Genomic DNA, 55,631 nt, shown 5'->3' on the forward strand with positions numbered 1-55,631 from the left:
ACGCCCGGTCAGCGGTTTCCGCGGGGGGGGGGGGGGGGGGGGGGGGGGCGCGGCGGGGGGGGGGGGGGGGGGGGGGGGGGGGGGGGGGGGGGGGGGGGCGGGCGGGGGCGGCGGGGGGGGGCGGGGGCGGGCGCCCCCCCCCCCCCCCCCCCGCCGTCGGCGGGTGCGCGGGTGTCCGGTCAGACGGTGCGGGCCAGGTCGGCCGCACCGGCGATGCCGGCGGCCGAGCCCATCGAGGCGAGCACCACCTCGGCGCGCGGGCGGTGCACCCCACCGGTCAGGTAGTGCTCGAAAGCCTTGGTGACCGGGTCGAGCAGCAGCCGGCCGGAGTCGGAGACACCGCCGCCCAGCACGAAGACGGCCGGGTCGAAGAGCGCGGCGAGGTCGGCCATGCCGCGGCCCAGCCAGTCGGCCAGCTCCGCGTAGCATTCCAGGGCGAGCGGGTCGCCCGCCTCGGCGGCCTCGGTGATGTGGATGCCGCGGATGGTCTCGGCGACGCCGTCGTTGAGCTCCAGCATCCGCCGGCCGCGCACCGGGTCGGCGGCGGCCATCTCCCGGCCGTAGCGGCGCAGCGCCCGGCCCGAGCCGTACTGCTCCCAGCAGCCCTTGCCACCGCAGCCGCAGGGCAGGCCGTCGGGGACCATGTTGAGGTGGCCGATCTCGCCGGCCACACCGAACCGGCCGCGGTGCAGCCGGCCGTCCAGGACGATCCCGCCGCCGATGCCGGTGCCGACGGTGATCAGCACCATGTCCGAGTGCTCGGCGGCGGCGCCGAAGCGGAACTCGGCCCAGGCGGCGCAGTTGGCGTCGTTCTCGACCACGGTGTCCAGGCCGGCGAGCTCCTCGATCCGGCCGCGCAGCGGCTCGTCCTCCCAGTCGATGTTGGGGGCGAAGATCACCGTGGAGCGGTCGCGGTCGACGAAGCCGGGGGCGCCGACGCCGGCCGCCACCACGTCGGGGTACTGCTCCTTGAGCTCGCGCACGGCCTGCGCGATGGCGTCGACCGCCCACTGCGGGTCGGCCGGGGTGGGCACCCTGGTCCGGGCCAGGATCTCGCCCGCCTCGTTGACCACGCCTGCCGCGATCTTGGTCCCGCCGACGTCGACGCCGATGGTCAGAGCCATGTGTCCCTCAGCTATTCACTCGTTCCCGCTGGACGGAACGGTACCGCCCAACCCTGCCCCCGTACACACCGTCGCCTACATTAACCGAAGACAATTCGCGCCCAAGCTCGCCGAGCAGCTTCAAAAGTCGTACATTCCGCCCCGCTCCGTCACAGCGGAGGTCCGCACGGTCACCACGCGGAGGTCAGGGCTTCACTGCTTGTCGGACGGCCCGTCAGGCGTGTCGAGGTCGATCCGCTCGCTGCGGGCGCCGTCACCGGCCGTCCAGCGGTACTCGTGGCCGGCCACGGCGGCCCGGTAGGCGGCCACCAGCTCGCCACCGGCGGCGGCCAGGCCGCTACCCGCGGCCGACAGGTGCTCGTACACCTCCGGCTGCTTCTCACGCAGGCGGTCGGCGAAGCCGGCCAGCGAGATCAGGGTCTCGGCGCTCGCCTCCTGCGCCTTCTGGCCGACGACGGAGGCGAACCGGCGCACCTCGTCCACCAGCGGGCCCAGCTCCGGGCCGAACGGGTGCTCGGCGGGCTGCTCGGCGGACTGCTCGGTGCGGTCGTCGGCAGTGGTCATCGCGGGCGTCTCCTCAGCTCCGGCCGCGCCTGCGGCCCCTGGCCCCGACGCTACCGGACCGGCCCCGCCGCCCCGACGGGCTCTGCTGCCGGGCCGCGGCGGCGGGCTCGGGCCGGCCGTCGACCGGCGGGCCGGCCACCGGCGCCGACGGGAAGCCCGGTCACGGGCGCCGCAAGGGGCTCAGCCGCGCGGCCAGAGCGCCGGATCCGGCGCGAAGCGGACGGCGAGCGCCCCGTCGTGCAGGCCCGCGCCCGCGACGGTGCAGCGGCGCAGCGCCGAGGGCAGCGCGAGCACCCGGCGATGGGCACCGAGGCCGACCACGAGTTCGTCGCCGCGCCGCACCAGGTCCAGGTCGGCCCGCTCCGCGCCGGGCAGCGGGAGGTGCCAGACCAGCAGCCCGTCCTCGGCCAGCCGGTCCTCGACGGTCCACGGCTCGGGGTCGAGCGGGGCCGGGCCGGGACCGGTGCCGTACAGGCGGTCGGCGACGGCCTCCAGGGTGACCTCGGCGAATCCGGTGACCAGCACCGGGACGTCGCTCGCGGCGGTCAGCCCGGCGAGCTCCTCCCGCCGGCGGCGGGCCAGCCCGGCCAGCCAGGGGTCGGCCGAGTCGGCGGCGGCGTCCGGCAGCACGCCGTGCACCACCACGGCGTCCGGCCGGTGGCCGTGCAGGGCCAGCCCGGCCCGGATCCGGCGGAGCTCCTCGTACGGGTGGGCGTCGGCGGCGGTGACCAGACGGACGCTGGTACCGGGCGCGGCGATCGCCGCCCGGGCCTCGGCGAGCGCGGCGGCGGCCTTGCTCCGGCCCTCGTAGAGCCAGTCGGCGGGCATCGGCACCCCGGCCAGACCGGCCAGCAGCGGGCGCAGCGCGCGGGCGGCCTGGCGCTGCTCGGGCACCAGCCGGGCCAGGTAGCGCTCCAGCTGTTCGGGCAGGGCGAGCGCGGCGATCAGCTCGGCGGGCGGCGGGCCCAGCACCACCAGGACGTCGGCCTCGACGGCGGACAGGGCGCGGAGCAGGGCGAGCCGGGCGGTACCGGGGAGCGCGGTGAGCTCCTCGGGGTCGAGCGGGTCCGCGCCGAGCAGGTCGAGGGCGGGCTTGATCCGGCCGCCGATCTCGCCGAGGGCGTGCCGGAACGCGGCCTGCTCGTCGATCCGGGCCACGGTCAGGCCGGGCGCGTACCCGGCCGGTTCGGGCTCCAGCCGTGTACCGAGGACGGTGTCCAGGGTGCGGTGCGGGTCGTCGGCGGCCAGCAGCAGGGTCCGCCGGCCCTGCCGGGCGGCGTGCAGGGCGGTGGCGGCCGCCACCGTGGGTGCCGCCGTGTCACCGCTGACCAGGATGGTGCGTGTCGCCGTCATGCCGTGCGGCCCCGTCTTCCCGGCGTCAGCCCTCGACGCGCTTCTTCAGCCCGGCCAGGGCCCGGTCGATGATGACCTTCTCGGCCTTGCGCTTGATCATCCCGAGCATCGGGATCTTGACGTCGACCGCCAGCTGGTAGGTGACCTCGGTCCGGCCGCCGTCGAGCGGGGCGAGCGAGTAGGAGCCGTCCAGCGAGCGGAGCATCTGGCTGCGCACCAGCGTCCAGCCGACCTCACGGTCCCCGTCCCAGGTGTAGGCGAGCACGTGCTCGTCCCGGATGGCGCCGGCGTCGAGCAGCAGGCGCACCTGGGCGGCACGGCCGTTCTCGGCGGTCTCCAGCACCTCGATCTCCTTCACCTCGCCGGTCCAGGCCGGGTAGGCGGCGAAGTCGGCGATCACGGCCATGACCTTCGCCGGGGTCGCCTCGATGGTGATGCTCGACCTGGTGTGCTCCGCCATGGAATGGCCCTCCGCGTCGTCCCTGCTGCCGGCCCGGCCGAGCCTGCTCGGTCGGGTGCGCCCGGAGCAGGCTATCGCGACCGGCGATCCCTCAGGTCCAGGGCTCGGAGGCGCGGAAGTCGCGGGCTCGGGGCGCTCGCAGGCTACCGGCCGGTCACCCCCGGGCTGTCGTAGGGTGCCATTCGAACGACCCGGTCACGGCCTGGTCGGACCGGGTAAAGGTGTGACACTTCGAACACCGGAGCCGACCCCCCTGGTCGAAGCTGCCTACCGGGCAGTAACGTCCTGCCGTCCCGCAGCGTCGCGAACGAGGAGCAGTCTTGCTCGACTTCAGCCTTCCGGCCCTCTACCAGGTACCGAGCGGCGGTAACCTCTCCGACCTCGTGCACCAGAACGCCGAGCGGCACCCGGACGTCGTGGTGCTCAGCCGCAAGGTGGACGGCCGGTGGCAGGAGTTGACCGCCGCCCAGTTCCTGGTCGAGGTGCACGCCGCCGCCAAGGGCCTGATCGCCGCCGGCATCGAGCCCGGCGACCGGGTGGGCATCATGTCCCGCACCCGCTACGAGTGGACGCTGCTGGACTTCGCGATCTGGACGGCCGGCGCGATCACCGTGCCGGTGTACGAGACCTCCTCCGCCGAGCAGGTGGAGTGGATCCTCGGCGACTCGGGGGCGGTGGCCGTCCTCACCGAGACGGCCCAGCACGCGGCGGTGGTCGAGGGGGTCCGGGAGCGCCTGCCGCTGCTGCGGCAGACCTGGCAGATCGAGGCCGGCGCGCTGGCGGCACTGGCCGAGGCGGGGCAGCACGTCGCCGACACCACCGTCACCGAGCGCCGGTCGCTGGCGACGGCCGACTCGATCGCCACCATCGTCTACACCTCGGGCACCACCGGCCGCCCCAAGGGCTGTCAGCTGACGCACGCCAACTTCATGGCCGAGTGCGGCAACATCGTGGAGCGGCTGGCCCCGCTGTTCCGCACCGGTGAGAGTTCGGTCCTGCTCTTCCTGCCGCTGGCCCACGTGCTCGGCCGGATCGCGGAGATCGCGCCCGCGATGGCCCCGATCAAGCTCGGCCACGTGTCGGACATCAAGGACGTCACCGCCGAGCTGGCGGCGTTCCGGCCCACCCTGATCCTGGGTGTGCCGAGAGTCTTCGAGAAGGTCTACAACACCGCCCGCGCGAAGGCCCAGGCCGACGGCAAGGGCAAGATCTTCGACAAGGCCGCCGACACCGCGATCGCCTACAGCCGGGCGCTGGACGCCGGCCGCGCGGGCCTGGGCCTGCGGATCAAGCACAAGGTCTTCGACAAGCTGGTCTACAGCAAGCTGCGCGCCGCGCTCGGCGGCCGGGCGACCCACGCGATCTCCGGCGGCGCCCCGCTCGGCGAACGCCTCGGGCACTTCTACCGGGGCATCGGCTTCACCGTGCTGGAGGGCTACGGCCTGACCGAGACCTGCGCGGCCACCGCCTTCAACCCGTGGGACAAGCCGAAGATCGGCACGGTCGGCCAGCCGCTGCCCGGCGCCGCCGTGCGGATCGCCGAGGACGGCGAGGTCCTGTTCAAGGGCCCCCAGGTGTTCACCGGTTACTGGAACAACCCGCGGGCCACCGCCGACGCGCTGAAGGACGGCTGGATCTCCACCGGCGACATCGGCTCGCTGGACTCCGAGGGCTACCTCACCATCACCGGCCGCAAGAAGGAGATCATCGTCACCGCGGGCGGCAAGAACGTCGCCCCGGCGGTGATCGAGGACCGGATCCGGGCGCACGCCCTGGTCGGCGAGGTGATGGTGGTCGGCGACCGCAAGCCGTTCATCGGCTGCCTGGTCACCGTGGACGAGGACTTCTTCCCCAAGTGGAAGGAGCTGAACGGCAAGCCGGCCACCGCCACGGTGTCCGAGCTGATGGAGGACCCGGACCTGCTCGCCGCCCTCCAGTCCGCCGTGGACGACGGCAACGCCGCCGTCTCGCACGCCGAGGCGGTCAAGAAGTTCCGCCTGCTGGACACCGTCCTGTCCGAGGAGAGCGGCCACCTCACGCCGTCGCTCAAGCTCAAGCGCAACCTCGTGCTGAAGGACTTCGCGGCCGATGTCGAGGCGATCTACCGGCGGTGACCGTACGACGGGGGCCTGCCACCGGGCCGGGCCCCCGTCGCGCCGTCAACCCGCCAGCAGCGAGGTGAGCCGCCCGGCCAGCAGGTCCCACCGCCAGGAGCGGTCCACCCAGCGCCGCCCGGCCTCGCCCATCCGCCGGCGCAGCTCCTCGTCGTTCAGCAGCCGGACGATCCGCTCGGCCGCGGCGGCCGGCGAGCCGCCCGGCACCACGTAGCCGGTCTCGCCCTCCAGTACCGCGTCCGGCGCGCCGCCGGAGTCCCCGGCCACCACCGGCAGGCCGGTCGCCGAGGCCTCCAGGTAGACGATCCCCAGGCCCTCGACGTCCAGCCCGCCCCGCCGGGTGCGGCAGGGCATCGCGAAGACGTCTCCGGCGCCGTAGTGCGCGGGCAGCTCCGACCACGGCACCGCCCCGGTGAACCGCACCGCGTGACGGACGCCCCGGGCGTCGGCGAGCTTCTCCAGGTCCGCCCGGTAGGGGCCGTCGCCGACGATCAGCAACACGGTGTCCGGCACCTCGGCGAGGATCTGCGGCAGCGCCTCGATCAGGGTGTCCTGGCCCTTGCGCGGCACCAGCCGGGAGACGCAGACCACCACCGGCCGGTCGGCGAGCCCGAGCCGGCGGCGCAGCTCGGCACCGCCCGAGTCGGGGTGGAAGGTCCGCTCGTCGACCCCCGGCGGCAGCTGCGCCATCCGGGCGGCCGCCTCCGGGCCGACCGCGCCGGCGATCCGGGAGCGGGTGTACTCGCCGAGGTAGGTGAGGGTGTCGGTGCCGGCGCCGATCCGGCGCAGCAGCTGCCGGGCCACCGGGAGCTGGGCCCAGGCGGCCTCGTGCCCGTGCGTCATGCCGAGCAGCCGCCCGGCCCCGGCACGGCGCAGCGCGGGCGCCATCAGCCCGAGCGGGGCGGCCGCGCCGAACCAGACCGCGTCGCAGTTCTCGGCCCGGAGGATCTCCGCGGCCCGCCGGGTGACCCGCGGTGTGGGAACCATCACCTTCGTCCGGTCCCGGATCACCGGGAACGGCTGTTCGGCGTCGAAGCGGGCGACCTCACCGCCGTCACGCCAGGTCGACGCGTAGACCACGATGCTCCCGGCGGGCTGACGGACAGCCATGTTGTGGACGAAGGCCTGGATGCCGCCGGGTCGCGGCGGGAAGTCGTTGGTGACGATCAAGGTCTTGTGCATCAGGCCACGGCTCGCTCGGTCGGGGGGTGCTCGGTGTACCGCTGGGTGATCCGTACGATAGGTCAACACCATGACCCGCCGGGAACGGATCCGCGCACGGCAACCGTTTCACCCCCGGGTCTGTCCTAGTACCTAGGCAGTCGGTGCGGCCCCGCCCGGTGTGGCGCCGCGCCCGGCACCGGCCGCCCGGGCGTCCGTCGCGTGACGCCTCCGGTGGGACGTCCGAGACGAACGAGGGAGCGCAGTGGAGTTGGCCCCGGCCACCGAGTCCGGTTCACCCAGCGGCGCCGACGGCCCCGGCACGGCGCTGGCCGTCCGCCAGGAGCCCGTACCGGCCCCCGTCGGCCCCGTCAGGCGCACCGGAGCGCTCTGCGCGCTGGGCGGGACGTGGCTGGCCTCCCGGGCGCTGCTGCTGCTGCTGGTGACCGGCGTGCTGCGGATGCCCGGCGGGGACATCACCACCGACGTCTGGCTGATCTACCACGGCTGGTACGGCGTCCTGCAGACCGGCACCTTCCCGCTGGACGACGTGACCTGGCAGTACCCGCCCGGCGCCGCCCTGGTGATCATGCTGCCCGGGCTGCTGCCCTGGTCGTACCTGGTCTCGTTCTGGGTGATCTGCGGGATCGCCGACGGCGTGGCGATGGCCCTGCTGGTGCGGACCGGACTGCGCAGGGGCCGGGCGCTGACCGGCGCCTGGGTCTGGGTGGCCGGCGTGCCGCTGCTCGGCCCGATGATCTACAACCGGTACGACGTCATCGTCACCGCGATCGCGGTGGCCGGCCTGCTGGCGCTGATCCGCCGCCCGGCGATCGGCGGGATCCTGCTGGGCCTGGGCGGGATCATCAAGATCTGGCCGCTGATCGGCCTGATCGGCACCCCGTCCGGCCGCCGCACCCGCCGCGCCTGGACCGCCGCCGCGGCCACCGCCGTCTCGGTGGGCTTCCTGCTCGCGGCCGGGATGAACGGCGCGTTCGAGTTCCTGACCTTCCAGAAGGACCGCGGCGTCGAGGTCGAGTCGGTGGGCGCCCTGCCCCTGCACTTCGCCCGAATGGCCGGCGCCTGGGACGGCAGGGTGACGATGAACTACGGCTCGGTCGAGATGCTCGGGCCGTGGGTGACCGTGGTCGGCAAGGTGATGCTGGCCGGCAGCGTGCTGGGCTTCGGCTGGCTGCTGCTCTGGCGCTTCACCGCCAAGCGCCGCACCGCGGCCACCATGTACGACGCGGCGCTGGCCGCGCTGCTGATCTTCACCGTGACCAGCCGGGTGATCAGCCCGCAGTACCTGGTCTGGCTGGTCGGCGCGGCGGCGGTCTGCCTGACCGTGCGCACCACCAGCCAGCGCCCGGTGGCGCTGCTGGTCCTGGCCGCGACACCGCTCACCGTGGTGGAGTTCCCGCTGCTCTTCAGCGAACTGGTCGGCAGCGAGCCCTGGGCGGTCACCGCGCTGGCCCTGCGCAACCTGCTGCTGCTGGCCGCCACCGGGCTCTCCTGCGTCCGGCTCTGGCGCTCGACCCGCGGGTCCGCCCAGCTCCCGGCCACCGTGGTGCTGGACCGCTCGGAGCCGGTGTCGTCCACCGGCTACCCGGTGCGCCCGGGGATCGCGTACGAGCAGGACCTGCTGGACGGCATCGACCGGCCGGAGACCCCGGCCCAGCGGCGCCGCTAGGAGCGGCCGGGGTACCGGGCTGCCGGGCGCCCCGGCGGGCCTACCCCGCCAGCCGGCGGACCTCGGCCGTCCAGAGCTCGGTGAAATCGGCCAGCCCCAGGCCCAGTTCGTCCCGCAGAACGCGGTCCGTGCGCTCGTCCCGGCCGGTGCCCGCGCCCGCCGCGCCGACCGCCCGGTAGAAGTCGACGAGCCGCTGCGGCCCGTAGCGGCGGGCGATCAGCTCGCAAGCGAGCCAGGACTGCTCGTAGGCCTGCGCGATGCCGGCGGCCCCGGCCGTGAAGTCCCGGTCGGCGGGCAGCGCCGAGGGCACCTTCCCGGCGGCGACGTCGCGGGCCAGCTCGGGGGCGATCTGCCGCGGGGAACGGCCGGAGTCCCGGTAGCCGGTCCAGTCGGCGACGCCCTCGGAGAGCCAGAGCGGCGTCCACGCGCGGGTGTCGGCCCGGGTCGCCACGTGCACCGCCTCGTGGGTGGTCACCACCTGGCGGCCGAAGTCGCTGAGCCCCTCGTACGCCCCGGGGTTGACCAGCACCCGGTCCGCCGGGGTGTGCCAGGGGGCACCGGGCGCCGCGGTGGTGACCGCCGCCATGCCGCCCCAGCCCGCCGGACCGGCGTCCAGCAGCCGGCCGAACTGCTCCTCGGTGGCGGGCAGCTCCAGCAGCAGCCGGCCCGCCCAGGCACTGCCCCAGAGGGCGGTGACGGCCGGGACGGCCCGGTCGGCCACGGCCGCGAGCCGCGCCGGGTCCGGCCCGTCGGCCAGGCCGAGCACCAGGCAGTGCTCGCCGCCCGCCGCCCGCACGGTCCCGAGGTCCCAGAGCGGTGCCGGTCCGCCGGTGCCCTCCTCCCGCTCCACCCGCCAGCCGTCGCCACCGCGCAGCAGCGCCAGCCGGCGCGGGTGGACCACCGGGTACTCGTCGTAGCCGGCCACCCGGACGGTCAGCTCGGCGGTCCCGGTCAGCCGGTCCGGCCCGCCGCCCGGCCCGAGCACGAGGTTGCGGTAGGCCAGCTCGACCGGGGTCGCGGACAGCCCGGCGGCCAGTGCCCGGGCCCGCTCGGCCAGCAGCCCGGTCAGCTCGGCCCGGTGGTCCGTCACCGCCACGGCCACGGGAGCGGCCGGTGCCGCCCGGGGCAGCGAGAGCTGGGCCAGTCCGCCCGCCGCGAGCAGCAGCGCACCGCGCCGGGACAGCGCGCCGCGGCGTGACGCGGGCGCGCCTCCCGGTCGCGGGGCCGGGTTCGCGTCGGCGGGAGGGGTGGGGCCGGGCCGGCTCAGAGCCGGATCACCCCGGCGACGGGCATCGCGTTGACGCTCTCGTAGCGGACCTTGGCGCCCGGGTAGGGGGCGTGCACGATCACGCCGCCGCCGGCGTACATGCCGACGTGGTGCATGTCCCGGTAGAAGATCACCAGGTCTCCCGGTCGCGCGTCGGAGATGCTGACCCGCTGGCCGGCGGACGCCTGGGCCTGCGAGGTGCGCGGCAGGGTCACTCCGGCCTGCCGCCAGCTCCAGTACATCAGACCCGAACAGTCGAACGCACGGGGCCCGGTGGATCCGTACACATAGGGCGAACCGATCATCTTGACGGCGGCGGCCAGCGCGGCGGCGCCGCGTTCGGAGGCGGGCGGGGCGGTGCCCAGGTCGAGCCGGTCGGTGCCTCGGGTGGCCCGCTGCTCGGCCTCCCGGGCGTCCTGGGCCACCAGCCGGGCCCGCTCACCGGCCCCCAGGCTGTTGAGCAGCCGCTGCGCCTTGGCCAGCCGCTGCTGGATCTGCTGCTTGCTCTCGGCGAGGGCGCGGCGGGTCTGCTCCAGCTCGGAGAGCTTCATGGAGGTCTCGGCCCGGCGCTGGTCGAGCCGGCGCTGACGGGCCACCACCTCGTGCAGCGTCTCGTTCTGCCGCTCGGCGGCCTGCTCCAGGGTCCGGGCCTTGGAGAGATAGCCCTCCGGGTCGGTGGAGAGCATCAGCTGGACGGTCTGCGCCATCCCGCCGCCCCGGTACTCGGCGCCGGCCACGGTGGCGAGGTCGCCGCGCAGCTGGTTGAGGTCGTCCTGGGCGACGGCGACCTGCTGCTGGAGGGTGCCGGTCTCGTACTGGAGCCGCTGCTGGGCGTCCAGTGCCGCGTTGTACTTCTCCGAGGCCTGCTCGGCCTCGTCGTACAGCTGCTCCACCTGCGCCTTGACGTCCTTGCGGTTCGACGGCCCGTCCGGCGCGCCCGGGGCGGCCTGGGCGGCACCGCCCGTCGCCACCCCCAGCGCGGTGGTGGCCGCGGCGGTCAGCACCAGCGCGCGGGCGAGCGCACCCGGCAGGGGGGAACGGCGGTGCAGGGCCATACGACGGTGGCTCCGATCCTGGGCCGGGCCCCGCCGCCGCACCGGAGCGGGCGGCTCTCAAGCGGAAGTCCGGTGGCAGACGTTAGCGAGTCCGGGCGAGCGAGTCCAAACCCCTCCCAACCCGAATATTTGACCCGCAATCGGACACCAGACCGGTCCGCCGCAAAAGCCGCAGGCCCGGCCTCCCGCGAGGGGAGACCGGGCCTGCGGCGGCGGACGTCGGATCAGACGCGCACGATGGCCGAGATCGGCAGCATGCTGGCGGTCTCGTACCGGACGTTCGCACCGGGCTTCGGCGCGTGGATGACCTGGCCGCCACCGACGTAGATGGCGACGTGGCTGCGGTCCGCGCGGTAGATGATCAGGTCACCGGGCTGGGCGTTGGCGATGTTGGTGCCGACGTTGGTGCCGACCGTGGCCTGGGCCTGCGAGGTGCGCGGCAGCGACACGTCGGCCTGGGCGTAGGCCCAGCTGGTGAGGCCGGAGCAGTCGAACGAGCCCGGGCCGGAGGCGCCGTAGACGTACGGCGCGCCCAGCTTGCTCTCGGCCGCGGCGATCGCGGCGGCGGCGCGCGAGCCATTAGCCGCGGGCGCGGACGGCGCGGCGGCGGCGGACGAGGCGGCGGCGGGCTTGGCGGCCGCCGAGGACGAGCCGGCCAGGTTGTCCCGGCTGTTGTCGCGGGAGGCCCGGTCGGCGTCCGCCTTGGCCTTGGCCTCGGCCTTGGCGGCGTCCGCCTTGACCTTCGCCTCGGCGGCGGCCTTCTCCTCGGCCGCGCGCAGCGCCTGGCGCTCCTGCTCGGTCAGCGTGTTGAGCAGGTCCTGGGCCTTGGCCAGCTTGCCCTGGACCTCCTCCTTGGAGGCCTTCAGCTGCTGGGTGGTGGCCTCGAGCTCGGCGAGCTTGCCCTGGGCCTCGTTGCGGTCCTGGTCGAGCCTGCGCTGCTGCTCCTGAAGGTCCTTCAGGACATTGGACTGGGTGCTGCCGGCCTGGTTGATCGCACCGGCCTGGGTGAGGAAGCTGTCCGGGCTGGACGAGAGCATCAGCTGGACGGTCGGCGATATGCCGCCGTTGCGGTACTGCTCGCCGGCGATCTCGGCGAGGCCACCCTGGGCCTCGGTCACCGAGGCCTGCTGGCGGGCCACCTTGTCCTGCAGCTCACCGACCTGCTTCTGCAGCTCCTGCTGCTTGGCCTGGGCACCGTTGAGCTTCTCGGTGGCCTGCTCGGCCTGCTCGTTGAGCTGGTCGACCTGCTCCTTGACCTGGTCCTTGGTCGGCGTCGGGTCGGCGTGGGCGCCGGACTGCGCGGAGAGGGCGACCGCCGCAGCGGCGACACCGGTCAGGATCGAGACCCGGGCGCGGCCGGCGGGCTTGGGACGACGATGGGACGCCACGAAGGCGGACTCCTTCTTCCTACGTCCGCCTACCGGGTGAGCTGACGGGTTCGGGCCGGAAGCGTGCCCTACGACGCCTCACCGGCCGCTCTCGCGGTCGACCTGGCGCCGATTCACCCCGGAGGAACATGGTTCCCCGGCTCCGCTCCACAGCACCCCCGACTACTGGGCTCCCCGTCGGGCAGACGACCTGCCCCGCTGCTTCACGAACTCGGCGGTAAACCCCCGCCGCCACCCTGGCTGGGTGATCGACTGTGCGGTGGTTCGAGGCACGACCCTAGTAACAGAACCGTGATCCGTTCAAATCCTTGTCAGAAAAATGCCGGAAGAATATCCAAGTTCACTTGTGAATATGACCGAGTGTGATCACCAGCCCACACGGAGCTGATCGTTTGTCACCATGCCGCCGTGAATGCCGACGCCACCCCCGATCAGGAGGTGGCGTGGATCACAGGGCCGTGTCCCGGCCCGTGGGCGTGTCGTGCCGGTCCGTCAGACCCGGCGAATGGTGTTGATCTTCATCGCGTCGGCCTTCATCACCTTCACGACGTCACCGGTGTGCGGCGCGTGCACCACCATGCCGTTGCCGATGTACATCCCGACGTGGCTGCGGTCGTCGCGGTAGATGATGAGGTCGCCCGGCTGGGCCTCGGCGAGCGAGGGGACCCGGGAGCCGTAGTTGGCCTGCGCCTGCGAGGTGCGCGGCAGCGTGACACCGGCCTTGGCGTACGACCAGACCATCAGGCCCGAGCAGTCGAAGGTGTTCGGCCCGACGGAACTCCACTGGTACGGCGAGCCCTGCTTGCTCATCGCGTTGGACACGGCCGACCCGGCCATGCCGCTGGCCTGCGGCAGGCTGCCCAGATCGGCCCGCTCGCTGCCGCGCGAGGCCCGGTCCGCCTGCTGCTGGGCGGCCTTCAGCGCCGCCCGGTCCGCCGCGCTCAGCGAGTTCAGGAGGTCCTGAGCCTCCTTGAGCTTCTTGTTGACCTCCGCCTTGGACTGGTTCAGGTCCTTGGTGGTGTTGTCCAGGGAGGCCAGGATCGCGGCCGCCTCCGCCTTCTGCTGGTCCAGCCGGCGCTGCTGGTCCTGCAGGCCCTTGAGCGCGTCGGCCTGGCTGGAACTGGCCTGCTGGACGCTGGACGCCTTGTCCAGGTAGCCGGACGGGTCGGAGGAGAGCATCAGCTGGACGGACGGGTCGATGCCGCCGGTGCGGTACTGCGCACCCGCCACCTCGGCCAGCCCGGCCTGGAGCTGGGTCATCTGGTCCTGGCCGCGGGCCACCTGGTCCTGGAGCTGGTCCGACTGCTTGCGCAGCTGGTCGGCCCGCTCCTTGGCGCCGTTGTACTTCTCGGTGGCCTGCTCGGCCTCCTCCTGCAGCTGGTCGATCTGCGCCTTCACGTCCTCCTTCTTGGGGGACGGACTCGGCGCGGCGTGCGCGGCGACCTGGGCGGAGAGGGCGACCGCGGTCGCCGCGGCAGCGGTGAGCACGGAGACCCGCGCGCGGCTCGGCTGCTTGGGACGGCGGTGGGTGGCCAAGGGACCGGCTCCTTCTTCCAACGGACTCACCCGATTGGGTGAGAATCCGGAAAATAGGTTTGACGCCAGACCCTAGTGAAGATCCACGCTTTGCGCCACTCCCCCAATGGCGTGAACCTCCGCCCGCGGCCATGACTTCACCGGATCCTCACAACCCCGCAAACCGGGCGCTGACCAGGCGTCACTCCGGCCTGGCCAGCGCCCGGTCGAGGTCAGGGCCGGGCCAACCGGTTCAGCAGCAGCACGGAAGCCACGGGGCGCGCACCGGCCTTCCGCACGCCCTCCGCGACCTCCCGGTCGGCGGAGACCACCACCACCGGCCGCCCCTGCGGCTCGGCCCGCACCAGCCGGCGGATCAGCTCGTCCGCCGTCTCACCGGTCCGGCTGAACCGCACCCGGACCCCGCGCGGCGGCGCCATGATCACCGGCACGTCGAGGTCCTGCCCGTCGAACACACAGGTGACCTCCGCCTGCGTGCGCTGGGCCAGCATCGCCAGCCCGCCCAGCAGGCGGATCCGCTGCTGCTCCAGCGGCAGCGCCGGATAGCCGGTCTTGGTCACGTTGTAGCCGTCCACCACCAGATGGACCTGCGGGATCGCCAGCAACTGGTCGAGCAGCGCCGGATCGTCCTCGGCCAGCCCGCGCCGCGCCACGTCGTGCGGCGAGGCCGAACCCGGCACCACCGCCTCCACCAGGTCGGCCGGACGGATCTGCGACACCGGCAGGGCCAGCTCCCGCTGCAGCCCCTGCGCCGACTGCAGCACGGTGTCCAGCAGCAGCCGCAGCCTCATGTCCTCGACGCTGCGCCCCTCGCGGGCCGAACGGCGGCCCTGCTCGGCGGCGTTCTCCAGCTCGGAGATCCGGTGCCGCAGCCGCCGCGCCTCGCTCTCGGCGGCGCCGCGCTCGGTGGCCGCCTGCGACCTCAGCGCCTCCAGCTCCCCGGTCACCCGGCGGGTCTCGGCCTGCGCCCGACGGGTGTCGCTCTCCAGCGAACGCACCTTCTTGCGCAGCGACTCCGCCTCCTTGCGGACGTCCTCCGACTCGGCCCGCTGCCGGTCCAGGTCGGCCCGGGCCGCGGCGCGCACCTCGGCCAGCTCCGCCTGCAGCTTCTCCGCCAGCCGGCTCGCCTCGGCCGCCGCGCCCTCGGCACCGGCCCGCTCGGCCTCCTCGCCCGCCTCGGTGACCAGCCGGCTCCAGCCCGCCGAACGCACCAGGTACGCGGCGGCCGCCACGTCCATCGGATCGGCGGCGCCCGGCACGGTGCCCGACTCCAGCGCCCTGACCAGGTCGGGCTGCCCGAGCCGCAGCCGCTCCGCTATCCGCACCCGGAACGCCGGCTCGGACTCCAGCGCCGCGGCCAGCGCGGTCGCGGCGTACTTGGCCCGGCGCGCCGGGGTGAACTTGGCGTACGGGCGCAGCGTCTGCGGCAACTCCCCGATCGGCAGCCCGCCGAGCGCGTCGGCGGCCAGGCCCACCACACGCCGGCGCACCCCCTCGGGCAGCGGCCGGTCGAGCTTCTCCGCGGCGCGGCCTGCCGCCGGCTCCTCACCGCCGGCGCCGCCGGACTCCTCACCGGCGGCCTCCTCGGCGGGGGCGCCGGTGCCGGGCGCGGCAGCCCCGACCGCGTCCGGCGCCTGCGCGTCCACAGCGGGCTGCCGCCCCTGCGGTCCGGCGGGCTCCTTCGCTGCGTCCACCACGTCCTCGGCTCCGATCCTCGTCCAGCGGGGCACGGCCGTCGGCCGCACCCCTGGTCGTCACGCTCCGTGCGCTCTGTCTGTATTGTCCCGCGCGGCGGACGGCCGTGCCGCGCACCGTCCGCCGCGGGGGGCGGGCATCAAGCCTGCTCGGCCGCCTCGGCGCCCGGACGGGCCACCAGCTCGACCTGGTCCACCGCGTTGCACCAGCGGCAGCGCACCGACTCGACGGTCTCGCTGTGCACCTCGGTCTCCTCCACCTTGGACTCGCCGGCCAGGTCGAAGTGCAGGAACTCGGTCACCCGGGCGGTACGGGTGACATCGAAGCGGGTCAGGTTGCCGCACAGCGTGCAGCGCCAACGCGTCTCTGCGGTCAGGGCGGGGACGGTCATCGGGGGTCCTCTCGGGTGGTCCCTGGGTGGGCTCAGGCGCTCCCCCCGGAGCCCCGGCATCGGCGGCGGGAGGCGGGAATGCCCGGCCCAAGCCTATTGCCTGGGGCAACCACCCCGGCCACCGGTCACAGCGATCGCGGGGGTGGTCCACCTGCCGTACAGCGCGGTGTCGCCGGCACCGGACGGAGGGATGCTTGGTCGCATGGCGATCCCGGTCCTCGACCACACCGGTGCGCGGGGCGGCCGCCCGGCCGCACCCGTCCCGGCCGTCAGCTACGCGCTGATCGCGCTCAACGTCCTGGTGTTCCTGCTCGGCCCGGCGGCCGGCCTCAACCCGTTCTACGGCCGGGGGCAGGACCGGGTCTGCGCGGAGCAGCGCTACGAGCAACGCTGGGGCGCCGTCCCGGCCGAGCTGCTGGCCGGGCGCCCGCTGAGCGCCGAGCAGCTGGCCGAGGCCCCCGATCCGGTGCCGGGCTGCCCGGCCGCCCCGACCCCGGGCAAGCACCCGGCCCTGTCGGTCCTCAGCGGTCTCTTCCTGCACGCCGGCTGGCTGCACCTGCTGGGCAACCTGCTCTTCCTCCAGGTCTTCGGCCCCACGGTCGAGGAACGCCTGGGCCGGGCCCGGTTCGCCCTCTTCTACCTGGCGGCCGGCTCGCTGGCCACGTACGGCTTCGCGCTGGCCGAGGCGCACTCGCCGGACTCGACCAGGGTGCTGATCGGCGCCTCGGGGGCGATCGCCGCCGTGCTCGGCGCCTACCTGCGGCTGCATCCGCGCGCCCGGGTGACCACGCTCGTCCCGCTGCTGCTCTTCCTGCCGCTGCGCTTCCCGGCCTGGCTGGTGCTCGGCCTCTGGTTCGCGCTCCAGTGGTGGTCGGTGCACGCGGCCGGGCCCGGCGTCGCCTACCTGGTCCATGTGATCGGCTTCTCGGCGGGGTTCCTGTACGCCTGCACGCTGGCCACCCGCCCCTCGCGACGGCCCGGCTGACGCCCGATACCCTGGCGACACCTCACAAAGGAGCCCGAACAGTGATCACCGCCATCGTCCTGATCAAGACCAGCGTCGACCGCATCCCGGAGATCGCCGAGGCGATCGCGGCCATCGAGGGCGTCAGCGAGGTCTACTCGGTGACCGGCGGCTACGACCTGGTCGCGATGGTGCGGGTGCGCCGGCACGACGACCTGGCCGAGGTGATCCCCGGCCGGCTGAACAAGGTCCCGGGCGTGGCCCACACCGAGACCCAGATCGCCTTCCGCACCTACTCCCAGCACGACCTGGAGACCGCCTTCGCGCTCGGCCTGGGCGAGTAGCCCCTCCCCCGCTCAGCCCTCGCGCCGGCCCCTGTCGACCTGCACGGTGGCGACGCAGCGGCCGCCCTCGTTGCGGTAGTTCCAGGCCGCGCCGTCCGTGACCAGCTCGCGGACGGCGGTCAGGAACCGGTCGATGTGCTCGTCCGGGGTGCCCGCGCCGAAGCTGACCCGGATCGCGTTCAGGCTGCGCTCCCCCGGCAGCGACGCCTCCGGCGCGCCGCACTCGGACGGCGCCACGTCCTCGTCGCCGAGCAGGGTGCGCACCAGCGGGTGGGCGCAGAACAGGCCGTCGCGCACCCCGATGCCGTACTCGGCGGAGAGCGCGGCCGAGAAGTGCGAGCTGTTCCAGCCCTGGACGACGAAGGAGAGCACGCCCACCCGGGCCGAGTCCGCGCCGAACAGGTTCAGCACCCGCACCTGCGGGACCTCCGCCAGACCGGCCGTCAGCCGGGCGATCAGCTGCTGCTCGCGGGCCTCCAGCGCGTCGAAGCCGGCTTCGGTCAGCGCCCGGCAGGCCGAGGCGATGGAGTAGGCGCCGATCACGTTCGGCGAACCGGCCTCGTGCCGGGCCGGGCCGGTGTGCCATTGCACGGCCACCGAGCCGTCGGCCTCCCGGGCCACCGTACGGGTGGCGCCGCCGCCGGCCAGGTACGGCTCGGCCTCGTCCAGCCAGTCGGCCCGGCCGGCCAGCACGCCGGCGCCGAACGGCGCGTAGATCTTGTGCCCCGAGAACGCGATCCAGTCCACGCCCAGCTCGCGCACCGAGACCCGGTGGTGCGGGGCGAGCTGCGCGGCGTCCAGCACCACGCGGGCCCCGTGCCGGTGGGCGGTCTCGGTCAGCTCGGCGACCGGCCACAGCTCGCCGGTGACGTTGGAGGCACCGGTGACGCAGAGCAGCTTGGGGCCCTCGGGGGCCTCGGCCAGCGCGGCGTCCAGGGCGGCGACCGCCTCGGCCCGCGAGCGCGGGGCGCGCAGGTAGGTGACGCTCAGGCCGGCGTGGCGCCAGGGCAGCAGCGAGGCGTGGTGCTCGGTCTCGAAGGCGAAGACCCGGGTACCGGCCGGCACGGCACCGGCCAGCAGGTTGAGCGAGTCGGTGGTGGCCCGGGTGAAGACCACCTGGTCGCCCTCGCGCAGGTCGAGGAAGTCCGCGACGGTGCGGCGGCTCTGCTCGAAGAGGTCGGTGGAGAGCTGGGAGAGGTAGCCGGCGCCGCGGTGCACGCTGCCGTAGTAGGGGGCGTAGGCGGCGACGTCGTCCCAGACCCGCTTCAGTGCCGGGGAGCTGGCGGCGTAGTCGAGCGCGGCGTAGGTGACCTTGTCACCGTTGACCAGCGGGACCTCGACGTCGTGGCCGAGAACGGGGAGCGGGGCGCAGGTTTCGGTGGCGACGGACATGGGAGTGCACTCCTTCGACGGGTAAGGACCCCGGAGTGCGTGTCAGCCGGCGTCCGCGCTTGTCGCGCGGACGGATTGCCGCGAGACCCGGTCCTCACCCAGGGCACCCCGCCACGGACGGAGGGTTGCCGGACAGCCAGCTGGGGCTTTGCACTGTCACTCATGACCTGGCGAAGACTCTAGGTCGCGTCCGCCGGGTGGTCAAACAGGTGTCCACGATCCGGGCTGTGTTGTCGCCCGCTCGCCTCCGGGCCGCTCTCGTCCGGTGCCGACGGTCGGCGCTCCAACGCCGCTCGTTCCTCGCGGCGTCCTCGCTTCTCCCTTTCGGCACCGGCGCGGCCCTTCGGCTCGGGGCGGAGTCGGTCGGGGCCGGGGTCAGAGCCGGTGGCCGGGGTTCGGGCGCCGGGTCGGGACCGGGGCTCAGGCGCCGGGGCCGGAGGCGGGGTTCAGGCACCAGCGCCGCGGTTCGGACGCCGAGGTCGGGATCTCGGGTTCGGGCGCCGGGGTCGGGATCTCGGGTCCAGGGCCGGGGGCCGGCGGGCGGGGCGGCGGGGCGGGTGTTCGCTCGGCTGCCGCGGTCCGTGGGGTACGCGAAGGGCCCGCGGGGCGTCCCCGCGGGCCCGGCCGGCGTCTCACGCCTTGGCGGTGGCCTCCGCCCAACGCCGCAGCAGGTCCTGCGCGGCACCCGAGTCGATGGCGGCCGCGGCCCGTTCCATCCCGGCCGCCAGCTGCTCGGTGAGCGGCGCGTCGGTGAGGTCCAGCGCCACCAGCGCCGTCGCCGTGTTCATCAGGACGGCGTCCCGCACCGGCCCGCGCTCCCCGGCCAGCAGCCGGCGGGCGACGTCCGCGTTGAAGGCCGGGTCCCCGCCGCGCAGCGCCTCGATGCCGACCAGTTCGACGCCGACGTCACGCGGGTCGAAGGAGGTCTCGGTGACCTCGCCGTCGCGCACGATCCAGACCCGCGAGGTGGTGGTGACGGTCAGCTCGTCCAGGCCGTCGTCGCCGCGGAAGACCAGCGCGGTGGAACCGCGCCGGGCCAGCACCCCGGCGATCAGGGAGGCCAGCCTGGTGTCGAAGCAGCCGATCGCGTGCGCGGTCACCTTGGCCGGGTTGGTCAGCGGGCCGAGGGTGTTGAACGCGGTCGGCACCCCGAGGCCGCTGCGGGCGGGGGCGGTGTGCCGCATCGCGGGGTGGAACTTGGCCGCGAAGCAGAAGGTCAGCCCGACCTCCTCGGCCACCTCGGCGACCCGCCGGGCCGAGAGGTCCAGACTGACGCCGAGCTTCTCCAGCACGTCCGAGGAGCCGCTCGCCGAGGAGGCGGCCCGGTTGCCGTGCTTGACCACCTTGGCGCCGGCCGCCGCCGCGACGATCGCCGACATGGTGGAGATGTTGACGGTCTTCGCCCGGTCGCCGCCGGTGCCCACGATGTCCACCGCCGGGCCGGGGATGGAGAGCGGTTCGGCGTGCGCGTACATCGAGTCCACCAGGCCGACGATCTCGTCGACCGTCTCGCCCTTGGCCCGCAGGGCGACCATGAAGCCGGCCATCTGCACGGCGGAGGCCTCGCCGCTCATGATCCGGTCCATCGCCCAGGCGGTGTCCGCCCGGTCCAGGTCCTCGCCCCGCAACAGCGCCGAGAGGATGTCCGGCCAGGTGCGGACCACCTGCACGGGGTCCTTGCCGCCGTTCGCAGGGTTCACGTTCACCATGGCTGACTCCAGCTCTTGTCGGTTCCCCGAGGGGATCTCCGTAAGGATGGAGCCAGCCTATCGAGCGGCGGGACGCGACCGCCCCGCCGCGGCCTTCACTTCTCTCGTACTGAGACGCGCCGTCCTAGCGGGCGGCCGGCGCCCGCTTCGCCAGTCGGGTCCGGAGCAGGGTGGCGGCCGCCTCGGCCAGCGCCACCGGATCCACCGGGCGGGAGATGGCCGCGTCCGCCCGGCTCCAGGCGGCCAGCCACGAGTCCTGCGGCCGGCCGATCAGCACCAGCACCGGCGGGCAGCCGTAGATCTCGTCCTTCAACTGCCGGGCGAGCCCCAGCCCACCCGCCGGCACCGCCTCGCCGTCCAGCACGCAGATGTCCACGCCGCCCTTCTCCAGTGCCTTCAGCACCGCGGGGGTCGTCGCGCACTCGAGGTAGGCCAGCTCCGGAAGATCCTCGGCGGGCCGCCGGCCGAGGGCCGTCAGCACCTGCTCGCGGGTGTTGCGGTCGTGGCTGTAGACGAGAACGGTCAGCGTCTCGCCGGTGGTGTCCGCCATGGGCCCTGCTCCCTCAAGTGTGATCCGGACCACGTTCGCCTCATCCCGGATGCTACTCCCGATCACCGCCCGCCGAGCCACTCCCGCGCGATCCGTCTCAAGCCGCCGCGCCCACGGCCCGCCCGGGACTCACCCGCCCGGAGGACAGGCCGTCACCCCCGGCGGCGCGGTCCACCCGTACGGCCGACGGGACGGCCGTTCCCTTACTCCCGGCGGTCCCCGAAGGAGTGGAGCGACACGCAGGGCAACAGGGTCGAAGATGCCTTCGAAGAACCGTCAGAAAAGGGACACGCCGCTGCTCAGCCGCCATCCGGGCGTCCCGTCGGGCCCCACCGGGGCATACCGCACGCACCGGACACTCCGAGGGACACCCCCCGGCGTGAAGACGGAATAAGGGACCGACATAATGTCCGTCGTGGCGACAGCAACAGCAGTAGAAACCGGGCACGCGCACGGATCGGTCAACCGGCCGAACATGGTCAGCGTCGGAACGATCGTCTGGCTCAGTTCCGAGTTGATGTTCTTCGCGGCCCTCTTCGCGATGTACTTCACGCTCCGCTCCGTCAAGGGAGCCGAGTTCTGGAGCGAGAAGGCGCACGCCCTCAACGTGCCCTTCTCCTCGGTCAACACCACGATCCTGGTGCTCTCCTCCCTCACCTGCCAGCTCGGCGTGTTCGCTGCCGAGCGCGGGGACGTGAAGAAGCTCCGCTCGTGGTTCGTCATCACCTTCGTGATGGGCGCGATCTTCATCGGCGGCCAGATCTTCGAGTACACCGAGCTGGTCAAGAAGGACGGCCTCTCGCTGTCCTCCGACCCGTACGGCACGGTGTTCTACCTGACCACCGGCTTCCACGGTATGCACGTGACGGGTGGTCTGATCGCCTTCCTGCTGGTCCTCGGACGGACGTACGCAGCCAAGCGCTTCACGCACGAGCAGGCCACCGCCGCGATCGTGGTGTCGTACTACTGGCACTTCGTCGACGTCGTGTGGATCGGCCTGTTCGCGACCATCTACCTGATCAAGTAACCAGCTGATCAGGTCGCTGGCCACCGGCTCCGGGTCCCGCCCTCACCGGCGACGGCCCGATTTGCCGGTGCCTACGCTCCCAACCGACCGACCGCGCGCGCAGCCCTAGACAGGCAGCCTCGTGCCGGCCAGACCGGCCGCCGGGTGCACCCACCAGTCGACCAGATCCTGACACCGGGGTTATTCCGTGAAAAAGCTCTCCGCACGACGGCGCCACCCATTGGCGGCGCTGGTCGTCCTACTTCTCGCCCTGGCGGCAACCGGGGGGCTGTACGCCGCGTTCGCGCCCGCCGACAAGGCGCAGGCCGACGTCGCCGCGCAGTCGCTCGCGATCGATGAGGGCAAGAAGCTCTTCGCCGTGGGCTGCTCCTCCTGCCACGGCCTGAACGGCCAGGGCAGCAGCGACGGCCCGAGCCTGGTCGGCGTCGGCTCCGCCGCGGTCGACTTCCAGGTCGGCACCGGCCGCATGCCGGCCCAGCAGCCCGGCGCCCAGGTGCCGGCCAAGAAGAACATCTACGCGCAGGCGGAGATCGACCAGCTCGCCGCCTTCGTGGCTTCGCTCGGCCCCGGCCCGGTCATCCCGACCGAGGAGCAGTACACCTCGACCAACCCCGAGGACCTGTCCAAGGGTGGCGAGCTGTTCCGCACCAACTGCGCCCAGTGCCACAACTTCGCCGGCCAGGGCGGTGCCCTGACCAAGGGCAAGTACGCCCCGTCGCTGGAGGGTGTGGACGCCAAGCACATCTACGAGGCCATGCAGACCGGCCCGCAGAACATGCCGTCGTTCCCGGACACCACCATGCCCGAGGAGCAGAAGAAGCAGATCGTGGCCTTCGTCCGCCACACCACCAACGATGAGCCCAACCCCGGCGGTCTCACGCTCGGCAGCCTCGGTCCGGTGACCGAGGGCCTGTTCGGCTGGATCTTCGGTCTCGGCACGCTCATCGCGGTCGCGATCTGGGTCGCCGCCCACACCACCAAGGCCAAGAAGTCATGAGCCACGACATGTCAGAAGACAAGCTCCCGGAGTCGCACGGCTCCGCCGGACACCACGAGGTGGCCGCCCACGGCGACCCGTTCGCCGACCCGGGTCTGCCGGCCCACGCACCGCGTCGCACCGACATCGACGAGCGGGCCGCCCAGCGGGCCGAGCGCCAGGTCTCGCTGATGTTCGTGGTCTCGATGCTCGCCACCGTGGGCTTCATCGCCTCCTACGTGGCCATCGACCCGGACAAGATCGTCTTCATCTGGCCGCTGGGCCACATCAGCGCGCTGAACTTCGCGCTGGGGATGACGCTCGGCGTCGCGCTGTTCTGCATCGGCGCGGGCGCGGTCCACTGGGCCCGCACGCTGATGTCGGACCACGAGATCCCGGCCGAGCGTCACGCGATCGAGGCCGACGACGAGGTCCGCGCGGACGTCATCGAGCAGTTCAAGACCGGCGCCGCCGAGTCCGGCTTCGGCCGCCGCAAGATGATCCGCAACACCCTCATCGGTTCGATGGCGCTGGTGCCGCTCTCCGGCGTGGTGCTGCTGCGCGACCTGGGCCCGCTGCCCGAGGACAAGCTGGCGCACACCGGCTGGCGCGAGGCCACCGACGCCAAGCCGCTGCAGCTCATCAACATGAACACCAACCTGCCGATGAAGGCCGAGGACCTCATCGTCGGCTCGCTGACCTTCGCCATGCCGGAGGGTCTGAGCACGCACGACGAGGACTTCCAGCAGCAGATCGCCAAGGACGCCCTGATGCTGGTGCGCATCGCACCGCAGGACATCAAGGACGACGAGTCCCGGGAGAAGGGCTTCGAGGGCATCCTCGCCTACTCCAAGATCTGCACCCACGTCGGCTGCCCGATCAGCCTGTACGAGCAGCAGACCCACCACGCGCTCTGCCCCTGCCACCAGTCGACCTTCGACCTGGCGGACGGCGCGCGCGTGATCTTCGGCCCGGCCGGACACCCGCTGCCGCAGCTGAAGATCACCACTGACGAGAAGGGCTTCCTGGTCGCCACCGGCGACTTCGACGAGCCCGTCGGCCCGAGCTACTGGGAGCGTGCTCGATGAGTAGCGCGAGCAGCACCACCACCTCCGGTGCCGCCAAGCCCGCCGGCAGCACCCGTGCCAATCCCGCCAACAAGTGGGAGCAGGCCGCTGACTGGACGGACGGCCGGCTGGGGATCTACTCCCTCGCCAAGGCCAACCTGCGGAAGATCTTCCCGGACCACTGGTCCTTCATGCTGGGCGAGATCTGCCTCTACACCTTCGTCATCATCATCCTGACGGGTGTCTACCTGACGCTCTTCTTCAAGCCCAGCATGGGCGAGGTCATCTACGACGGCTCGTACATCCCGCTCAAGGGCATCCCGATGTCCGAGGCGTACGCGTCGACGGTGGACATCAGCTTCGAGGTCCGCGGCGGTCTGCTGGTCCGCCAGATCCACCACTGGGCCGCGCTGGTCTTCGTGGCCGCGATGCTCGTGCACATGATGCGCGTGTTCTTCACCGGCGCGTTCCGCAAGCCGCGTGAGATCAACTGGGTCTTCGGCTTCCTGCTGCTGGTCCTGGGCATGTTCGACGGCTTCTTCGGCTACTCGCTGCCCGACGACCTGCTCTCCGGCACCGGTATCCGCTTCATGGAAGGCGCGATCCTCGCCGTCCCGCTGGTGGGCACCTACATCCAGATGTTCCTGTTCGGCGGCGAGTTCCCCGGCCACGACATCGTGCCGCGGTTCTTCACCATCCACGTGCTGCTGATCCCCGGCATCATGCTCGGCCTGCTGGTCGCGCACCTGATCCTGGTCTTCTACCACAAGCACACCCAGTGGGCGGGCCCGGGCAAGACCGAGAAGAACGTCGTCGGCATGCCGCTGATGCCGGTCTACATGGCCAAGGCCGGTGGCTTCTTCTTCCTGGTCTTCGGTCTCATCGCCGCCATCTCGGCGATCGCCACGATCAACCCGATCTGGGCGTACGGCCCGTACCGCCCCGACCAGGTGTCCACGGACGCCCAGCCGGACTGGTACATGGGCTTCTCCGAGGGCCTGATCCGGGTCATGCCGGGCTGGGAGATCGGCCTGTGGGGCCACACCCTGAACCTGGGTGTCTTCGTCCCGCTGATGATCTTCCCGCTGGTCCTGGTCGCGATCGCGGTCTACCCGTTCATCGAGTCCTGGGTCACCGGCGACAAGCGCGAGCACCACATCCTGGACCGCCCGCGCAACGCCCCCGTGCGCACCGCGCTGGGCGCCGCCTGGATCAGCCTGTACCTGGTGCTGCTGGTCGGTGGTGGCAACGACCTGTTCGCCACCCACCTGCACCTGTCGATCAACGACATCACGTACTTCGTCCGAGTGGGCTTCTTCGTGGTGCCGGTGCTGACCTTCATCGTCACCAAGCGCTGGTGCCTCGGCCTCCAGCGCCGCGACAAGGAGAAGGTGCTGCACGGCCGCGAGACGGGCGTCATCAAGCGCCTGCCGCACGGCGAGTTCATCGAGGTGCACGCGCAGCTGCCGCAGGCCGACCTGCACACGCTCACCTCGCACGAGCAGCCGCCCGTGTTCGAGCTGCCGGCCGAGACGGACGAGAACGGCGTGGCCGCCAAGGCCGGGCTGCTCACCCGCACCCGGGCGAAGCTCTCCCGCGGCTTCTACGGCGAGGGCAGCCGGATCCCCAAGCCGACCGCCGAGGAGCACCACGAGATCACCAGCGGCCACGGCCACCACTGATCCCGTACGCACCCCGCGTCACCCCCGAGGGCCGCTGACCAGAGTTCTTCCTGGTCGGCGGCCCTCGGGCTTTCCCCGTCCGTCCCACCCCCAGGAGCCCCCGTGGAGCTGTCCGTCGACCCCGCCGCCGCCACTCCCCCGTACGAGCAGATCCGGGAGCAGATCGCCGAGCGGGCCCGCACCGGCGAGCTGCCGACCGGACTGCGGCTGCCCACCGTCCGGGCCCTGGCCGAGCGGCTCGGGCTGGCCGCCGGTACGGTGGCGCGGGCCTACCGCGAGCTGGAGGCGGACGGCGTGGTGGAGACGCACGGCCGGCGCGGCACCCTGATCGCCGCCACCGGTGACACCGCGCACCGGCTGGCCGCCGCCGCGGCCACCGAGTACGCCGAACGCGTCCACCGGCTCGGGGTGTCGAGGGCGGACGCGCTGGCGGCCGTGGAGACCGCCCTGCGGCTGGCCCAGGAGGGCTGAGCGCGCCGGGGCGGGGCCGGGAGGGGGGTCAGATCTCCGGGCGGATCATCCCGTTGGCGGGGGCCCGGGTGGCCGGCGCCGAGGTGCTGAGGGGCTGTCCGAGGGCACTGTGCTTGACCCAGTCGGTCCAGGCGATGTTCCAGTCCCCGAAGCCGTTGCCGAACGGCTCCATGCCCGCACCGTGGCTGTTGACCACCGTGACGAGGTCGCCGACCCGGGTGTTCTGGTAGAACCACTTCGCGTTCTCGGTGCTCATGCCGGTACAGCCGTGGCTGACGTTGGCCACGCCCTGCGAGCCCACCGACCAGGGCGCGGCGTGCACGTACTCGCCGCTCCAGGTCACCCGGGTGGCCCACTCGACGTTCAGGTCGTAGGCCTCCGAGCTGCCGGCGGCTATGCCGATCGTCTCGCCGCTCATCCGCACCTGGCGCTCCTGGCCGAGCACCACCTTGACGCCGTTGCGGGTGTCGAAGCCCGGCTTGCCGGTGGTCACCGGTATGGTCCGGACGACCTCGCCGTCACGCGTCAGGGTGAGCTCGTGGGTGGCGGCGTCCACCACCGACTCCACCCGCTCGCCGATCCGCAGCGCCAGCGTGGCGCGGTCGCCGCCGTAGAGGCCGTCCGCGATCCGGCTGCCGGTGCCGTCGAAGACGAGGCTGACGGTGGTGCCGGTCGGCCAGTACTCCGCCGGCCGGAAGTGCACGTTCTTGTCGTCCACCCAGTACCAGCCGCCGGTGACGGCGGGCTGCGAGGTGACGGTCAGGGCGCGCTCGACCTCCTGGCGGGCCTGCGGGTCCTTCACCGCCTCGGACAGCTGGACGGTGAGCGGCTGGCCGACCCCGTAGAGGCCGGTGCCGGAGGAGTCCGGGCCGAGCTTGGCCGTGAGCAGGCGCTGTCCGGCCAGGGTGCTGAAGCCGGCGGTGGTGTCGCCGCGGCCGCCCTTGCCGTCGTCGGCGGCGATCCTGACGGTGTAGGCGGTGGCCGCCTTCAGCCGTCCGGTGGTCTGCCAGCTGAGCTGGTCCGCCGAGAGCTGCCCGGCCACCACCCGGCCGTCCGGGCCGACCACGGTCACGTCGGTGAGCCGGCTGCCCGGGAGGGCGGTCACCGTGACGGGCTGGGACGGATCCACCGCGCCCGCGGCCGAGACGTGGACCAGCGGGGCCGCGTCCACCCGGTGGACGGCGCCCGGGGCGTCGTCCTCACCACCGGACGAGCAGGCGGCCAGTGGAGCCAGCACTGCGAGAGTGAGCGAGATGCTGCCGATGCCTGCGATACCGCGCCTGTCGGCCATGACCGCCTCCGAGGGGTCGCACGATTGATCAGATCGTAGGAACGCGGAGCGGGAGAGCGACATCCGAGCGACCCTCCGTTGGACCGGGAGGGTGAGGCCGTCACTCCGGGGACGCAAAAGGGCCGGGCATCCCATGCGGGATGTCCGGCCCTGTGCGAGGGGGAGGCCTACTGGTTCTGGTTCTCGCCCCGGTAGAACTCGAAGACCCAGCCGAACAGGCCGATCAGGATGACCGGGATCGACCAGTAGAGCAGCCACCAACCGAAGATCACGCCCATGAACGCGAGCGCGCCACCGATCGCCAGCGAGAGCGGCTGCCAGCTGTGCGGGGCGAAGAAGCCCTGCTCGCCGGAGTCGTCCGCGACCTCGGCCTCGGGGTTGTCACCCGCGCCGCTGTCCACCCGGCGGGCGGTGAAGGCGAGGTAGTACCCGATGAAGGCGCAGAGGGCGAAGGCGAGGAACAGCGCGGTGGTACCGGCGGCCTCCACCCCGAGGTCGGAGTGGTTGGTCCAGACGCCGTAGGTGATCGCCATCGCGAGCGTGAAGACCGCGAGGCCCAGGAAGATCTTGCCCTGTTCCTTCATCAGGCGTCGCCTTCCTTCTTGCCCTTGTCGAGCTGCGGGGCGTCGTACTTGGCCGGGGTCACACCGGCGAGGTGCTTGGCCGGCTCACCGTGGTTCTCCAGGTAGTCCAGCGCCGCGATCTCCGGGTGGTGGAGGTCGAAGGCCGGGGATTCGGAGCGGATCCGCGGCAGCGTGAGGAAGTTGTGCCGCGGCGGCGGGCAGGAGGTCGCCCACTCCAGCGAGCGGCCGTAGCCCCACGGGTCGTCCACCTCGACCTTCTCGCCGTACTTGGCCGTCTTCCAGACGTTGTAGAGGAACGGCAGGATCGACAGGCCGAGCAGGAACGAGCCGATGGTCGAGACGGTGTTCAGCGTGGTGAAGCCGTCCGAGGCCAGGTAGTCGGCGTAGCGGCGCGGCATGCCCTCCGCACCGAGCCAGTGCTGCACCAGGAAGGTGGCGTGGAAGCCGATGAACAGCGTCCAGAAGGTCATCTTGCCGAGGCGCTCGTCCAGCATCTTGCCGGTCATCTTCGGCCACCAGAAGTGGAAGCCGGCGAACATCGCGAAGACGACGGTGCCGAAGACCACGTAGTGGAAGTGGGCGACGACGAAGTACGAGTCCGAGACGTGGAAGTCGATCGGCGGGGAGGCGAGCAGCACACCCGTCAGACCACCGAAGAGGAAGGTGACCAGGAAGCCGACCGTCCAGAGCATCGGGGTCTCGAAGCTCAGCGAGCCCTTCCACATGGTGCCGACCCAGTTGAAGAACTTCACACCGGTCGGGACCGCGATCAGGAAGGTCATGAAGGAGAAGAACGGCAGCAGCACTTGGCCGGTGACGTACATGTGGTGGGCCCACACCGTCACGGACAGACCGGCGATCGCGATGGTGGCGGCGATCAGGCCGGAGTAGCCGAACATCGGCTTGCGGCTGAAGACCGGGATGATCTCCGAGACGATGCCGAAGAACGGCAGCGCGATGATGTACACCTCGGGGTGGCCGAAGAACCAGAAGAGGTGCTGCCAGAGCAGTGCCCCACCGTTGGCCGGATCGAAGACATGTGCCCCGAATTTACGATCCGCCTCCAGCGCGAACAGCGCGGCGGCCAGGACCGGGAAGGCCAGCAGGACCAGCACGGCGGTCAGCAGGACGTTCCAGACGAAGATCGACATCCGGAACATCGTCATGCCGGGCGCGCGCATGCAGATGATGGTGGTGATGAAGTTGACCGCACCGAGGATCGTGCCGAAGCCGGAGAAGGCCAGACCCATGATCCACATGTCGGCGCCGATGCCCGGCGAGCGGACGGCGTCCGACAGCGGGGAGTAGGCGAACCAGCCGAAGTCGGCCGCACCCTGCGGGGTGACGAAGCCGGCCACCGCGATGGTCGAGCCGAACAGGTACAGCCAGTACGCGAACATGTTCAGACGCGGGAACGCCACGTCCGGGGCGCCGATCTGGAGCGGCATGATCCAGTTCGCGAAGCCGGCGAAGAGCGGCGTCGCGAACATCAGCAGCATGATCGTGCCGTGCATCGTGAACGCCTGGTTGAACTGCTCGTTCGACAGGATCTGGGTCCCGGGACGAGCCAGCTCGGCACGCATGACCAGGGCGAGGATGCCACCGATCAGGAAGAAGGCGAACGACGTGCCCAGGTAGAGCGTGCCGATCGTCTTGTGGTCAGTGGTGGTCAGCCACTTGATGATGGTCGAACCCGGCTTCCGGGTCCGCTGCGCCCCGACCGTGACGGCCCCGGCGCCCCCGCCGGCCGCGGCGGGCTCGTTGAGGATGGTCACTTCTCTTCACTTCCCATGGTCGTGATGCCGGAGGGCAACGCGCCGGTCTGGCCCTTGGCCCGCAGGTCCGCCAGGTGCTTGTCGTAGTCGGCGCGGTCGACGACCTTGACCTTGAACAGCATGCGCGAGTGGTCGGTGCCGCAGAGCTCGGCGCACTTGCCGTCGTAGTCGCCCTTGACGTTCGGGGTGACCTCGAACTTGTTGACCACGCCCGGCACGACGTCCATCTTCATCAGGAAGTTGATGGGCCAGAAGTCGTGGATGACGTCACGCGAGGTCAGCCGGAACTGGACGCTCTCGTTCACCGGCAGCCACAGCGTCGGCATCTCCTTGGGGGTGCCGACGTCGTACGCCGCGTCCTTGTTGGCCGGGTCGGGGTTCTCGGTGTTCTCGTAGTTGAACGCCCAGCTCCACTGGAAGCCGACCACGTTGACCGTGTGCTGCGGCTTCTCGGAGACGGAGATCAGCTTCGACTCGTCGCGGGCGACGAAGTAGAAGAGAACCGACACGATGATGATGGGGACCGCGGTGTAGAGCGCCTCGATGGGCACGTTGTACCGGGTCTGCGGAGGGATCTGCACACCGGTGCGGCTGCGCCGGTGGAAGATCACGCTCCAGATGATCAGACCCCACATCAGTACGCCGACCACCAGCGCCGCGATCCAGGACCCCTGCCACATGTGGAGGACCAGGGGTCCTTCCTCGGTGACGGGGCTCGGGAGGCCAAGCCTGGGGAGGTCGTTGGCCGAGCAGCCGGTGGCGGTCGCGATGACGAGGCCCAGTGCCAGCGCCTGAGGCAGCTTCCGCCGCATCGTGCGCCGCGGCGAGCGGTCGGAGCCGTTGGGACTCACGTAGCGCCTTCCCGAAGTCTCGCCCGCCTTCGCGTCGCCCCGAGGAGGTGTGTGAGCCTCCCCGGCGACCCGTCCACGGGCACGGTTTGAATGCTTATGCGGGCCAAACCCTACTCCAGCCTTATGCGCTGCTGACGGGCAGGTCCCGGTAACGCGCCGCCCGGTCGCCCGATCAGGCCCCGCAAGGGCTGCGTCGCAGGTCATCGTAGGCATTCGAGGTCCGTACGCCCGATCGGGGGATGAGCTCGGGCAACGTGGGTGACGGTCCGTCGGATAGGGACGAATCGGACATTCGGGTTGATCGACTGACGGCTGGTAAGCAGCGGGCGGCGGCCGGATCCCACCCGGGAGTGTCGTTAAATGTGACCGTGTACTTCGATGTGGCGTCCACGGCCCCGCTCCACCCCGTCGCGCGGCAGGCGCTGACCGCCGCCCTGGACGAGGGGTGGGCCGATCCCGCGCGGCTCTACCGCTCCGGACGGCAGGCCCGGATGCTGCTGGACGCCGCCCGCGAGACGGTCGCCGAGGTGCTCGGCACCCGGGCCGACGAGATCTCCTTCACCGCCAGTGGGACGCAGGCCGTCCAGTTGGGCGTGCTCGGCGCGCTGGCGGGCCGCCGGCGCCGAGGGGCGCACCTGGTGCACTCGGCGGTGGAGCACTCCAGCGTGCTGCACACCGCCGAGGCGCACGAGGCGGCCGGCGGCGGGGTGAGCGTCGTCCCGGTCGACCGGTACGGGCGGGTCACGCCCGAGGGCTTCGCCGCCGCGCTGCGGCCGGACACCGCGCTCGCCGTGCTGCAGTCGGCCAACCACGAGGTGGGCACGGTGCAGCCGGTGGCCGAGGTGGCCGAGCTCTGCGGGGACGTCCCGCTGCTGGTGGACGCCGCGCAGAGCGCCGGGCGGGTGGACGTCCCGGGCGGCTGGTCGCTGCTGACGGCCAGTGCGCACAAGTGGGGCGGTCCGGCCGGGGTCGGTGTCCTGGCGGTGCGCAAGGGTGTCCGCTACTCCTCCCCGCTGCCGGCCGACGAGCGCGAGGGCGGCCGGGTGCCGGGCTTCGTCAACGTCCCGGCGATCGTGGCCGCCGCCGCCTCGCTGCGGGCGGTGCGCGCCGAGGCCGAGCGGGAGAACGCCCGGCTGCACGCGCTGGTCGAGCGGATCCGGGCCCGGGTGCCGAGGTCGGTGCCCGAGGTGGAGGTGGTCGGCGACCCGGTGCGGCGGCTGCCGCACCTCGTCACCTTCTCCTGCCTGTACGTCGACGGCGAGGTGCTGCTGACCGAGCTGGACCGGGCCGGCTTCGCCGTCTCCTCCGGTTCGTCCTGCACCTCCTCCACCCTGACGCCGAGCCATGTGCTGGCGGCGATGGGGGTGCTCACCGAAGGCAACGTCCGGGTCTCGCTGCCGTTCGGCGCGGCCGAGGCCGACGTCGAGCGGTTCCTCGCGGTGCTGCCCGAGGTGGTGGACCGGGTCCGCGCCCCGCTCGGGCTGGACCTGTCGGTGCCGGAGCCGGCGGAGGAGGCCCCGGACGGGCCGGGCCCGGTGATCGACGCACTGGTGATCGACGCGCTGGGCAAGCGGTGCCCGCTGCCGGTGATCGAGCTCGCCAAGCGGATCGGCGGGGTGCCGGCCGGCGGGACGGTCGCGGTGCTGGCCGATGACGAGGCGGCCCGGCTGGACATCCCGGCCTGGTGCGGCATGCGCGGCCAGGAGTACCTGGGCGAGGCCCCGGCCGCCGACTTCGGCGGCGACCGGGGCTCGGCCTACCTGGTGCGGCGCACCGCCTGAGCGGGCGCGCCGGGCGGGTTACTTGACCAGGTACGTCCGGACCTCCGCCGCCGCCTCGGCGCCGTAGGCGTCCTCGAAGCGCTGCAGGAAGGCGACCGGGCGCAGCTCGTACTCCTGGGTGCCGACGGTCTCGATCACCAGGGTCGCGAGCATGCAGCCGATCTGGGCCGAGCGCTCCAGGTCCAGCCCCCAGGAGAGACCGGCCAGGAAGCCGGCCCGGAAGGCGTCGCCGACACCGGTCGGGTCCACCTTGGCCTCCTCGGGGGCGCAGCCGACCACCACCGGGGGCTCGCCCTTGCGGTCGATCCGCACCCCCTTGCTGCCGAGGGTGGTGATCCGGGTGCCGACCCGGGTCAGGATCTCCTCGGCGTCCCAGCCGGTCTTGGTCTCGATCAGCGCGGCCTCGTACTCGTTGGTGAACAGGTACGCGGCACCGTCGACGATCTCCCGGATGTCCTCGCCGTCCAGACGGGCCAGCTGCTGGGACGGGTCGGCGGCGAAGGCGTAGCCGCGGGTCCGGCACTCCTGGGTGTGGCGGACCATGCCCTGCGGGTCGTCGGCACCGATCAGCACGAGGTCCAGGCCGCCGACGCGGTCGGCGATCGGCTTGAGCTCGATGTTGCGGGCCTCCGCCATCGCGCCGGTGTAGAACGAGGCGATCTGGTTGTGGTCCTCGTCCGTGGTGCACATGAACCGGGCGGTGTGGCGGGTCTCGGAGATGTGGACCGAGCGGCAGTCCACGTTGTTGCGCTCCAGCCAGCTGCGGTACTCCGCGAAGTCCGCGCCGGCGGCGCCGACCAGGATCGGGCTCAGGCCGAGGACACCCATACCGAACGCGATGTTCGGCGCGACACCACCGCGACGGATGTCGAGGGTGTCGACCAGGAAGGACAGCGACACGGTGTGCAGCTGCTCGGCGACGAGCTGGTCGGAGAACCGACCGGGGAACGTCATCAGGTGGTCGGTCGCGATCGAACCGGCGACGGCGATACGCACGGGAAGTCTCCTCAGGAGGGCGGCATGGCCACAAAGAAAGCAAGGGGCGGAACCCACTCACGGTACCGGGCGGGGGGCGGGCCGCAGCAAGACCGCCTGGATTGGCGCCGGACACCGTCGAACGTGTACTACCCCTGGGTAACCCTGGCCGGGGCCTGACGGTCGGCCTAGGGTCGCTGGCAGGGGCCGAACCAGGCCCTGACCGAGCCGTGGCAGTGCGGCCGCGGCACCGTGGATCGGAGCGATGCCCGATGATGCCCAGTCACCACCCACTGCGTGTCCCGCCTGGCCTGCGGGGCGACACCGACGGCGAGACCCTGGACGCGCTGGTGGACTCCTCGCGGCAGCTGCGCCGGTTCTGGCCGCTGCTGGCGACCGGCCCGGAGCCCGGCACACCCGCCCGGGTCGGCATCAGCGTCCCGTCCGGGGCCCGGCGAGTGGTCGCGGGAATGGCCGAATACGGCGTCTGAATCCCTCCCCGGGGGCGGCCCGCGGGACCGCGGGAACCGGATCCGTCCGAGGCGCGTCACATCCGCGCGGTGCGGCCGTCGAGGCGGTACCGCTGAACCCTCGGGAGGATGTTCAGATGGATCTGGAGACGATGCCCCGACGTACCGGTGGAGCACGGGCCGGCCGGTCGCGCGGACGGCGGGCGGCGGCGCTGGCGGGTCTGCTGCTGGCGGCCGCGGCGGTGGCCGGGTGCGGTGACGGCGACGGCAAGGCGGCCGCGGATTCGGCGTCCGGCCCGGCGCTGCCGTCGGCGAGTGCGACGCCCTCCCCCGGCGGCTCGGCCCCGGCGACCTCCCCGGCCGCGCCGTCGGCCTCCACCGCGGCCTCGCCACCGGTGACGACCCCGCCGGCCGATCCCTCGGCGAGCACGCCCGACCCCCGGCCGACCGGCCCGGCGCAGTCGCCCACGCCGGCACCCACGCCCCCGGGCATCGCGGTCGGCGAGCCGGCGCCGAACGGCCAGCCGGTCCACCCCGCGATCACCTACCGGGTGGACGGCAACAAGCTGACGGTCTGGTTCTACGGCGGGATCTGCGAGAAGTACGCGCTGAAGGCGGACGAGTCCAAGCCCGGACGGGTGGACGTCCGGGTCACGGTGGCGGCCCCGATGCCGGCCGGGCAGGCCTGCGCCGAGCTGGCGAAGCGGCAGACGGTGACGGCCGAGCTGAAGCAGCCGCTGATGGGCCGGGCGGTGACGGACCTCGCGACCGGTCAGCCGGTGCCCCTGGAGAGCGACCCGCACATCGGCCCGGACCCGGCCGGCCCGGAGATCGGCGGGAAGTAGGGCGGTACGGAAAACGGCGAGGGCGGCCCCGGAGGATCCGGGGCCGCCCTCGCCGTCTGCCGACTAGCTGAACGAGTCGCCGCAGGCGCAGGAGCCGGTGGCGTTCGGGTTGTCGATCGTGAAGCCCTGCTTCTCGATGGTGTCCACGAAGTCGACGGTGGCGCCGCCGAGGTACGGGGCGCTCATCCGGTCGGTGACGACCTTCACACCGTTGAAGTCCTTGAGCACGTCGCCGTCGAGCGAGCGCTCGTCGAAGAACAGCTGGTAACGCAGGCCGGAGCAACCACCGGGCTGGACGGCAACGCGCAACGCGAGGTCGTCACGGCCCTCCTGCTCCAGCAGGCCCTTGACCTTGGCCGCGGCGGCATCGGTAAGGAGGATGCCACTCTCGACGGTGGTCTCGTCCTGGACGGTCATCTGCTTTCTCCCGGTCTTGACGACGGTCTGCCGCCAGTGCCAACCAACGGCCGCCCGGATTCATTTCCCGGACGGCGGTGCAATTTCGGTGGCCTTCGGCGGCGGATGATTTCGTGGGCCGGGTGTGCCACCCGCTCCCCTACGCTCCCCATGCTCGCACAACCCGCGCGGGTCGGACACCGCCTCGGCCCCCGATCCGGCGGAACCGGCCCCGGGCGGACACCCCGGCGGCCAGGATGGTGGGCATGATCCTGCGCCTCGTCCAGGACACCGCCGCCGACGCGGAGGCCGTCCAGCACATCGCCCGTGCCTCGTTCGCCTCGCTCGCCGACTCCCCCGGCACGGCCGCGCGGGAGCGGCCGCCGGTCCAGCGGCTGGCCCGGATCAGACACCTCGTCCGCACCGACCCGCAGGGCTGCTGGCTGGCGGAGCGCGACGGCGAGCCGGTCGGCGCGGTGCTGTCGCTGCGCCGCGAGGGCCTGTGGATCCTGGCGCTGCTCGTGGTGCGGCCCGAGGCGCAGGGCCACGGCCTCGGGCGGCTGCTGCTGGAGCGGGCCACCGTGTACGGGCGCGGCTGCCTGCGCGGGATGCTCTGCGCCTCGCCGTCCCCGGCGGCGGCCCGGCGGTACCGGCTGGCCGGGTTCACCCTGCACCCGGCCATGACGCTGAGCGGGCGGGTGGACCGCGCCGGACTGATCGACCCCGGGGACATCCCGGTGCACCCCGGCAACGCCACCCACCGGCACCTGCTGGACTCGGTGGACCGGCGGCTGCGCGGCGCCGCGCACGGGCCGGACCACGAGCTGCTGCTGGCCCACTGCGAGGAGCTGCTGATCGCCGACGCGCTGGCCGGCAGCGGCTACTGCTACCGGGACGGCGGTGAGGTGAAGCTGCTGGCCGCGACCTCGAAGCGGATCGCCGCCCGGCTGCTGCGCGAGGCCCTGGCCCGGGTGCCGGACGGCGTGGAGGCCCGGGTGGAGTACCTGACCGCCGAGCAGGAGTGGGCGCTGGACGTCGGCCTGGAGGTGGGCCTGACCCCGCGTACTCGGGGCTACCTGGGCCTGCGCGGGATGCGCCCGCCGGCGCCGTACCTGCCCAACGGCGCCTTGCTGTAGCCGGCGATACCCCCGCCGGGCACACCCGGCGGGGGTATCGACAAGGACGCTCAGGACCACGGCTCCACTCACCTCGGCCCCACGACGGTTCGCCCTGATCCCCTCCCCGCACTCCCCGGCCCCACCGGGTTCGCCCCTGAGCCAAAGGGGCGCGCCGGTGCCGAAAGGGAGGAGCGAGGAGGCCCTGAGATGGGGGTCCCCCCGGCCGAAGGCTGGGGGAGAGGGGCGTCGGAGCGACGACCGTCGGCACCGGGTCAGAGCGCCCCGGAGGTGAAGGGGCCTTAGATCATGCTGTCCAGGATCTCCCGGACCATCTCCATGGTCGTGCCCGGGTGCAGGAAGGCGAAGCGGGCGACCGTCTCGCCGTCCCAGCCGGTCGGGGTGACGAAGCCGATCTGGTCCGCGAGCAGCTGCTGCGACCAGCGGTAGTAGTCGTCGTTGGTCCAGCCCTCGCGGCGGAAGCAGACCGCGGAGAGCTGCGGGTCGAACAGCAGCTCCAGGTGCTCGGTGTCGCGGATCAGCTGCGCGGTGTCGCGGGCCAGGGTGAGGCCGGTCTCGATCGCGTCGGTGTAGGCCTGGGTGCCGTGCACGGCCAGCGAGAACCAGAGCGGCAGGCCGCGGGCGCGCCGGGTCAGGTGGTAGGCGTAGTCGGTGGGGTTCCACTCGTCGCCCTCGGTGTGCAGCACGTCCAGGTAGGAGGCGTCCTGGGTGTGCACGGCGCGGGCGAGCTGCGGGTTGCGGTAGATCAGCGCGGCGCAGTCGAACGGGGCGAACAGCCACTTGTGCGGGTCCACCACGAAGGAGTCGGCGTGCTCGATGCCGTCGTAGCGGGCCCGGACGGAGGGGGCGAAGAGGCCCGCGCCACCGTAGGCGCCGTCCACGTGGAACCAGAGGTCGCGCTCGCGGGCCACCTCGGAGAGGCCCTGGAGGTCGTCGATGATGCCCTCGTTGGTGGTGCCGGCCGTCCCGACGACGGCGATCACGGTCTCCGGGTTCGGGTCGGCGGCCAGGGCGGCGCGCAGCGCCTCACCGGTGAAGCGGCGGTCGACGGTGGGGACCTTGAAGGCCTCCACGCCGATGATGTTGAAGGTGTTCTTGACCGAGGAGTGCACCTGGTCGGCGACGGCGATCCGCAGCCGGGCCTCGGGGCCGACGCCCAGCTTGCGGCGGGCGGTGTCGCGGGCGACCACCAGGGCGGAGAGGTTGCCGGCCGAGCCGCCGGACACGAAGGTGCCGCCGGCCGACTCGGGCATGCCGGCCCGGTCCGCGATCAGGCGCAGCACCTGGTTCTCGGCGGCGATGGCGCCGGCCGCCTCCAGCCAGGAGATGCCCTGGAGCGAGGCGCAGGAGACGACCATGTCGAAGAGCAGCGCGGCCTTGGTCGGCGCGCACGGGATGAACGACAGGTAGCGCGGGCTGTCGGCGGAGATCACCGCGCGGGAGAGCTCGTGGTCGTAGAGCTTCAGCACGTCGGCCGGGTTGTTGCCGTCCGGGTTGAGCAGCCCGGCCAGCTGGGTGCGCAGGTGCTCGCCGTCGCCGGGGTGGTCGAGCGGCACGGGGTCGTACTGCAGCCGCTCCCGCATGTAGTCGAATACCAGGTCGACCAGCTCGTTGTCGGGCCGGTGCATGCGGTCGGGGGCTGCGGACACGGGGGTCCCTCTCGGCTGTGGGGTGTCGGGGGGAGGGCCGGCGGGGCGGGACGTCTCACCGCTCCGCCGGTTGTGATCAGCCTAGGCAGCGAGGGGCCTTCGCCGCGCGTCCGAACGCGGCTGGTCAGGCAGGTTTCGAGCGTCTTCGCCGGGGCGTGCGCAGGATTCCTGCGCAGGCCCCGGGGCGGGCCGCGGCCAGGGCCGGAGCGGCCCTGCGCAGGACCGCGATGGTCCGTTCGGGTCAGCCGATGAGCTGGGAGAGCACGACCGAGGAGCGGCTGCGCTGGACCCCGGGCTCGCGCCGGATGCGCTCGATCACGGCCTCCAGGTGCCGCATGTCGGCGGCCCGCAGATGGACCAGCGCGTCGGGGTCGCCGGTGACCGTCCAGGCGGCGACCACCTCCGGGAACTGGCGCAGGCTCGCCAGGATCTCCTCCGGGGCGGTCCGCTCGCGGCAGTAGACCTCGACGAAGGCCTCGGTCTGCCAGCCGAGCACCGAGGGATCGAGGACGACGGTGAAGCCGCGGACCACCCCGCGCGCCCGCAGCCGGTCGATCCGGCGGCGGACGGCGGTGGCGGAGAGGTTCACCTGCACACCGATCTCGGCGTACGAGGCCCGGCCGTCGCTGCCCAGCCGGGCGAGCAGGAGACGGTCGGTCTCGTCGAGGGCCGCCCCGACCGTCTCGTGTGCTCGACTGCTGGTCATCGGTGCGGGGCTCCACAGGTCGTACGGGGTCGGCGGGGTCGGCAGCCGCCGAAACGGTTCTGCACCATTCTGGCGGATGACAGGACCGAGTCCACCGCTGGCAGATGACGGATCGCGGTCCGTTCTCAGTCCACCAGGAGCACGATCTTCCCCCGGGTGCGGCCCTCGGCGCTGAGCGCCTGGGCGGAACCGGCCTGCGCGAGCGGGAAGGTCGAGGCGACGGTGACGGTGAGCCGGCCCTCGTCGGCGAGCGCGGCCAGCTCGGCCAGCCCGGCGGCGTCGGGGCGGACCCAGACGTAGTGGCCACCGAGCGCCTTCACCCGGTAGTCGGCGACGGAGGCGATCCGGGACGGGTCCGCGACCAGGGCGGCCGAGACGTCGAGGGCCGCGCCGCCGACCAGGTCGAGGGCGGCGTCCACACCGCCGGGGGCCAGCGCCCGGACCCGCTCGGCCAGGCCCTCCCCGTGGGCGACCGGCTCGGCGCCGAGGCCGCGCAGGTAGTCGTGGTTGCGCGCGCCCGCGGTGCCGATCACCCGGGCGCCGCGCGCCGCGGCGATCTGCACGGCCAGGTGCCCGACGCCGCCGGCCGCGGCGTGCACCAGTACCGTGTCGCCCGCCTTCACCCGCAGCGCCCGCAGGCCCTGGAGGGCGGTGAGCCCGGCCAGCGGCAGGCCGCCGCTCCGCGCCCAGTCCAGCGCCGCGGGCTTGCGGGCCAGGGTGCGGACGGGCGCGGCGACCAGCTCGGCGTAGGTGCCGTGCTCGACGGAGTCCTTGCGCACATAGCCGTAGACCTCGTCGCCGGGGGCGAACTCGGTCACCCCGCCACCGACCGCCCGGACCACCCCGGCCGCGTCCCAGCCCATCACCAGGGGGAAGTGGGCGTCCAGCAGGCCGGCCAGGGCACCCTCCCGGACCTTCCAGTCCACCGGGTTCACCCCGGCCGCCCGGACCTCCACCAGGACCGAGTCCGGTCCGACCTTGGGGTCGGGCAGATCGAGGTACTCGACCACCTCGGGGCCGCCGTAGCGACGGATCGCGATTGCCTTCATGGACCCAGCCAATCCCGGCCGGGCCCGGACCGCGGGTCGGCCACGCCGGACCTCGTCATATCGTGCCTCCGGCACCACCGAACGGGTCCGAAGCGGCAAGCGGTTCTCGTCACATCGACAGGATGGCCATCGTCAGTCTGACGCTAAGCGGCTATCATAGATAACGTCAGATAGACGAGAAGGCCTGCACCGACTGATCGGCCGCACAGAAGGGCACCCGCCCGTGACCACCACCATCACCGAGACCTACGGCGTCGACCCCACTCCGACGCCGCTCGCTCTGCTGCTGCTCGGCCGTGAGGCCGACCCGAACAGCGAGCGCGGCGTCGAGTGCCCCGGCGACCTCCCCGCCGCCTCCGACCCGGACCTCGTCGCCCGGGCCCGGGCCGCCAAGGAGGCACTCGGGGAGCGCGTCTTCATCCTCGGCCACCACTACCAGCGCGACGAGGTGATCGAGTTCGCCGATGTCACCGGCGACTCCTTCAAGCTCGCGCGCGACGCGGCCGCCCGCCCGGAGGCCGAGTACATCGTCTTCTGCGGTGTGCACTTCATGGCCGAGTCCGCGGACATCCTCACCGGTGACGCCCAGCAGGTCGTCCTGCCGGACCTCGCGGCGGGCTGCTCGATGGCCGACATGGCCACCGCGGAGCAGGTCGCCGAGTGCTGGGACGTCCTGGCCGACGCCGGCATAGCCGACGTCACCGTCCCGGTCTCGTACATGAACTCCTCCGCCGACATCAAGGCCTTCACCGGCAAGCACGGCGGCACCATCTGCACCTCGTCCAACGCCCGGCGGGCCCTGGAGTGGGCCTTCGAGCAGGGGCAGAAGGTGCTCTTCCTGCCCGACCAGCACCTGGGCCGCAACACCGCGGTGCGCGAGATGGGCCTCTCGCTGGACGACTGCGTGCTCTACAACCCGCACAAGCCGGGCGGCGGTCTCACCGCCGAGCAGCTGCGGAACGCCAAGATGATCCTCTGGCGCGGCCACTGCTCGGTGCACGGCCGGTTCTCGCTGGACTCGGTCAACGACGTCCGCGAGCGCGTGCCGGGCGTCACCGTGCTGGTGCACCCCGAGTGCAAGCACGAGGTCGTCGCGGCCGCCGACATGGTGGGCTCGACCGAGTACATCATCAAGGCGCTGGACGCCGCCGAGCCCGGCTCCAAGTGGGCCATCGGGACCGAGCTGAACCTGGTCCGCCGGCTCGCCAAGGCGCACCCGGACAAGGAGATCGTCTTCCTGGACCGGGCGGTCTGCTTCTGCTCCACGATGAACCGGATCGACCTGCCGCACCTGGTCTGGGCGCTGGAGTCGCTGGTCGAGGGCCGGGTGCCGAACGTGATCCGGGTCGACCCGGAGACCGAGAAGTACGCCAAGGCGGCGCTGGACCGGATGCTCGCCCTGCCGTAGTCCGCCGCACGCCGAAGGGCGGGCCCCTCCTCGCGGAGGGGCCCGCCCTTGCGTCTGGCGCGAGACGGCGGCTACTACTCGGGAAGGCCGGGGATCAGGCCGTCACCCTCGGCCCGCAGCAGCTGCCGAACCTGGTCGATCGTCGCGTCGGCATCCGGGAGGATCAGGTCGGAGGGCTCCAGCGAGGCGTCCGGCAACGGGGTGCCGAACTCCTTGACGGCGCCCAGCAACTCCCCGAGCGCTCGACGGAAATGCTCTTCGTCCCCCGACTCCAGTGCGACGAGAAGCTCTTCGTCGAGCTTGTTCAGCCGGTTGAGATGGGCGTCGCCCACCTCGAACTGGCCCTCGCCCATGACCCGCATGATCATGCCGTGCGTCTCCCGGTTCGTGGGGTGAAGCTCAGGTCACTTGTTGTAGTTGATCCGCGGGCTGTCCGGCTGGGCGTCCTGCGGCTGCGCCTTGCCCGGCTCGATGGCCTGCGGACCGGAGGCCGGCGAGCCACCCGTCAGTTCGGCCTTCATCCGGGCCAGCTCCAGCTCGACGTCCGAACCGCCGGCGACCCGCTCCAGCTCCGCCTCGATGTCGTCCTTGCGGCCGAGCCCGCTGGCGTCGTCGAGCGCGCCGGAGGCCAGCAGCTCGTCGATCGCACCCGCGCGGGCCTGCATCTGGGCGGTCTTGTCCTCGGCCCGCTGGATCGCCAGACCGACATCGCCCATCTCCTCGGAGATGCCCGAGAAGGACTCGGCGATCCGGGTCTGCGCCTGGGCCGCGGTGTAGGTGGCCTTGATCGTCTCCTTCTTGGTGCGGAAGGCGTCGACCTTGGCCTGCAGCCGCTGGGAGGCGAGCGTGAGCTTCTCCTCCTCCGCCTGGAGCTGCTGGTACTGCACCTCCAGATCGGTGATCTGGGACTGCATGTTCGCCTTGCGGGTCAGGGCCTCGCGCGCGAGGTCCTCCCGACCGAGCGAGAGCGCCTTGCGGCCCTGGTCCTCGTACTTGGCGGACTGCTGCTGCAGCTGGGTCAGCTGGAGCTCCAGGCGCTTGCGCGAGGTGGCCACGTCCGCGACGCCGCGACGCACCTTCTGCAGCAGCTCAAGCTGCTTCTGGTACGAATAGTCGAGCGTCTCACGGGGATCCTCCGCCCGGTCCAAGGCCTTGTTCGCCTTGGAGCGGAAGATCAGCCCCATACGCTTCATGATTCCGTCGCTCATGGGCCTCGGGTGCCCCCTTCTCCGGCCTGCGGTCTCTATCTCGTTACCAGACACGACGAGTGTATGTGCAGCGAGCCCCTCGCCGCAGTGCACCTGCCTGCAACAAGACTGCTACAGAGATCCCCGCGGCGGCCTCATCCCCCGGGTGGATCCGTCCCTCATCCCACCCACCGTCCACCGGAGTGATCCCCTACGGGACGCCCCCCGGAAACCCGGTCCGGGCCCGGACCGGCACGATCGATATGCGTTTGGGTCCGAGGGCACCCGTGGAAGCGGCCGCGCACCCCGTACGCTGGTGGTGTGTTCCGACGCCGTTCAGATGATGCCGCTGCCTCCGCCGCCGTGCTGGAGAAGCAGGACGAGACGACCCAGACCCGCGACCCGCAGGCGAAGAAGGGCCGGCCCACGCCCAAGCGCAGTGCGGCCGAGGCCAACCGGCGCACCCGGGTGACCGTGCCCAAGGACCGCAAGGAGGCCTCCCGCCAGGCGCGCGAGCGCATGCGCAGCGAGCGCGAGAAGCAGCGCACCGCGCTGCTGGAGGGGGACGAGCGGCACCTGCCGGCCCGTGACAAGGGCCCGGTGCGCAAGTTCACCCGCGACTACGTGGACGCCCGCTGGTCGCTCGCCGAGTTCTTCCTGCCCGCCGCCGTGGTCATCCTGGTCCTGAGCATCGTCAAGGTGCCGGCCCTCCAACTGCTCTCCACCCTGCTCTTCCTGGCCTTCTTCGTGCTGGTGGTGCTGGACTTCGTCCGGCTCGGCTTCGGACTGCGCAAGCAGCTCACCGAGCGGTTCGCGGGCCAGAACACCCGCGGCGCGGTCGCCTACGGCCTGATGCGCATCCTGCAGATGCGCCGGCTGCGCCTGCCCAAGCCGCAGGTGCGGCGCGGAGAGAAGCCCTGACCGCCGAACCGGTGGACTCCGGCTGGGCCCCTCCCGCCTGGGAGGGGCCCGGCCTGTACGCGCTTCCGGGCCAGGGCGACGGCGGCCACGACCGGATCGCCCAGGAGCGCCGGCTGCCCTCGCGCAGCGGCTCCTTCGCCGGCGGCGCCGGCCCGTGGCTGGAGCGCCTCGGCGGCCTGCGCAACCTCGTCCGGCAGGAGCTGGTCACCCGGCAGCTGGCCGAACAGCTGGCCGGCCGCGCCGAACAGCGCGTCCTCGACATCGGCTGCGGCCAGGGCACCCAGGCGCTGCGGCTGGCCCGGGCCGGCCACTACGTCACCGGGATCGACTCCGACCCGGTCGCGCTCGGCGTCGCCCAGGGGGCGCTGGCCGAGGAGCCGCCCGAGGTGCGCGGCCGGATGCAGCTGCTCAGCGGCGACGGCCACCAGTGCGGGCGCTGGTTCGGGCCGCGCAGCTTCGACGTGGTGCTCTGCCACGGTGTCCTGATGTACCTTCCGGACCCGGACCCGATGATCGCCTCGCTGGCCCGGCTGCTGGCCCCCGGCGGGCTGCTCTCGCTGCTGGTGCGCAACCGCGACGCGCTGGCCCTGCGGCCCGCCGCCGCCGGGGACTGGCGGGCCGCCCTGCACGCCTTCGAGAGCGACCGCTACTACAACCGGCTCGGACTCGCCGCCCGGGCCGACCGGATCGCCGACCTCGCCGTCACCCTCTCCGAGGTGTCCGTGCCGCTACGGCACTGGTACGGCGTACGGGTGTTCACCGACAACGCGCCCGACGACGCGACGCCGCCGGTGGACGGCCGGCAGCTGGCCCAGCTGCTGGAGGCCGAGGAACGGGCCGGCCGCACCGATCCGTACCGGCAGGTCGCCGCGCTGCTGCACGTCATCGGGGCCAAGTAGCCGTCATTTCGGGCGCTCGCCTCCGGGACGCTCGACCCGGTGCCGACGGTCGTCGCTCCAGGGCCCCTCTCCCCCAGCCCTCGGCCGGGGGACCCGTCTCGGGGCCTCCTCGCGCTCTCCCTCTCGGCACCGGCGCGCCCCTTCGGCTCGGCGCGGCCTCTCCCGTCGGCGGGGGAACCGGCTCAGGCCTCGTGCAGGCTCATCGAGTAGATCTCCCGGCCGTCGTCGAGCAGGACCGCGGTGTCGACGCCGTCATCGGCCAGCTGCTTCCAGCTCTCCCCGATCCAGGTCTCGGCGTCCCCCTGGCCGGCGAACTCCTCCTCCTGGCCGCCGCTCGGGGCCACCACGGCGCCGTCCGCCTTCTCGTACCGCCACGTCCAGACCATGCCCGGCTCCTCCCACTGACGACCTGTGCGCTGCCTGTGTGCTGCGCACCTTAGCCTGCCCGGCCCGATCTTCCGTATGCCTGGCGGGGACCGCGTTGTCATGCCCGACGGGGACCGGGTCGTCGTTCCCGGCGGCGCCGCGCCGGCCCGACGGCCCGCCCCGGCCGGGTCGGCGCGGCGCCGCCTTGGCAGGATGGCCGTATGGCAGCCCACCCCGCACTTCCCCGCACCCTGGTCCTCGGCGGCGCCCGGTCCGGCAAGTCCACCAAGGCCGAGCAACTGCTCGCCCGGTACCCGGACGTCCTGTACGTGGCCACCAGCGGCAGCCGGGACGGCGACACCGAGTGGGCGGGGCGGGTCGCGCTGCACCGCGACCGGCGGCCGGCGAGCTGGCGCACCGCCGAGACCTGCGACCTGGAGGCGGTGCTGGCGGACACCGCCGACCCGGCGCCGGCCCTGATCGACTGCCTGGCGCTCTGGCTGACCGCGGTGATGGACGAGTGCGGCGCCTGGGACGACGCGGTCTGGGCGGACGGCGGCGAGGCGGCGGTCCAGCGGCGCTGCGAGGCGCTCGCGCGCTCCTGGGCGGCCACCGGACGCCCGGTGATCGCGGTCAGCAACGAGGTGGGCATGGGCGTCGTCCCGGCCACCGCCGCGGGGCGCCGCTTCCGGGACACCCTGGGCCGGCTGAACATGGCGGTGGCCGACGCCTCCGAGCGTGTGCTGCTCGTCGTGGCGGGGCAGGTTCTGACGGTCAAGCCCGCCGCAGGCTGAACATCCGCGGCGTGTAGCCTTCCGACCGATGGACACGACCGTGGATCTCGATACGTTCTCCTCGCTCGTCGAGCGCCCCGACGAGAGCGCCCGGCGGGCCGCCGAAGAGCGCTGGCAGGCGCTGGACCGGCCGCGCGGCGGGCTCGGCCGGCTGGAGGAGCTGGGCAGTTGGCTGTCGTCCGTGCAGGGGCGCTCCCCGGTGCGGCCGCTGTCGGCGCCCAAGGTGCTGCTGTTCGCCGCCGACCACGGGGTGGCGGCCCTCGGGGTGTCCCGGCTGCCCGCGCGGGGCGGCACGGCCGCCCGGGTGCGGTCGGTCCTGGACGGCACCGCGCCGGTCGCCCTGCTCGCCCGGCGCTTCGGTGCCGAGGTGCGGGTGGTGGACGTCGCGGTGGACGCGGACCCGTCCGACTTCCCGGCCGAGGTCGTCGCGCACCGGGTGCGGCGCGGCTCCGGCCGGATCGACACCGAGGACGCGCTGAGCGCCGAGGAGACCGTCAAGGCCTTCCGGGCCGGGATGGCCGTCGCCGACGAGGAGGCCGACGCCGGTACCGACCTGGTGCTGCTCGGCGACCTCGGGGTCGGCGCGACCACGGTGGCGGCCGTCCTGGTCGGCGCGCTCTGCGGGACGGACGCGGCCGCGGTGACCGGGCGCGGTTCGGGCATCGACGACCGGGTCTGGATGGTCAAGTGCGCGACCGTGCGGGACTCGCTGCGCCGGGCCCGACCGGTCCTCGGCGACCAGCTGGCCCTGCTCGGCGCGACCGGTGGCGCCGACTTCGCGGCGATCACCGGCTTCCTGCTGCAGGCCGCCGTGCGCAAACTCCCGGTGGTGCTGGACGGCGTGGTCTCCGCGGCCTGCGCGCTGGTCGCGCAGCGGATCGCGTTCCGGGCGCCGGAGTGGTGGCGGGCCGGGCAGTCCACCGGCGAGCCGGCCCAGGCCAAGGCCTACGACCGGCTCACCCTGACGCCGCTGCAGGAGCAGGAGATCACCATGGGCGAGGGCGTCGGCGCGCTGATGGCGCTGCCGCTGCTGCAGGCCGCGGCGGACGCCCTGGCCGAGCACACGCCCGCCCCGATCCTTCCGGCAGTGCCCAAGGAGCAGCCGAAGCTGCCCTCGGCGGCGGAGCTGCTCGGCCGGGTCTGACCTCATGGCTTCGCCCGACGGCCGGGCGCGGCAAGGCCGTCGCGGAGCGCGGCACAGTACGGGGCCGCGCCCCGACGTACGGAGTGAGGAGCGGCGGGCCATGCGGGACGGGTCACCGGAGGCGCCGGCCGGCTGGGGCGACGGGCTGCGGTTCGCGTTCGGCACGCTCTCGGTGCTGCGGGTCCGGGTCGAGCGGTGGGACCGCCCGACGGCGGGCCGGGCGATGACCGCGGCGCCGGTGGTCGGCCTGGTGCTCGGGGCACTGGCCGCGGCCGCGGGCGCCTCGGTGGCCTGGCGCGCGGGCGGACCGCTCGGCGCGGTGGCCGCCGTCGGCGCCCTGGCCGCGCTGACCCGGGGCCTGCATCTGGACGGTCTGGCCGATGTCGCCGACGGCCTGGGCAGCGGCAAACCGGCGCCGGACGCACTGCGCGTCATGAAGCAGTCCGACATCGGGCCGTTCGGCGTCCTCACGCTGGTGCTGACGCTGCTGGCCCAGGTCGCCGCGCTGGCCGGACAGTTCGACGCCTCGCCGGGCCGCGGCGCGCTCGCGGTGCTCGCCTCGGCGACGGCCGCGCGGTGCGCGCTCGCCTGGGGGTGCGCGCGATCGGTGCCGGCCGCCCGGCCGGGTGGGCTCGGCGCGATGGTGGCGGGCACCGTACCGCCGGGCGCGGCGGTCGCGTCGACGGCCGGCGCCGCAGCGCTGCTGACCGCCCTCGGCCTGCTTGACGGATGGTCAGCCCTGCGGCTGCCACTGGCCGTTGCGATCGGCCTCGGCTGCTCCTGGCTGCTGCTGCGGCGCTGCGTACACCGGTTCGACGGCATCACCGGGGATGTCCTCGGCGCGATGGCGGAGACCGCCGCGACCGGCACACTGGTCGCCCTCGCGCTCCTGGACTGAGGCCCACCGCGGGTCCCCGGACCGGACGGTGGGACACCGGGCGGCGCGTGATCCCAGCATGCGGACTACCATGCGGGGAGCACCGCAGCCCTGCACCGTCGCAGGTCCGCCCGGCCGTCGCGCGTCGAGGAGCCGGGGCTTCTGGTGTGTGCGGCCGCCGCGACCGGTGGACGCACGCGCCAGGGGCCCCGGACCCGGCCCGCTCCGGCCGGACGGCCCGCAGTGGCGGCCCCGGGCTGCGCCGGTGCGGCAGCCGTGCCGTCACCGGTGCCGTGGACCGCGATAGAACAGGACGCATTACGTGACTGCATTGTCTGTGAGCACCTCCTCCGCCGCCTCGCTGCGCGCGGACGCGCTGGTGATCGGTGTGGCGAAGGGCCCGAAGGGCATCGTGCTGGCGCCGGGCGCCGACGCCGTGGGCGAGGCGTTCGAGGGCAAGCTGGCCGAGGTCCTCACCACCCTGGGCGCGACCGGCGCCGAGGGCGAGGCCGTCAAGGTCCCCTCCCCCGCCGGCCTGAAGGCCGCCCTCGTGCTCGCGGTCGGCCTCGGCGAGGCCACCGACGGCGGCTACGGCCTGGAGACGCTCCGCCGCGCCGCCGGTGTCGCCGCCCGCACCCTGACCGGCAGCAAGAAGGCCGCGCTGGCCCTGCCGGTCGAGTCCGCCGACGAGGTCGAGGCGGTCGCGCTCGGCGGTCTGCTCGGCGCCTACTCCTTCGGCACCTACAAGGGCAACGGCAGCGCCAAGGAGCCGGTCGGCGAGCTGGTGCTGCTGACCGCCCGCAAGGGCAGCAAGGACGCCAAGGCCGCCGTCGAGCGCGCCCAGGTCGTCGGCGAGGAGATGAACCGCGCCCGCGACCTGGTCAACACCGCGCCGAACGACCTGAACCCGAAGGGCTTCGCCGCGATCGCCCAGGCCGCCGGCAAGGAGCACGGCCTCAAGGTCGAGGTGCTGGACGAGAAGGCGCTGCTCAAGGGCGGCTTCGGCGGCCTGCTCGGCGTCGGCAACGGCTCGGCCAACCCGCCGCGGCTGGTCAAGGTGGCCTACACCCACCCGAAGGCCAAGGCGAGCCTGGCGTTCGTCGGCAAGGGCATCACCTACGACTCGGGCGGCATCTCGCTCAAGCCGGCCGGCCACAACGAGACCATGAAGTGCGACATGGCCGGCGCCGCCGCGGTGTTCGCCGCCGTCGTCTCCGCCAAGCGCCTGGGCCTGGCCGTCAACGTCACCGCGTGGCTGGCGCTGGCCGAGAACATGCCGTCGGGCACCGCCACCCGTCCGGGTGACGTGCTGCGGATGTACGGCGGCAAGACCGTCGAGGTGCTGAACACCGACGCCGAGGGCCGTCTGGTGCTCGCCGACGCCATCGTGCGGGCCGGCGAGGAGAAGCCGGACGTGATCGTCGACGTCGCGACGCTGACCGGCGCGATGATGCTGGCGCTGGGCAGCCGCACCTTCGGCGTGATGGCCAACAACGACGAGCTGCGCGAGACCCTGCACACCGTCGCGGGCGAGGCCGGCGAGCAGTCCTGGCCGATGCCGCTGCCGGCCGAGCTGCGCAAGGGCATGACCGAGTCGACCATCGCCGACCTCGCCAACATGGGCGAGCGGATGGGTGGCGGCCTGGTGGCGGGCCTGTTCCTCAAGGAGTTCGTGGCCGAGGGCATCGACTGGGCCCACCTGGACATCGCCGGTCCGGCCTTCCACGAGGGCGCGCCGTTCGGCTACACCCCCAAGGGCGGCACCGCGAGCGCGGTGCGCACCCTGGTCCGCTTCGCCGAGCGGACGGCGGCGGGCGACAAGGCCTGATCCGGGGTCCGGACGGACGGGGTCCCGCGCGCTCGCGCGGGGCCCCGTCCGCGTTCCCGGCGCGGGCCGCCCCGGCGGACCCGCCCGCGGCGCTGTTACCCGCGGGTAGAAAGCCGGACCCCGCCCGCACCCGTGTTCGCTGCGGGCGAAACTTTGTTCCACAGTGCGGAACCAAGCGTGGCCCGGCCCGCCCAAAACCCCTCCCCCGCCGCTGTCAACCCCGCGCTGAGCTGGGATGATGCCCTTCCGTCGGGGGCATTCCCGCCCCTGTGACCACCCTGTGGGACACCCCTGGGGTGGACCCGGACATCAGCTGCCGTGAACAAGTGCGAAGATGTATTTCCGGCACGACTGGGCGCCTCACAAAGGCTTCCGACCCACCGGACCGCGACCGGCCCGGCGACCCACCCCATTGCATGGAGGACGTGACGTGGCGAACGACGCCAGCACCGTTTTCGACGTAGTCATTCTCGGAGGCGGAAGCGGCGGTTACGCCGCGGCGCTCCGCGCCGCTCAGCTGGGTCTGAGCGTCGCCCTGATCGAGAAGGGCGAGCTGGGCGGCACCTGCCTGCACCGCGGCTGCATCCCGACCAAGGCGCTGCTGCACGCCGCCGAGATCGCGGACGAGACGAAGGAGGCCGCCGAGTTCGGCGTGCTGGCCACCTTCCAGGGCATCGACATCAACGGTGTCCACAAGTACAAGGACGACGTCATCGCCGGCCTGTACAAGGGCCTGCAGGGCCTGGTGGCCTCCCGCAAGGTGACCTTCATCCAGGGCGAGGGCAAGCTCTCCTCGCAGACCTCGGTGGACGTCAACGGCCAGCGCGTCGAGGGCCGCCACATCGTCCTCGCCACCGGCTCCGTGCCGAAGTCGCTGCCGGGCCTGACCATCGACGGCGACCGCGTGATCTCCTCCGACCACGCGCTCAAGCTCGACCGCATCCCGAAGTCCGCCGTGATCCTCGGCGGCGGCGTGATCGGCGTCGAGTTCGCCTCGGTCTGGAAGTCCTTCGGCGTCGAGGTCACCATCGTCGAGGCGCTGCCGCACCTGGTCCCGCTGGAGGACGAGAACTCCTCCAAGCTGCTGGAGCGCGCGTTCCGCAAGCGCGGCATCAAGTTCGAGCTGAAGGCCCGCTTCTCCGGCGTCGAGTACACCGAGACCGGTGTGCGCGTCTCCACCGAGAACGGCAAGCAGATCGACGCCGACCTGCTGCTCGTCGCCATCGGCCGCGGCCCGGTCTCGGCCGGCATCGGCTACGAGGAGAACGGCGTCGCGATGGACCGCGGCTACGTGCTCGTCGACGAGTACATGCGCACCAACGTGCCCACCATCTCCGCCGTCGGCGACCTCGCCCCGACCCTGCAGCTGGCCCACGTCGGCTTCGCCGAGGGCATCCTGGTCGCCGAGCGCCTGGCCGGCCTCAAGGCCGTGCCGATCGACTACGACGGCGTCCCGCGCGTGACCTACTCCAACCCCGAGGTGGCCTCCGTCGGCATCTCCGAGGCCAAGGCCGTCGAGCTGTACGGCAAGGAGAAGGTCGTCACCCTCAAGTACAACCTGGCCGGCAACGGCAAGAGCAAGATCCTGAAGACCGCCGGCGAGATCAAGCTCGTCCAGGTCAAGGACGGCGCCGTGGTCGGCGTCCACATGGTCGGCGCCCGGATGGGCGAGCAGGTCGGCGAGGCTCAGCTGATCTACAACTGGGAGGCTCTGCCGGCCGAGGTCGCGCAGCTCATCCACGCGCACCCGACCCAGTCCGAGGCCCTGGGCGAGGCGCACCTGGCGCTGGCCGGCAAGCCGCTGCACGCGCACGACTGATCGCGCCCCACACCCCCCATTCCAGTACGCAAGACTTGATAGGAGTCGCTGAAACCATGGCGGTCTCAGTAACACTGCCCGCGCTGGGCGAGAGCGTTTCCGAGGGCACCGTCACCCGCTGGCTGAAGGCCGAGGGTGAGCGTGTGGAGGTCGACGAGCCGCTGCTCGAGGTCTCCACCGACAAGGTCGACACCGAGATCCCGGCCCCGGCCTCGGGCATCCTGGCCTCGATCAAGGTCGGCGAGGACGAGACCGTCGAGGTCGGCGCCGAGCTGGCGATCATCGATGACGGCTCCGGCGCCCCGGTCGCCGCCCCGGCTCCGGCCGCCGAGGCCGCGCCGGCTCCGGTCGCCGCCCCGGCCCCGGTCGCGGAGGCGCCCGCCGCTCCCGCCCCGGTCGCCGAGGCTCCGGCCGCTCCGGCCGCCGCTCCGGCCGCCGACGCCACCCCGGTACTGCTGCCCGCGCTGGGCGAGTCGGTCACCGAGGGCACCGTCACCCGCTGGCTGAAGGCCGAGGGTGAGACGGTCGAGGTCGACGAGCCGCTGCTCGAGGTCTCCACCGACAAGGTCGACACCGAGATCCCGTCGCCGGTCGCCGGCGTCGTCGTGAAGATCCTGGTCGGCGAGGACGAGACCGCCGAGGTCGGCGCCCAGCTCGCGCTGATCGGTACCCCGGGTGCGGCCGCCGCCGCTCCGGCTCCGGTGGCCGCCCCCGCCCCGGTCGCCGCTCCGGCCCCCGTGGCCGCTCCGGCTCCGGACGCCGCTCCGGCTCCGGCTCCGGTCGCTGCCCCGGCCCCGGTTGCTGCTCCGGCCCCCGTCGCCGCGCCGGCTCCGGTCGCTGCCCCGGCCCCGGTTGCTGCTCCGGCCCCCGTCGCCGCGCCGGCCCCCGTCGCCGCGCCGGCTCCGGTCGCCGCTCCGGCCCCCGTCGCCGCTCCGGCTCCGGTGGCCCCGGCCGCTCCGGTCGCCGCCGCGCCGGCCACCGACAGCGGTGACGCCTACGTCACCCCGCTGGTGCGCAAGCTCGCCGCCGAGCAGGGTGTCACCCTGGCCTCCGTCACCGGCACCGGTGTCGGCGGTCGCATCCGCAAGCAGGACGTCATCGCCGCCGCCGAGGCCGCGAAGGCCGTTCCGGCCCCCGTCGCCGCCGCCCCGGCCGCCGCGCCGAAGGCCGCCGCCGCGCCGTCCCCGCTGCGCGGTCAGACGGTCAAGATGACCCGCATGCGCAAGGTCATCGGCGACAACATGCTGAAGGCCCTGCACGAGCAGGCCCAGCTGACCAGCGTGGTCGAGGTGGACGTCACCAAGATCATGTCGCTGCGGAACAAGGCCAAGGACGGCTTCCTCGCCCGCGAGGGCGTCAAGCTGTCCCCGATGCCGTTCTTCGTCAAGGCCGCGGCCCAGGCACTGAAGACCAACCCGGTCGTCAACGCCCGGATCAACGAGGCCGAGGGCACCATCACCTACTTCGACACCGAGAACATCGGTATCGCGGTGGACTCCGAGAAGGGTCTGATGACCCCGGTCATCAAGGGCGCGGGCGACCTCAACATCGCCGGCATCTCCAAGAAGACCGCGGAGCTGGCCAGCAAGGTGCGCGGCAACAAGATCACCCCGGACGAGCTGTCCGGCGCCACCTTCACCATCAGCAACACCGGTTCGCGCGGTGCGCTCTTCGACACCGTGATCGTCCCGCCGAACCAGGTCGGCATCCTGGGCATCGGCGCGACCGTCAAGCGCCCGGTCGTCATCGAGGCCGACGGCGGCACCGCCATCGGCATCCGTGACATGACCTACCTGTCGCTCTCCTACGACCACCGCCTGGTGGACGGCGCCGACGCCGCCCGCTACCTGGTGGCCGTCAAGGAGATCCTGGAGGCCGGCGAGTTCGAGGTCGAGCTCGGCCTGTAGGGAAGCGGCCGCAAGGCAGCCCACGGCAGTACGGAGCCCCGCGTCGTCCCAGGACGGCGCGGGGCTCCGCGTGTGCGTCCCGCCCCGTCGGCGGCCCCGCGGGCCCGGGTGGCGGGCCCGATGCCGCCCGCGTTTCGCCGGGCCCATCGCATGCGATCGCGCGGGCGAACAGGGATGCTTGAGCGGTGATGGACGAGACCGACTTCTGGCAGATCATCGACGACACCCGGGAGGACGCCGAGGGCGACCCGGACGAGCAGGCGGAACGGCTGGTGGAACGGCTCGTCCAACTGACGCCGGACGACGTCATCGACTTCGCCCGGCTCTTCGAGGCCCGGTTCCAGCGCGCCTACCGCACCGACCTGTGGGGCGCGGCCTACCTGTTGCTGGACGGCGCCTCCGAGGACTCCTTCGACTACTTCCGCTGCTGGCTGATCGGCCAGGGGCGGGAGGTGTTCGAGGGCGGGCTGCACGAGCCGGACGACCTGGCCGACCTGCTCCCCGACTTCGACGAGGAGGAGGACGGCGAGGCCGAGGACCTGGGCTACGCGGCCGACGAGGCGTACGAACAGCTGACCGGGCTGCCGCTGCCCGAGGTGGGCGAGCGGCAGCCCGCGCGGCCGGCCGGTGCCGCCCTGGACTTCGACGACCCGGACGCCATGGCGAAACGGTTCCCCAAGCTCTGGGAGCGTTACGGGGACTGACCGACCGGTGGCTCAGGTCCCGGAGCCGGAGGCGCTGCCGTCCTGCTTGACGCCCTTGAGGATCTGGTCGAGCACGGTCGGGTCGGGCGCGCCCGCGGCATCGTCCACCCCGCCCTCGAAGGCCACGTAGCCGCCGCCCTTGGCGGGGACGGCCGCCAGCAGGATGTAGCCCTTGGTGCCGTCCGAGGTGGTGATGTGCCACCGCACCGCGTAACCGGAGACGCCCGCCACCGTGGTGCTCGCCGAGCCGGCGTCGGTGTGCGAGGTGATCCCGGTGAAGATCGCCGCCGCGTAGGCGGGCATCGCCGCCTCGGCCGCCGCCCGGGCGGAGGCCCCCGCGATGGTGTCCTTCTCCACCGAGAACTGCCCCCTGATGCAGGAGCCGCCGCTGGGGCACGTGTAGCGGCCGTTGCCCAGGAAGACCGTCGAGTGCGTGGTGTCGGTCTGGGCGTCCCAGCCCTGGAAGATCGGCACCGTGATGGCGTGCTGGGCGTCGGTGGCGGTGTCCTTGACCACCGGCACCGGCGGCAGGCTCGGCGCCGGGGTCGGGGTGGGAGTGGGGGTGCGCGTGGTCGGACGGGGGGTCGGCGTCGGGCTGGGGGTGTCGGTGACCGTGACCGTCGGCACGGGTCGCGGGTCGGCCTTGGGATCGCCGCCGCTGTTGAGGGCGATCGCGGCCACCACGCCGACCACGGCCAGCACACCGGCCACGATCGCCACGACCACGCCCGGCTTCATCCGGCCGGACTGCGGCGGCGGCGGCGGCGGATAGCCGCCCTGCGGATAGCCGTAGCCCTGCTGGTCCTGCGTCGGGTAGCCGTAGCCGGGCGCGGCCTGCTGCGGGGCGCCGTAGCCGTAGGAGGGCGGCGGGGAGACGGGGGCCGGCGGTGTCGTGGTCTGCCAGGAGACCTGGGTCGGGGCGTCGGCGAGCCCGCCGCCGCCCGCCTGGACGGGGCGGACGTCACTGGTCCAGGCATGGCCGTCCCACCAGCGCTCATGACCGGCCGTGCCGTCCGCACCCGGTACCGGGTACCACCCGGGAGGCGTCGAGTTGCTCACGGCCGTACGGTACCCGGCGCGGCGCCGCTCCAGACCGGTTGGTTCTGTCACGAGTCTGCACCACCCTCGCACCCGGTCTGACGCCCCGTCAGTGACCTGTGCGCGGCGGGTGGCGGGCGAGGGGTGGCGTGAGGCGCGACGCGGGCGGACGGGCAGGCTCAGAGTGCCAGCGAACGGGCCATCCAGATGTCGTCCACGTACCGGCCGTCGATCAGGAACTCCTCGGCGAGCGACCCCTCGACCACGAAGCCGCAGGCCTCGTAGAGGTGGCGGGCCGGGGAGTTGTGCCCCAGCACGCGCAGGGTGATCCGGCGCGCCCCCTGCTCCCGGGCGGCCGCGCAGCCCGCCTCCACCAGCGCCCGGCCGATGCCCCGGCCGCGGGCCGCGGCGGAGACCGCCAGGCCCTGGATCTGCCGCACATGGCGGTTGCTGACGAGCGGAGTGGGCGGCACCACCCGGATGTAGCCGACGACCCGCCCGTCGAGCAGGGCCACCAGGAACTGGTCCGGGGTGTGGCGCTCGTCGAACACCCCGGCGTCCTCGGCCGGCCGCGGGGCGACCTCGCTCTGCCAGGACCAGGCGGCCCGGTTGAGCTCGGCGAGCTCCTTCTCGTCCTCGGCCTGCGCGGGACGGATGATCAGATCTTCGTCGTGCATGCGCGCCATGCTAATCAGCGGCACCCGGGGCGTACACGGAATTCCCGCCGCCGGAAGCTGTAAGGATGGCCCCATGCGCATCGCGGTCACAGGATCCACGGGATTGATCGGCTCGACACTCGTCCGCTCGCTGCTCGCCGACGGCCACGAGGTGGTCCGGCTGGTCCGGCACCGCTCCAGAACCGGGCCGCGGCCGGACGGGACGACGGCGATCGGCTGGAACCCGCTGCTGGGGCAGGTCGACCGGGCCGGGCTGGCGGGCGTCGAGGCGGTGGTGCACCTGGCGGGCGCCGGGGTCGGCGACCACCGGTGGACGGACGCGTACAAGCGGGAGATCCGGGAGAGCCGGGTCCTCGGCACCGAGACGCTCGCCGTGGCACTGGCGGAGCTCGAGGAGCCGCCGAGGGTCTTCGTCAGCGCCTCGGCCGTCGGCTTCTACGGGCAGACCGGGGACGAGGTGATCGACGAGGACTCCCCCGCCGGGGACGACTTCCTGGCCGAGGTCTGCGTCGAGTGGGAGGCCGCCGCCCGGCCCGCCGAGCGGGCCGGCATCCGGGTGGTCCACCCGCGCACC

Annotated in this window: 52 protein-coding genes and 2 riboswitches (1 of these 54 only partly in view); of the genes, 24 read left to right on the forward strand and 28 right to left on the reverse strand. The window is 72.9% G+C overall.

Going from position 1 to position 55,631, the window contains the following annotated elements:
* Positions 1 to 179: 179 nt before the first annotated feature.
* From ACIQTO_RS06625 to ACIQTO_RS06640, 4 genes are all read right to left on the reverse strand, one after another.
* A complete protein-coding gene (locus ACIQTO_RS06625) occupies positions 180 to 1,124 on the reverse strand; it encodes an ROK family glucokinase (RefSeq protein WP_402383741.1) in 945 nt (314 codons plus the stop codon).
* A 192-nt stretch (positions 1,125 to 1,316) separates the two neighbouring features.
* Positions 1,317 to 1,688 carry a DUF5304 family protein gene (locus ACIQTO_RS06630; protein ID WP_402383744.1) on the reverse strand — a complete coding sequence of 124 codons (372 nt, stop codon included), beginning with the start codon at positions 1,686 to 1,688 and terminating at the stop codon, positions 1,317 to 1,319.
* Positions 1,689 to 1,868: 180 nt separating this feature from the next.
* Entirely contained in the window at positions 1,869 to 3,041 is a 1,173-nt protein-coding gene (locus ACIQTO_RS06635) for an ArsA family ATPase (RefSeq protein ID WP_402383747.1), read from the reverse strand.
* Positions 3,042 to 3,066: 25 nt separating this feature from the next.
* A complete protein-coding gene (locus tag ACIQTO_RS06640; protein WP_402383750.1) occupies positions 3,067 to 3,501 on the reverse strand; it encodes an SRPBCC family protein in 435 nt (144 codons plus the stop codon).
* A gap of 320 nt (positions 3,502 to 3,821) precedes the next feature.
* On the opposite strand from ACIQTO_RS06640, the gene ACIQTO_RS06645 reads away from it, so the two are divergent.
* Entirely contained in the window at positions 3,822 to 5,615 is a 1,794-nt protein-coding gene (locus ACIQTO_RS06645; RefSeq protein WP_402383753.1) for an AMP-dependent synthetase/ligase, read from the forward strand.
* A gap of 45 nt (positions 5,616 to 5,660) precedes the next feature.
* On the opposite strand, the gene ACIQTO_RS06650 is transcribed toward ACIQTO_RS06645, so the two are convergent.
* The gene (locus tag ACIQTO_RS06650; RefSeq protein ID WP_402383756.1) at positions 5,661 to 6,797 is read right to left on the reverse strand and encodes a glycosyltransferase family 4 protein; all 1,137 of its coding nucleotides are present in this window, start codon (positions 6,795 to 6,797) and stop codon (positions 5,661 to 5,663) included.
* 376 nt (positions 6,798 to 7,173) lie between these two features.
* Between ACIQTO_RS06650 and ACIQTO_RS06655 the strand changes: the two genes are divergently transcribed.
* Positions 7,174 to 8,466: a glycosyltransferase 87 family protein gene (locus ACIQTO_RS06655; RefSeq protein ID WP_402384265.1), complete on the forward strand. Its 1,293-nt coding sequence runs from the start codon at positions 7,174 to 7,176 to the stop codon at positions 8,464 to 8,466.
* Positions 8,467 to 8,506: 40 nt separating this feature from the next.
* Here the strand turns inward: ACIQTO_RS06655 and ACIQTO_RS06660 are convergent, their stop codons facing one another.
* The 6 genes from ACIQTO_RS06660 to ACIQTO_RS06685 form a co-directional block, all read right to left on the reverse strand.
* Entirely contained in the window at positions 8,507 to 9,556 is a 1,050-nt protein-coding gene (locus ACIQTO_RS06660; RefSeq protein ID WP_402383759.1) for a hypothetical protein, read from the reverse strand.
* A 173-nt stretch (positions 9,557 to 9,729) separates the two neighbouring features.
* Positions 9,730 to 10,788 carry an NlpC/P60 family protein gene (locus tag ACIQTO_RS06665; protein ID WP_402383762.1) on the reverse strand — a complete coding sequence of 353 codons (1,059 nt, stop codon included), beginning with the start codon at positions 10,786 to 10,788 and terminating at the stop codon, positions 9,730 to 9,732.
* Between the two features lie 224 nt (positions 10,789 to 11,012).
* Entirely contained in the window at positions 11,013 to 12,176 is a 1,164-nt protein-coding gene (locus ACIQTO_RS06670) for an NlpC/P60 family protein (protein WP_402383766.1), read from the reverse strand.
* 10 nt (positions 12,177 to 12,186) lie between these two features.
* A riboswitch (cyclic di-AMP (ydaO/yuaA leader) is annotated at positions 12,187 to 12,341 on the reverse strand.
* Between the two features lie 327 nt (positions 12,342 to 12,668).
* Complete coding sequence (locus ACIQTO_RS06675; protein WP_402383768.1) at positions 12,669 to 13,712, reverse strand: NlpC/P60 family protein; 1,044 nt, start codon at positions 13,710 to 13,712, stop codon at positions 12,669 to 12,671.
* 212 nt (positions 13,713 to 13,924) lie between these two features.
* The gene (locus ACIQTO_RS06680; RefSeq protein ID WP_402383771.1) at positions 13,925 to 15,409 is read right to left on the reverse strand and encodes an NYN domain-containing protein; all 1,485 of its coding nucleotides are present in this window, start codon (positions 15,407 to 15,409) and stop codon (positions 13,925 to 13,927) included.
* A 137-nt stretch (positions 15,410 to 15,546) separates the two neighbouring features.
* Entirely contained in the window at positions 15,547 to 15,798 is a 252-nt protein-coding gene (locus tag ACIQTO_RS06685; protein ID WP_380573720.1) for a hypothetical protein, read from the reverse strand.
* Between the two features lie 202 nt (positions 15,799 to 16,000).
* Here ACIQTO_RS06685 and ACIQTO_RS06690 point away from each other — a divergent pair, with 202 nt between their 5' ends.
* The gene (locus tag ACIQTO_RS06690) at positions 16,001 to 16,783 is read left to right on the forward strand and encodes a rhomboid family intramembrane serine protease (protein ID WP_402383774.1); all 783 of its coding nucleotides are present in this window, start codon (positions 16,001 to 16,003) and stop codon (positions 16,781 to 16,783) included.
* A 41-nt stretch (positions 16,784 to 16,824) separates the two neighbouring features.
* Positions 16,825 to 17,106, forward strand: coding sequence for an Lrp/AsnC ligand binding domain-containing protein (locus tag ACIQTO_RS06695; protein WP_329487307.1), 282 nt, complete (start codon positions 16,825 to 16,827; stop codon positions 17,104 to 17,106).
* A gap of 12 nt (positions 17,107 to 17,118) precedes the next feature.
* On the opposite strand, the gene ACIQTO_RS06700 is transcribed toward ACIQTO_RS06695, so the two are convergent.
* From ACIQTO_RS06700 to ACIQTO_RS06710, 3 genes are all read right to left on the reverse strand, one after another.
* A complete protein-coding gene (locus ACIQTO_RS06700) occupies positions 17,119 to 18,498 on the reverse strand; it encodes an aminotransferase class V-fold PLP-dependent enzyme (RefSeq protein WP_402383777.1) in 1,380 nt (459 codons plus the stop codon).
* Positions 18,499 to 18,548: 50 nt separating this feature from the next.
* A riboswitch (SAM riboswitch) is annotated at positions 18,549 to 18,666 on the reverse strand.
* A gap of 464 nt (positions 18,667 to 19,130) precedes the next feature.
* Positions 19,131 to 20,207 carry an anthranilate phosphoribosyltransferase gene (gene trpD / locus ACIQTO_RS06705; RefSeq protein ID WP_402383780.1) on the reverse strand — a complete coding sequence of 359 codons (1,077 nt, stop codon included), beginning with the start codon at positions 20,205 to 20,207 and terminating at the stop codon, positions 19,131 to 19,133.
* Positions 20,208 to 20,331: 124 nt separating this feature from the next.
* Positions 20,332 to 20,757 (reverse strand): hypothetical protein, encoded by a 426-nt coding sequence (locus ACIQTO_RS06710; protein WP_402383782.1) that lies wholly within the window; start codon positions 20,755 to 20,757, stop codon positions 20,332 to 20,334.
* 406 nt (positions 20,758 to 21,163) lie between these two features.
* Here ACIQTO_RS06710 and ACIQTO_RS06715 point away from each other — a divergent pair, with 406 nt between their 5' ends.
* The 5 genes from ACIQTO_RS06715 to ACIQTO_RS06735 all read left to right on the forward strand — a co-directional run bounded on the left by ACIQTO_RS06715 (position 21,164) and on the right by ACIQTO_RS06735 (position 25,980).
* Positions 21,164 to 21,784 (forward strand): heme-copper oxidase subunit III, encoded by a 621-nt coding sequence (locus ACIQTO_RS06715; protein ID WP_073923280.1) that lies wholly within the window; start codon positions 21,164 to 21,166, stop codon positions 21,782 to 21,784.
* 187 nt (positions 21,785 to 21,971) lie between these two features.
* The gene (locus ACIQTO_RS06720; protein WP_387880207.1) at positions 21,972 to 22,781 is read left to right on the forward strand and encodes a c-type cytochrome; all 810 of its coding nucleotides are present in this window, start codon (positions 21,972 to 21,974) and stop codon (positions 22,779 to 22,781) included.
* Between the two features lie 8 nt (positions 22,782 to 22,789).
* On the forward strand, positions 22,790 to 23,848 hold the full coding sequence (locus ACIQTO_RS06725; RefSeq protein WP_402383786.1) for a Rieske 2Fe-2S domain-containing protein: 1,059 nt from the start codon (positions 22,790 to 22,792) through the stop codon (positions 23,846 to 23,848).
* Positions 23,845 to 25,509: a cytochrome bc complex cytochrome b subunit gene (locus ACIQTO_RS06730; RefSeq protein WP_402383789.1), complete on the forward strand. Its 1,665-nt coding sequence runs from the start codon at positions 23,845 to 23,847 to the stop codon at positions 25,507 to 25,509. Before ACIQTO_RS06725 ends, ACIQTO_RS06730 begins: the two co-directional genes overlap by 4 nt.
* A 102-nt stretch (positions 25,510 to 25,611) precedes the next feature.
* A complete protein-coding gene (locus ACIQTO_RS06735) occupies positions 25,612 to 25,980 on the forward strand; it encodes a GntR family transcriptional regulator (protein WP_402383792.1) in 369 nt (122 codons plus the stop codon).
* A gap of 28 nt (positions 25,981 to 26,008) precedes the next feature.
* On the opposite strand, the gene ACIQTO_RS06740 is transcribed toward ACIQTO_RS06735, so the two are convergent.
* The 4 genes from ACIQTO_RS06740 to coxB form a co-directional block, all read right to left on the reverse strand.
* Entirely contained in the window at positions 26,009 to 27,271 is a 1,263-nt protein-coding gene (locus ACIQTO_RS06740; protein WP_402383795.1) for an Ig-like domain-containing protein, read from the reverse strand.
* A gap of 167 nt (positions 27,272 to 27,438) precedes the next feature.
* Positions 27,439 to 27,855, reverse strand: a complete 417-nt coding sequence (locus tag ACIQTO_RS06745; RefSeq protein ID WP_380579651.1) for a cytochrome c oxidase subunit 4 — start codon at positions 27,853 to 27,855, stop codon at positions 27,439 to 27,441.
* The gene (gene ctaD, locus ACIQTO_RS06750; protein WP_402383797.1) at positions 27,855 to 29,630 is read right to left on the reverse strand and encodes a cytochrome c oxidase subunit I; all 1,776 of its coding nucleotides are present in this window, start codon (positions 29,628 to 29,630) and stop codon (positions 27,855 to 27,857) included. The genes ACIQTO_RS06745 and ctaD overlap by 1 nt, the downstream gene beginning before the upstream one ends.
* Positions 29,627 to 30,481: a cytochrome c oxidase subunit II gene (gene coxB, locus ACIQTO_RS06755; protein ID WP_402383800.1), complete on the reverse strand. Its 855-nt coding sequence runs from the start codon at positions 30,479 to 30,481 to the stop codon at positions 29,627 to 29,629. The genes ctaD and coxB overlap by 4 nt, the downstream gene beginning before the upstream one ends.
* A 368-nt stretch (positions 30,482 to 30,849) precedes the next feature.
* Here coxB and ACIQTO_RS06760 point away from each other — a divergent pair, with 368 nt between their 5' ends.
* The gene (locus tag ACIQTO_RS06760) at positions 30,850 to 32,262 is read left to right on the forward strand and encodes a cysteine desulfurase/sulfurtransferase TusA family protein (protein ID WP_402383803.1); all 1,413 of its coding nucleotides are present in this window, start codon (positions 30,850 to 30,852) and stop codon (positions 32,260 to 32,262) included.
* A gap of 18 nt (positions 32,263 to 32,280) precedes the next feature.
* Here ACIQTO_RS06760 and ACIQTO_RS06765 read toward each other — a convergent pair whose 3' ends face one another.
* Entirely contained in the window at positions 32,281 to 33,258 is a 978-nt protein-coding gene (locus tag ACIQTO_RS06765) for a carbohydrate kinase family protein (RefSeq protein ID WP_402383806.1), read from the reverse strand.
* Between the two features lie 251 nt (positions 33,259 to 33,509).
* Between ACIQTO_RS06765 and ACIQTO_RS06770 the strand changes: the two genes are divergently transcribed.
* A complete protein-coding gene (locus tag ACIQTO_RS06770) occupies positions 33,510 to 33,728 on the forward strand; it encodes a hypothetical protein (protein ID WP_402383809.1) in 219 nt (72 codons plus the stop codon).
* A 116-nt stretch (positions 33,729 to 33,844) separates the two neighbouring features.
* Positions 33,845 to 34,552 (forward strand): hypothetical protein, encoded by a 708-nt coding sequence (locus ACIQTO_RS06775; protein ID WP_402383811.1) that lies wholly within the window; start codon positions 33,845 to 33,847, stop codon positions 34,550 to 34,552.
* Between the two features lie 63 nt (positions 34,553 to 34,615).
* On the opposite strand, the gene erpA is transcribed toward ACIQTO_RS06775, so the two are convergent.
* Positions 34,616 to 34,969, reverse strand: coding sequence for an iron-sulfur cluster insertion protein ErpA (erpA, locus tag ACIQTO_RS06780; RefSeq protein WP_329487322.1), 354 nt, complete (start codon positions 34,967 to 34,969; stop codon positions 34,616 to 34,618).
* A gap of 245 nt (positions 34,970 to 35,214) precedes the next feature.
* Between erpA and ACIQTO_RS06785 the strand changes: the two genes are divergently transcribed.
* Positions 35,215 to 36,084, forward strand: coding sequence for a GNAT family N-acetyltransferase (locus ACIQTO_RS06785; RefSeq protein WP_402383814.1), 870 nt, complete (start codon positions 35,215 to 35,217; stop codon positions 36,082 to 36,084).
* 281 nt (positions 36,085 to 36,365) lie between these two features.
* Here ACIQTO_RS06785 and ACIQTO_RS06790 read toward each other — a convergent pair whose 3' ends face one another.
* From ACIQTO_RS06790 to ACIQTO_RS06800, 3 genes are all read right to left on the reverse strand, one after another.
* Entirely contained in the window at positions 36,366 to 37,733 is a 1,368-nt protein-coding gene (locus ACIQTO_RS06790) for a pyridoxal phosphate-dependent decarboxylase family protein (RefSeq protein ID WP_402383817.1), read from the reverse strand.
* 241 nt (positions 37,734 to 37,974) lie between these two features.
* Positions 37,975 to 38,439, reverse strand: coding sequence for an Lrp/AsnC family transcriptional regulator (locus ACIQTO_RS06795; RefSeq protein WP_402383820.1), 465 nt, complete (start codon positions 38,437 to 38,439; stop codon positions 37,975 to 37,977).
* Between the two features lie 125 nt (positions 38,440 to 38,564).
* The gene (locus ACIQTO_RS06800; RefSeq protein WP_402383823.1) at positions 38,565 to 39,488 is read right to left on the reverse strand and encodes an NADP-dependent oxidoreductase; all 924 of its coding nucleotides are present in this window, start codon (positions 39,486 to 39,488) and stop codon (positions 38,565 to 38,567) included.
* A gap of 223 nt (positions 39,489 to 39,711) precedes the next feature.
* Here ACIQTO_RS06800 and nadA point away from each other — a divergent pair, with 223 nt between their 5' ends.
* Complete coding sequence (nadA, locus tag ACIQTO_RS06805) at positions 39,712 to 40,896, forward strand: quinolinate synthase NadA (protein ID WP_402383826.1); 1,185 nt, start codon at positions 39,712 to 39,714, stop codon at positions 40,894 to 40,896.
* Between the two features lie 74 nt (positions 40,897 to 40,970).
* On the opposite strand, the gene ACIQTO_RS06810 is transcribed toward nadA, so the two are convergent.
* The gene (locus ACIQTO_RS06810; protein ID WP_402383829.1) at positions 40,971 to 41,264 is read right to left on the reverse strand and encodes a hypothetical protein; all 294 of its coding nucleotides are present in this window, start codon (positions 41,262 to 41,264) and stop codon (positions 40,971 to 40,973) included.
* 36 nt (positions 41,265 to 41,300) lie between these two features.
* Positions 41,301 to 42,104 (reverse strand): PspA/IM30 family protein, encoded by an 804-nt coding sequence (locus tag ACIQTO_RS06815; RefSeq protein ID WP_380579624.1) that lies wholly within the window; start codon positions 42,102 to 42,104, stop codon positions 41,301 to 41,303.
* 300 nt (positions 42,105 to 42,404) lie between these two features.
* On the opposite strand from ACIQTO_RS06815, the gene ACIQTO_RS06820 reads away from it, so the two are divergent.
* Positions 42,405 to 43,004, forward strand: a complete 600-nt coding sequence (locus ACIQTO_RS06820; RefSeq protein ID WP_380579622.1) for a DUF3043 domain-containing protein — start codon at positions 42,405 to 42,407, stop codon at positions 43,002 to 43,004.
* A 200-nt stretch (positions 43,005 to 43,204) separates the two neighbouring features.
* A complete protein-coding gene (locus ACIQTO_RS06825; RefSeq protein WP_402384268.1) occupies positions 43,205 to 43,903 on the forward strand; it encodes a class I SAM-dependent methyltransferase in 699 nt (232 codons plus the stop codon).
* Positions 43,904 to 44,085: 182 nt separating this feature from the next.
* Here the strand turns inward: ACIQTO_RS06825 and ACIQTO_RS06830 are convergent, their stop codons facing one another.
* Positions 44,086 to 44,289 (reverse strand): hypothetical protein, encoded by a 204-nt coding sequence (locus ACIQTO_RS06830; protein WP_402383832.1) that lies wholly within the window; start codon positions 44,287 to 44,289, stop codon positions 44,086 to 44,088.
* A 201-nt stretch (positions 44,290 to 44,490) separates the two neighbouring features.
* Here ACIQTO_RS06830 and cobU point away from each other — a divergent pair, with 201 nt between their 5' ends.
* The 7 genes from cobU to ACIQTO_RS06865 all read left to right on the forward strand — a co-directional run bounded on the left by cobU (position 44,491) and on the right by ACIQTO_RS06865 (position 53,342).
* Positions 44,491 to 45,063: a bifunctional adenosylcobinamide kinase/adenosylcobinamide-phosphate guanylyltransferase gene (cobU, locus tag ACIQTO_RS06835; RefSeq protein WP_402383835.1), complete on the forward strand. Its 573-nt coding sequence runs from the start codon at positions 44,491 to 44,493 to the stop codon at positions 45,061 to 45,063.
* A gap of 28 nt (positions 45,064 to 45,091) precedes the next feature.
* Complete coding sequence (locus tag ACIQTO_RS06840; RefSeq protein ID WP_402383837.1) at positions 45,092 to 46,207, forward strand: nicotinate-nucleotide--dimethylbenzimidazole phosphoribosyltransferase; 1,116 nt, start codon at positions 45,092 to 45,094, stop codon at positions 46,205 to 46,207.
* Positions 46,208 to 46,307: 100 nt separating this feature from the next.
* Positions 46,308 to 47,105 (forward strand): adenosylcobinamide-GDP ribazoletransferase, encoded by a 798-nt coding sequence (locus ACIQTO_RS06845; protein ID WP_402383840.1) that lies wholly within the window; start codon positions 46,308 to 46,310, stop codon positions 47,103 to 47,105.
* Positions 47,106 to 47,406: 301 nt separating this feature from the next.
* Entirely contained in the window at positions 47,407 to 48,912 is a 1,506-nt protein-coding gene (locus ACIQTO_RS06850; RefSeq protein ID WP_402383842.1) for a leucyl aminopeptidase, read from the forward strand.
* A 430-nt stretch (positions 48,913 to 49,342) separates the two neighbouring features.
* Positions 49,343 to 50,731 carry a dihydrolipoyl dehydrogenase gene (gene lpdA / locus ACIQTO_RS06855; RefSeq protein ID WP_402383845.1) on the forward strand — a complete coding sequence of 463 codons (1,389 nt, stop codon included), beginning with the start codon at positions 49,343 to 49,345 and terminating at the stop codon, positions 50,729 to 50,731.
* Positions 50,732 to 50,787: 56 nt separating this feature from the next.
* Complete coding sequence (sucB, locus tag ACIQTO_RS06860; protein ID WP_402383847.1) at positions 50,788 to 52,638, forward strand: 2-oxoglutarate dehydrogenase, E2 component, dihydrolipoamide succinyltransferase; 1,851 nt, start codon at positions 50,788 to 50,790, stop codon at positions 52,636 to 52,638.
* A gap of 188 nt (positions 52,639 to 52,826) precedes the next feature.
* The gene (locus ACIQTO_RS06865; protein WP_402384271.1) at positions 52,827 to 53,342 is read left to right on the forward strand and encodes a DUF4240 domain-containing protein; all 516 of its coding nucleotides are present in this window, start codon (positions 52,827 to 52,829) and stop codon (positions 53,340 to 53,342) included.
* A gap of 12 nt (positions 53,343 to 53,354) precedes the next feature.
* Here the strand turns inward: ACIQTO_RS06865 and ACIQTO_RS06870 are convergent, their stop codons facing one another.
* Together ACIQTO_RS06870 and ACIQTO_RS06875 are read right to left on the reverse strand one after the other, a co-directional pair.
* Complete coding sequence (locus ACIQTO_RS06870; RefSeq protein WP_402383850.1) at positions 53,355 to 54,401, reverse strand: DUF2510 domain-containing protein; 1,047 nt, start codon at positions 54,399 to 54,401, stop codon at positions 53,355 to 53,357.
* A 158-nt stretch (positions 54,402 to 54,559) separates the two neighbouring features.
* The gene (locus tag ACIQTO_RS06875; RefSeq protein ID WP_402383853.1) at positions 54,560 to 55,057 is read right to left on the reverse strand and encodes a GNAT family N-acetyltransferase; all 498 of its coding nucleotides are present in this window, start codon (positions 55,055 to 55,057) and stop codon (positions 54,560 to 54,562) included.
* A 73-nt stretch (positions 55,058 to 55,130) separates the two neighbouring features.
* Between ACIQTO_RS06875 and ACIQTO_RS06880 the strand changes: the two genes are divergently transcribed.
* Positions 55,131 to 55,631 carry the 5' portion of a TIGR01777 family oxidoreductase gene (locus ACIQTO_RS06880; protein ID WP_402383856.1) on the forward strand. The gene runs 405 nt beyond the window's last position, so the window shows 501 of its 906 coding nt (coding positions 1–501); the start codon lies at positions 55,131 to 55,133; the stop codon falls past the right edge of the window.

The sequence above is a fragment of the Kitasatospora sp. NPDC091207 genome, from assembly GCF_044768625.1.
Taxonomy (GTDB): Bacteria; Actinomycetota; Actinomycetes; order Streptomycetales; family Streptomycetaceae; genus Kitasatospora.

Excerpts from the sequence above, each read along its gene's own strand:
- ACIQTO_RS06690 (WP_402383774.1), top strand. The coding sequence starts at position 16,001 with ATGGCGATCCCGGTCCTCGACCACACCGGTGCGCGGGGCGGCCGCCCG.
- ACIQTO_RS06840 (WP_402383837.1), top strand. The coding sequence starts at position 45,092 with ATGGACACGACCGTGGATCTCGATACGTTCTCCTCGCTCGTCGAGCGC.
- ACIQTO_RS06815 (WP_380579624.1), bottom strand. The coding sequence starts at position 42,104 with ATGAGCGACGGAATCATGAAGCGTATGGGGCTGATCTTCCGCTCCAAG.
- ACIQTO_RS06740 (WP_402383795.1), bottom strand. The coding sequence starts at position 27,271 with ATGGCCGACAGGCGCGGTATCGCAGGCATCGGCAGCATCTCGCTCACT.
- ACIQTO_RS06625 (WP_402383741.1), bottom strand. The coding sequence starts at position 1,124 with ATGGCTCTGACCATCGGCGTCGACGTCGGCGGGACCAAGATCGCGGCA.
- ACIQTO_RS06775 (WP_402383811.1), top strand. The coding sequence starts at position 33,845 with ATGGATCTGGAGACGATGCCCCGACGTACCGGTGGAGCACGGGCCGGC.
- ACIQTO_RS06650 (WP_402383756.1), bottom strand. The coding sequence starts at position 6,797 with ATGCACAAGACCTTGATCGTCACCAACGACTTCCCGCCGCGACCCGGC.
- ACIQTO_RS06865 (WP_402384271.1), top strand. The coding sequence starts at position 52,827 with ATGGACGAGACCGACTTCTGGCAGATCATCGACGACACCCGGGAGGAC.
- ACIQTO_RS06715 (WP_073923280.1), top strand. The coding sequence starts at position 21,164 with ATGTCCGTCGTGGCGACAGCAACAGCAGTAGAAACCGGGCACGCGCAC.
- sucB (WP_402383847.1), top strand. The coding sequence starts at position 50,788 with ATGGCGGTCTCAGTAACACTGCCCGCGCTGGGCGAGAGCGTTTCCGAG.
- ACIQTO_RS06640 (WP_402383750.1), bottom strand. The coding sequence starts at position 3,501 with ATGGCGGAGCACACCAGGTCGAGCATCACCATCGAGGCGACCCCGGCG.
- erpA (WP_329487322.1), bottom strand. The coding sequence starts at position 34,969 with ATGACCGTCCAGGACGAGACCACCGTCGAGAGTGGCATCCTCCTTACC.
- ACIQTO_RS06685 (WP_380573720.1), bottom strand. The coding sequence starts at position 15,798 with ATGACCGTCCCCGCCCTGACCGCAGAGACGCGTTGGCGCTGCACGCTG.
- ACIQTO_RS06635 (WP_402383747.1), bottom strand. The coding sequence starts at position 3,041 with ATGACGGCGACACGCACCATCCTGGTCAGCGGTGACACGGCGGCACCC.
- ACIQTO_RS06630 (WP_402383744.1), bottom strand. The coding sequence starts at position 1,688 with ATGACCACTGCCGACGACCGCACCGAGCAGTCCGCCGAGCAGCCCGCC.
- ACIQTO_RS06770 (WP_402383809.1), top strand. The coding sequence starts at position 33,510 with ATGATGCCCAGTCACCACCCACTGCGTGTCCCGCCTGGCCTGCGGGGC.
- trpD (WP_402383780.1), bottom strand. The coding sequence starts at position 20,207 with ATGGTGAACGTGAACCCTGCGAACGGCGGCAAGGACCCCGTGCAGGTG.
- ACIQTO_RS06830 (WP_402383832.1), bottom strand. The coding sequence starts at position 44,289 with ATGGTCTGGACGTGGCGGTACGAGAAGGCGGACGGCGCCGTGGTGGCC.
- ACIQTO_RS06700 (WP_402383777.1), bottom strand. The coding sequence starts at position 18,498 with ATGTCCGTCGCCACCGAAACCTGCGCCCCGCTCCCCGTTCTCGGCCAC.
- ACIQTO_RS06665 (WP_402383762.1), bottom strand. The coding sequence starts at position 10,788 with ATGGCCCTGCACCGCCGTTCCCCCCTGCCGGGTGCGCTCGCCCGCGCG.
- ACIQTO_RS06875 (WP_402383853.1), bottom strand. The coding sequence starts at position 55,057 with ATGCACGACGAAGATCTGATCATCCGTCCCGCGCAGGCCGAGGACGAG.
- ACIQTO_RS06800 (WP_402383823.1), bottom strand. The coding sequence starts at position 39,488 with ATGAAGGCAATCGCGATCCGTCGCTACGGCGGCCCCGAGGTGGTCGAG.
- ACIQTO_RS06785 (WP_402383814.1), top strand. The coding sequence starts at position 35,215 with ATGATCCTGCGCCTCGTCCAGGACACCGCCGCCGACGCGGAGGCCGTC.
- ACIQTO_RS06795 (WP_402383820.1), bottom strand. The coding sequence starts at position 38,439 with ATGACCAGCAGTCGAGCACACGAGACGGTCGGGGCGGCCCTCGACGAG.
- ACIQTO_RS06845 (WP_402383840.1), top strand. The coding sequence starts at position 46,308 with ATGCGGGACGGGTCACCGGAGGCGCCGGCCGGCTGGGGCGACGGGCTG.
- ACIQTO_RS06710 (WP_402383782.1), bottom strand. The coding sequence starts at position 20,757 with ATGGCGGACACCACCGGCGAGACGCTGACCGTTCTCGTCTACAGCCAC.
- cobU (WP_402383835.1), top strand. The coding sequence starts at position 44,491 with ATGGCAGCCCACCCCGCACTTCCCCGCACCCTGGTCCTCGGCGGCGCC.
- ACIQTO_RS06725 (WP_402383786.1), top strand. The coding sequence starts at position 22,790 with ATGTCAGAAGACAAGCTCCCGGAGTCGCACGGCTCCGCCGGACACCAC.
- ACIQTO_RS06730 (WP_402383789.1), top strand. The coding sequence starts at position 23,845 with ATGAGTAGCGCGAGCAGCACCACCACCTCCGGTGCCGCCAAGCCCGCC.
- ACIQTO_RS06745 (WP_380579651.1), bottom strand. The coding sequence starts at position 27,855 with ATGAAGGAACAGGGCAAGATCTTCCTGGGCCTCGCGGTCTTCACGCTC.
- ACIQTO_RS06810 (WP_402383829.1), bottom strand. The coding sequence starts at position 41,264 with ATGATCATGCGGGTCATGGGCGAGGGCCAGTTCGAGGTGGGCGACGCC.